A 55,071-nucleotide genomic window follows, 5' to 3' on the forward strand; every position below is an offset into this window, starting at 1 on the left:
GCGCCAGCTCGAACCGGGTGCCGGGCAGCGCCCACAGCACCCGCGCGGTCCCGCGCAGCGCGCCCACGGGGCTGATGCGGAATCTGAGGCACGCGACGCATCCGCCCAGCACGGCGAGCACCAGCAGCGGCGACAGCAGCAGGGCCACCGGCACGACGGGTACGTACAGCCGCACCCGGCGCCCGCTGGACCGGTGCACGCGCACCGTCACCAGCTGCGGGATCATCGCCCCTCCAGCTCGGCCAGGGCGTCCTCGGTGCTGATCTCCCCCTGGCGCAGGCGGGCGATGACGTCGGCCGTGTCGGCGGCGTCGGCGGGCGCCGGGTCGACGTCGACGAAGTCGAGCTGCTCGGCGATCCGCTTCAGCCGGGACTTCACCGTCGGGTAACTCACCCCGAAGACCCGCTCCATCTCCTTGATGGAGCCGTGCGCCCTGACGAACGCGGCGACGAACACCTGGTCGTCGATGCCCAGCTGAGCCAACTGCGGCGGCTCGAACTCCCCCTCGATCGCGACACCGCTCTCCTCAAGGCGGACCCGCTCGACCACGAACGGCCGGCCGCGCGTCAGGTCCGTCAGGTCCTGCCACTCCACCGTCGGCTCCCTACTCTCGGCGACCTTCTCATGCTTCATTTCTAGCTTGAGATTTTTAAGGAGTCAACTCACAGAGTTTGAGATTCTCAAGGACCGGCTTTCAGGTGCCCGTCTTCAGACGGCGTACGGCCACACTCCGACGGCGTCCCACGCCACCCTGACCTCGACCCACGCGCCCTCGGCGTCCGCCGGAGGCGGCGGACCGGCGAGGTCGAAGACGAGCCGCGCGTCGTCCACCTCCAGCACGGCGGCGCCGTCGGGCGTCAGGCGCAGGCGGCCCCGGAAGACGGTCCGGTCGCCGTCCCGCGCGAGGACGGGAGCGTCGGCGGGGGCGTCGGCGGGGGCGCGTCGGGCGTTGCGGCCCCAGGCCAGGTCCTCGTCCACGCTCCACTCGATGTGCCGCTCGCCCCCGGCCTCCGCCGGATCGCCGCGCCAGCACGCGACGGCGGTCCCGGCGCGCGTGCGTACGCGGACCGCGGGATGCCCGGTCGCCGTGGGCCGTGCGGCGGGCTCGACACGGGCCGTCGCCACCTCAGCGGTCCCCCGCCATCAGGCGCAGCACGGCCCGGCGGTAGGCGGCGTGGACGCGGGGGAGGTCGGCGAGGCAGGCGCGTTCGTCGGCGGCGTGGACGCCCTCGTGGCGTACGCCGAAACCGGCGGTGGCGGGGATGCCCTCGCCCGCGAGGAGGTTGCCGATGTTGGAGGGGCCTGCCGTCTTGCAGCGGGGCGCGAGCCCGGCCTCCCGGGCGGCGGCGAGGAGCGCGGCGGCGGGCTCTTCGCCCTCGGCCAACTGGAAGGGGGGCCAGCTGGCCTCGGGATGGACGTCGGTCGGGCGGGGCCCGGGCAGTTCGGCGTCGACGTCGGCGGCGGCGCCCCGTACGAGCGTCTCGGCCCGGTCGGCGCCGAAGGACGGAGTGGTGCGGACGTCGACGTTCAGCTCGCACCGGTCGGGGGTCACGGAGAAGCCCTCGCCGCCCTGGACGGCGGTGACCGTGAGCCGGGGCGGCAGCGGGAACCCGTCGCCCTCGCGGACGTCCGGCAGCGGCGCCGCATCCAGGAGTTGGACGAGCCGGGCCGCGCGGGAGACCGCGCCGAGCGCGGGACGGCGCGCGCCCGAGTGCCCGGCGGTGGCGTGCACCACGAGGCGGGCGCGCCACAGGCCCCGGCCGCCGACGACGACATGGTCCGGGCCCGGGTAGCCGATCATCACCCCCGCCGGCCGGGGCGTACGGGGGTCGGCGAGGTAGGCGCGGGCGCCGCCGAAGGCGCCGGTGTGCTCGTCGGCGTCCAGCAGCACCGCGAGACCGCCGCGCAGCTCACCGGCGAACGGCCGTACCCCGGCGGCGAGATGGCAGAACAGGGCCGCCGCCAGCTTCGAGTCCGCGCTGCCCCGTCCGCGCAGCCAGCCGTCCACCACGTCCCCGGCGGTGGGCGGGAAGCTCCACGCGTCCTCGTCCCCGAACCCGGCGGTGTCCACGCACGCGTCCAGCACCCACCAGGGCCCCGGCAGCCCGCCCGCCACCTCCACGACAAGACCGACCAGGGCACCGCCGCCGTCCTCGCCGTCGTACAGGCGGCGGTGCGGCAGCCCCGCGCCCGTGAGCCACTCCTCCAGCACGGCGAGCACCGGCCCGTAGTCGTCGATGCCTCCGCGGCTCGGGCGCCGTACGAGCTCCCGCGCGAGCGCGGTCACCGACTCCGGACCGTCGTCCATCCGTCTCCCCTTTCCTGCCCGTTCCCCCTCGGATGCTAGGTTCTTCGGAATCCGAAGCGGACGGACGGAACGACCGGAGGACGGCGCATGACGCGGGCACCCCGGCCGGGAGCGCCGGTACGCGGTTCGGACACCGGCCGCCCCCTGATGGCGGCGCTCGACCTCTTCGGCCGCCGGTGGAGCCTGCGGATCCTGTGGGAGCTGCGCGACGGGCCGCTCGGCTTCCGGGCCCTCCAGCAGCAGTGCGACAACGCCTCGTCCAGCGTGCTGCGGCAGCGGCTGCTCGAACTCATCGACGCGGCCCTCGTCGCCCAGCAGCCCGACTCCCGCTACGCGCTCACCCCGCTCGGCCTGCGCGCCTGCGAGGCCCTGCTCCCCCTGGCCGACTGGTCCGCCCACTGGGCGGCGGCGCTGGAGGAGGGCCCGCAGGGCTGAGGGCACCCGGCGGTGTCAGACCACCAGCGAGAGCAGCAGCAGGAAGAGCAGCGAGACCACGGAGATGATCGTCTCCATGACCGACCAGGTCTTCACGGTCTGGCCGACGTTCATCCCGAAGTACTCCTTCACCAGCCAGAATCCCGCGTCGTTGACATGGCTGAAGAAGAGGGACCCGGCGCCGACGGCGAGGACCAGCAGGGCCGACTCGCTGGTGCTCATGTCGGCGGCGAGCGGGGCGACCAGGCCCGCGGCGGAGATCGTGGCCACCGTCGCCGAGCCGGTCGCGAGGCGGATCGCGACCGCGATCAGCCAGGCGAGGAGCAGCGTCGGGATCGACCAGTCCTTGGAGAAGTCGAGGATCATCTCGCCGACGCCGATGTCGATCAGCGTCTGCTTGAAGCCGCCGCCCGCGCCGACGATCAGGAGGATGCCCGCGATCGGCATCAGCGACTTCTCGACCGTCTTCCCGAGGCGGTCCCGGCCGAAGCCCGCGGCGCGGCCAAGGGTGAACATCCCGACGAGGACGGCCGCGAGCAGCGCGATCATCGGCGCGCCGACGACGTCCAGGGCGCGCTGAACCGTGTTGTCCGGGTCGTCGATGACGATGTCCGAGAGGGCCTTGGCCAGCATCAGCACGACCGGCAGCAGCACCGTGGCGAGCGTCGCGCCGAAGCTCGGGCGCTTCTCCAGGTCCTCGGAGGGGCGCTGCGGAATGAGCCCCTCGGGCGGCACGGTGTCCACCCAGCGCCCGGCGAGCCTGCCGAAGAGGGGCCCGGCGACGATCAGCGTGGGGATGCCGACGAGGACGCCGAAGGCGAGGGTGACGCCGAGGTTGGCGCCGATCGAGTCGATCGCGGCGAGCGGCCCGGGGTGCGGGGGCACGAGGCCGTGCATGACGGAGAGGCCCGCGAGCGCGGGGATGCCGATCCGCATCAGCGAGAAGTTGCCGCGCTTGGCGACCAGCAGCACCACGGGGATCAGCAGCACGATGCCGACCTCGAAGAAGAGCGGCAGCCCGATGATGCCCGCGATCAGGGCCATCGCCCAGGGCATCGTGCGGTTGCTGGCCCTGGCGAGGATGGTGTCGACGATCTGGTCGGCGCCGCCCGAGTCGGCGAGCAGCTTGCCGAGGATCGCGCCGAGGGCGATGAGGACGCCGACGCCGGAGACCGTGTCGCCGAGCCCGGCGGAGAAGCTCTCGATCACCTTGTCGAGCGGGGCCGCGGCCACGGCGCCCAGCACCAGGGAGCCGAGCGTCAGCGCCAGGAAGGCGTGCAGCTTGAACTTGGTGATGAGGAGGACGAGGACCGCGATCCCGACGAGGACGGCGATCCCCAGCTGGGCGCTGCCCGCCGAGGTGATCGGATCGACCTTGTCCGGTCCTGCGGCCAGCATCTCGGCACTGAGATGAAGCACGGCTGTTCCCTACTGTGCGGCTCTACGGGGTGGGGAGTGGGGTGGGGACGGGGGTGGGGGTGGAGCGGGAATCGGGGAGCGCGGCGAGCGCCCGCTCCACGACGGCGGCCGGTTCGCGCGCGACGGAGACGGCGGCGCCGTCCTCGTCCGGCTGGAGCGGCTCCAGCGTGGCGAACTGCGAGTCCTGGAGCGCGGTCGGCATGAAGTGGCCCTCACGCGCGGCCATCCGGTCCGCGATCAGGGCGCGGTCGCCGGTGAGGTGGAGGAAGAAGAGGCCGGGCGCGGCGGCGCGCAGCCGGTCGCGGTAGACCCGTTTGAGCGCCGAGCAGCTCACCACTCCGCCGCGCCCCTCCCGGGAGTGCGCCCAGGCCCCGATGGCGTCGAGCCAGGGTCCGCGGTCGGTGTCGTCCAGCGGGGTCCCGGCGGACATCTTGGCGATGTTCGCGGGCGAGTGGAACGCGTCGGCCTCGGCGTACGGCACGTCCAGAGCTTCGGCGAGCAGTTCACCCACGGTGGACTTGCCCGTCCCGGCCACGCCCATCACGACCACGACGCGCGTGGCGGCGGGGGCGGCACTGGCGGCACTGGCACTCATCTACAACCTCGCTGTCCTCATCGACCTCGGCGCCGAGCACACTCAACCCGATAGGTCACACGTATTCAAGAGAAGGACATCAAAAAGTCATACTTAAAGAGTGCGACGCTCACCACGTAGGCTGGGCTCCCAGGGGCGGGAACGACATCGGGAGACCCATTGACCAGCGAGGGGACCGGCAGCGGTCTGCACGCGCGGCTGCTCGCCGCGCTCGGCCCGGCGATCACCTCGGGGGTCCATCCGCCCGGCACCGTGCTGCGCGCCGACGAGCTCGCCGAGCGGTACGAGGTCTCGCGCACCGTCGTCCGGGAGGCCGTGCGCGTCCTGGAGTCGATGCGCCTGGTGGAGGTCCGGCGCCGGGTCGGGGTGACGGTGCTGCCCGTCACCGAGTGGAACGTGTACGACCCGCAGGTCATCACCTGGCGCCTGGCCGGGACCGACCGCCCCCGGCAGCTCCGCTCGCTGACCGTGCTGCGCTCCGCCGTCGAGCCGGTGGCCGCACGCCTCGCGGCCGAGCGGGGGGACGCCGGGGACGGCGCGCGCATCACCGAGCACGCCCTCGGCATGGTGGCCACGTCACGGGGCCAGCAGCTGGAGAACTACCTCGTGCACGACATCGGCTTCCACCACGCGGTCCTGCGCGCCTCGGGGAACGAGATGTTCGCGCGGCTCGGCGACGTGGTGGCCGCGGTGCTGACGGGGCGTACGGAGCACGAGGTCATGTTCAGCGACCCCCGCCAGGAGGCCGTCTCCCTGCACGTACGGGTGGCCGAGGCCATCCGTGAGGGGGACGGCCCCCGCGCCGAGGCCACGATGCGCACGATCACCGAGGACGCCCTGCGCGAGCTGGACGTCCTGGCACCGTGATCACGAGGGGCTGACCGTCACTGCGCCGTCCAGCCCCCGTCGACCGCCAGGAGCGCGCCCGTGACGAAGGACGACGCGTCGGAGGCGAGGAACGCGACGGCCTCGGCGACCTCTTCGGGACCGCCGATCCGGCCCAGCGGGTGCGCGGGCCCGAACGAGGCGAGCATCTCGCGCCCGTTCTCGACGACGCCCTCCATGATGTCCGTGTCGATCACGCCGGGGAGCACGGCGTTCGAGCGGATGCCCTTGGACCCGCCCTCGATCGCCAGTACGCGGGTGAGCTGGGCCAGCGCGCCCTTCGACGCCGCGTAGGCCGTCTGCGTCGCGAAGGCGACGACGGACGAGACCGAGGCGACGGAGACGATCGCGCCCCCGCCGCCCGCCTCCATGACGCGGAACGCCTCGCGCGCCTGGACGAAGTTGCCGCGCGCGTTGACGCGGAGGATGCCGTCGAAGTCCTCGGCGGTGGTCTCCGTGACGGGCTTGTTGAGGGTGCGCCCGGCGTTGTTGACGAGGATGTCCAGGCGGCCGAAGCGCTCGGTGGCCAGGGCCATGGTCGCGCGGGCGACCTCCTCGTCGGCGACGTCCCCGACGAGCGCGGCCACCTCGTCCGGGGAGCCGGCGGCCCACGTCTCCACGCCCTCCGAGCGGTCGGTGACGACCAGCCGGGCGCCGCGGGCGCGCAGCAGCTCGGCGGTGGCGCGGCCGATGCCGCGCGCCGCACCGGTGACGACGGCGACGCGCCCGGTCAGGTCCCAGGCGGCGGGCGGGACGGGGTGCTGCGGGGTGCTGCTCCTGCTCATGGTGTCCTCCGATTCGTGGATCAGCGCTGGCGGGCCGGGCGGACGACGATCTCGTTGACGTCGACGTCGGACGGCTGCGCGAGGGCGTACGCGAGCGCGTCGGCGATCGCGCGGGGCCCGATCTGGTGCGCGCGGAAGCTCCGCATGGCCTCGGCGGCGCCGGGTTCGGTGATGCTGTCGGCGAGCTCCGAGGTGACGACGCCGGGCGAGAGGGTCGTGACGCGGACCGACGGGTCGCACTCCTGGCGCAGCCCCTCGGTGATCGCCCAGGCGGCGAACTTCGTCGCGCAGTACACGGCGCCCGTCGGCACGACCTCGTGGGCGCCGACGCTCGCGACCGTCACGAAGTGGCCCCCGCCCTGCGCCGTGAAGACGGGCAGGGCCGCGGCGATCCCGTGCAGCAGGCCGCGGACGTTCACGTCGATCATCCGGTCCCACTCGTCGACGAGCAGGGAGTCCAGCCGGGACAGGGGCATCACCCCGGCGTTGCTCACCAGGGCGTCCACGCGGCCGTACCGCTCGCGGGCGCCCTCGACGTACGCGCGTACGGCGGCCGGATCGGTCACGTCCAGCCCTACGGGGTCCAGGCCGCCGCCGCTGCGCGCGGCCACCGGCGCGAGGCGCTCGGCGAGCGCGTCGAGCCGGTCGGTGCGGCGGGCCCCGGCGACCACCCGGTGCCCGTCCGCGACGAGGCGTTCGGCGGCGGCCTCCCCGATCCCGCTGCTGGCGCCGGTGACGAGGACGACCTTGGGCCCCATGGCTTCTGCCTGCTGTGTTGTCATGGCTCCGAGCCTGGGCGCCGGGCCGGGTGCGGCGGGAGGGCGGACTCTTCCTGGGTGCAGCGCACCCACGTTCCGCCGCGGCGCCGGGGCTAGCCTGGGCCGTATGGCACGTTCCGATCTCGGCGCCCATCTCAGCGCGCGCCGCGCCCAGGTCACCCCGGCCGAGGTGGACCTCCCCTCGTACGGGCCCCGGCGGGTTCCGGGCCTGCGCCGCGAGGAGGTCGCCCTGCTGGCGGGCGTCAGCGTCGACTACTACGTGCGGCTGGAGCAGGGCAGGGAGCGCACGCCCTCGGCGCAGGTCGTCGACGCGCTCGCCGTCGCGCTGCGCCTCGACGAGGACGGCCGCGCGCATCTCTTCCGGCTGGCCGGGCTGAGCCCGCGGGCCCGCTCGGCGGGCGTGCCCGACCGGGTCGACCCGAGCCTGTTGGCCCTCATGGACGCCTGGCCCGGCAACCCCGCCATCGTGTACAACCGCGCCTACGACGTCCTCGCCTCGAACACCCTCGCCGACGCGCTCTTCCACGACTGGACGCACTCGCGCAACCTCATGCACGTCGTGTTCACCGACCCGGCGGCCCGTACCTTCTACGCGGACTGGCACGAGGTCGCGCGCAACTCCGTCGCCGGGTTCCGGCTCGGCCACGGCAAGGCGCCCGACGATCCGCGCGTACGCCGGGTGCTCGCCCAGCTCCTCGACCAGAGCGCGGAGTTCGCCGAGCTGTGGCGCCGCCAGGACGCCCGCGGCAAGGCCCTGGCCCACAAGCGCTTCGACCACCACGCCGTGGGCCCGCTGACCCTGACCATGCAGACCTTCGACGTCCGCTCGGCCCCCGGCCAGGAGCTGGTCGTCTACCACGCCGAACCCGCCTCCCCCAGCAGCGAGGCCCTCGCCCTCCTCGGCACCCTCGCGGCGACGCCCGCGACCCCGTAGCGGCTCACCGGTCCCTCATCAGCAGGTGCAGCAGTGTCACCACGCCGACGCCGACGAGCAGCGCCGTGCCGAACGAGGGGTGTCTGAAGGCGACATACGTCGCGCCGCCGCCCGCGAGCAGCAGCAGCACGGTGCTCTGGTCCAGCCGACCGTTCATGGTGGGCGTCCTCCCGCAAGTCCCGGCCGCCATCCGGCATGGCGGCCCGTGCCTCAGAGAGGGGGAGGAAGCGCGAGGCATTACGCGGGTTCCGGGTAAATTCTCGCGGGAATTACGGTCACTCGTTCGAGCGAGGAACGTTTCACCGGTGTACCCCGGTCGCAATGAATGAGGGCGTTGCCCGTGCTGCCCCGGAGGCCGGAGGCCCCCTTGAGAGTCCTCCTCGTCGACAACTACGACTCGTACACGTACAACCTCTTCCAGCTCCTCGCCGCCGAGTACGGCGCGGAGCCCGAGGTCCTCACGCACGACGACCCGGCGTGGGAACGGCTCGACCTCGACGCCTACGACGCCGCCGTGATCTCCCCCGGGCCCGGACGGCCGGACGAGGAGCGGGACTTCGGGCGCTCGGGGGACGTCTTCCGGCACGGCCGGATCCCCGTGCTCGGGGTCTGCCTGGGCCACCAGGGGCTCGGTACGGCGGCGGGCGGGCGCGTCACCGGCGCGCCGCGCCCCCGGCACGGCCATCTGACGACGGTCACCCACGACGGCGACCCGCTCTTCCACGGCATCCCCCGCTCGTTCACCGCCGTGCGTTACCACTCGCTGTGCCTGCCGGAGCCGCTGCCGGAGGAGCTGCGGGTGACGGCGCGGGCCGAGGACGGGGTGGTGATGGCCGTCGCGCACCGGTCCCGGCCGTGGTGGGGCGTGCAGTTCCACCCGGAGTCGGTGGCCTCCGAGCAGGGCGGCCCGCTCGTACGGAACTTCCGCGCGCTCGCCCTCGCCACCCCGCACGGGGCCCGGGCCGCCGCCCGCTCCCCGCGTCCCGCCGCCGCTCCGCCCGCCCCCTCCCGCCCCGCGGCGGAACGCGCGGCGCCGCTGGAGGTGCGGCACACCGTCCTGCCGTACGAGGTGGACGCCGAGGCCGCCTTCATGGCGCTGCACCAGCACAGCGACCCCGCCTTCTGGCTGGACAGCGCGCACGTCGAGGAGGGGCTGTCCCGGTTCTCGTTCCTCGGGGACACCTCCGGGCCGCTCGGCGAGCTGCTGGAGTACCGGGTGGGCGACGGCCAGGTGACGGTGCAGCACGGCGACACCACCCGCACCACGGTCCCCGGCACCGTCTTCGACGTGCTGGAGCAACGGCTGCGCGAGCGGACCCCGTGCCCGCCGCCGGGGCCCGAGCTGCCCTTCGACTTCACCGGCGGCTACGTCGGCTACCTCGGCTACGAGCTCCGCGCCGACTGCGGCTCCCCGCACACCCACCGCGCGACCGCCCCCGACGCCCAACTGCTCTTCTGCGACCGCTTCCTCGCGATCGACCACGCGCTCGGGCGTACGTACGCGGTGGCCCTGTGCCGTACGGACGCGCCCGGCGAGCCGCAGGAGACGGACGCGTGGCTCGCCACCACCGTCAAGGCGCTCAGCGAACTTCCCCGCAAGGAGGGCCGGGAGGCCCGCGGCGTCGCGCCCGAGCGGCCGGAGGCCGGGGACACGGCGCGGCTCGCCGCCGAGACGCTGAACCGTCCCGAGGCCACCTACCTCGCCGACATCGCCGTCTGCCAGCGGGAGTTGCACGCGGGCGAGAGCTACGAGCTGTGCCTCACCGACTCCGCGACCCTCCCGGCACCGGCCGACCCGCTGGCGTACTTCCTGCGGCTGCGCGCCCTCAACCCCGCGCCGTACGGGGCGCTCCTGCGCTTCGGCCCGACCTGGGTGCTCAGCTCGTCCCCGGAGTGCTTCGTACGGGTGGACCGGGACGGCGTGGTGGAGAGCAAGCCCATCAAGGGCACGGCGCCGCGCGACGACGACCCCGCGCGGGACGCGGAGCTGGCGGCCTCGCTGAGCGCGGACCCCAAGACCCGCGCCGAGAACCTGATGATCGCCGACCTGCTCCGCAACGACCTCGGGCAGGTCTGCGAGATCGGCTCGGTGGAGGTCCCCGCCTTCCTCTCCACCGAGAGCTACGCGACGGTGCACCAGCTCGTCTCCACCATCCGCGGCAGGCTGCGCCCCGAGGTCGGCGCTGTCGGCTGCGTACGGGCGTGCTTCCCCGGCGGCTCCATGACGGGCGCCCCCAAGCTGCGCTCCCTGGAGATCCTGGACGGGCTCGAACAGCGCCCGCGCGGCGTCTACTCGGGCGCGCTGGGCTACTTCTCCGCCTCGGGCCCCGCCGACCTGAGCATCGTGATCCGTACGGCCGTCGTCCAGGGCGGCGTCCTCACGGTCGGCGCGGGCGGCGCGATCCTCCTCGACTCGGACCCCGACGACGAGTTCGCCGAGATGGTCCTCAAGGCCGCCGCCACCCTCCAGGCCCTGCCGCCCGACGGCCCGTACGGGACGCCGGAGCAGGCCGACGAACGGGAGTGAACCCATGGAGCAGTACGACCGCATCGGCCCGCTCTACGCGGAGATGAAGGAGACCTCGGCGTTCTGCGCCGCCGACAGGTACACGCTGCTCGCCGCGCTGGAGGCGCACGGCATCGGGCCGGGCTCCGCGGCGCTCGACGTGGCCTGCGGGCACGGCGACATCACCCGGCTGCTCGCCGCGCGCGGCACGGCGCCCGTGGTGGGCGTCGACATCTCGGCGGAGATGGTCCGCCTCGCCCGCGACAAGGAGGCCCGGGAGCCGCTGGGCATCGAGTACCACGTCGGCGACGCGGCCGAACTGCCCGTGCTGGGCCGGTTCCGCGTGGCCACCGCGAGCTACCTCTTCAACTACGCGCCGACGCGCGACGCGCTGCGCGTCATGTTCGAGCGGATCCGCGCCAACCTCGCCGAGGGCGGCGTGCTGCTGGCGCTCGTGCCCAACGCGGGCCGGTTCCTCGACGCCGGTCACGGCGCGGTCGACGCGCGCCTGGTGGAGCGCGTCGAGGGCGGCGAGGCGCCGCTGATGCGGATGGAGTTCCTCACCGAGCCGCCCGTCCCGTTCGCGTACTACCAGTGGGAGCCCGAGGAGTACGAGCGGGCGGCGCGCGCCGCGGGCTTCACGGACGTACGGCGGGAGCCCGCGCGTACGCCCCCGCCGGACGGGGACCGGGACGCCGCGTTCTGGGAGGCGTACCGGCGGGCGCCCCGCAGCACCCTGCTCGCCTGCGCCTGAGCCCCGCGCCTGACTCCGAGCGAGGACCGGACCGAGGAGGCCCCGTGCGGCTGAGCACCGCGATCCTGCCCGTTCACCCCTGGCGCGAGGCGCGGGCGCTGTGGCGCCGCGCCGAGGAGCTGGGGGCGCACGCGGCGTACACCTTCGACCATCTGGCGTGGCGCGAGTTCCGCGAGGGGCCCTGGTACGGCACCGTGCCGACGCTCGCCGCGGCGGCGACGGCGACCTCGCGGATGCGGCTGGGCACGATGGTCGCCTCGCCGACGTTCCGCCATCCCGTCCCGCTCGCCCGGGAGCTGATGACGCTGGACGACATGTCCGGCGGCAGGCTGACCGTCGGCATCGGCGCCGGGGGCGCCGGATTCGACACGACCGTGCTGGGCGAGGAGCCCTGGACCCCCGCCGAACGGGCCGACCGCTTCGCCGAGTTCCTCCCCCTCCTCGACCGGCTCCTCACCGAGCCCTCGACCACGTACCACGGCACGTACTACGCGGCCGTCGAGGCGCCGAACCGGCCGGGCTGCGTGCAGCGGCCCCGGCCGCCGTTCACGGTGGCGGCCACGGGGCCGCGCGGGATCCGGCTGGCGGCGCGGTACGGCCAGGGGTGGGCGACCTTCGGGGACCGCCGCCGGGCCGCCGGGCAGAGCGGCGACGCCGTCCTCGCGGACGTACGGGCGCAGCTCGACCGGCTCCGCACCGCCTGCGACGGACTCGGCCGGGACGCCGGGGAGCTGGAGCGGACGTACCTCACCGGCTTCACCGAGGACCCCTGGCTCGCCTCGGTGGACGCCTTCGTGGACCTGGCGGGGCGGTACGCGGAGGCGGGGATCGGCGAGGTGGTGCTGCCCTGGCCGCTGCCCGGCACGCTCTACGCGGCCGACCAGCGGGTGTTCGAGGACATCCTCACCGAGGCCCCCGCCCAGCTGACGCCGTCCGGCCGCTCCCTCAGCAGCCCTCCGCTCCGTACATCCGCCGCTCCCAGTCCGTGACGGAGGCGCAGAACCGCTCCCACTCCCGCGTCTTGAGCCGCAGGAAGAGATCGGCCAGCTCGGGCCCGAGCCCGCGCGCGACGGCCTGGTCACCGGCGAACAGGTCGAGCGCGTCCTTCAGCGTCGTCGGCAGCGAGCCGAAGGGGCTGGGCACGCCGGTGCCGGTGGTGCGGGGCAGCCCCGGGTCGATGCCGTTCGTCAGCCCGTCCTCGACGGCCGCGAGGAGCACGGCGTGCGAGAGGTAGGGGTTGACCATCGAGTCGGGCGACTTGATCTCCAGCCGCCCGTTGGCGGGCATCCGCACCGCGCAGGTCTTGTTGTCCATCCCCCAGTTGATCTCCAGCGGCGCGAACTGCCCGGTGTGCAGATACCTCTTGTACGAGTTGACGGTCGGCCCCATCACGGCGGTGGAGGCGGCGGCGTGGGTCAGGATGCCGCCGAGCGCGTCCTTGCCGGTCTGGGTGAGGTGGAGGCCGGGGACGTCGGGGTCGGCGAAGACGTTCCGCTCGCCGTCCCAGAGGCTGATGTTGTGGTGGCAGCCGTTGCCGAACTTGTCGTCGGCGGGCTTGGGCATGAAGTTGACCGTGGCCCCCGCCTCGCGCGCCACGCGGCGGCAGATCTGCCGGTGCAGGACCAGCCGGTCGGCGGTGCGGTCGGCGTGGTCGAACATCCAGTTCAGTTCGAGCTGGCCCGGGTCCTCGCAGTTGCCCTCGATCATGTCGAGGCCGAGGGCCCTGCCGTACTCGATGACCTTCTGGTAGATCGGCCGAAGCCGCTCCATGTGCTCCAGGTGGTACATCGTGTGCGGGGTGCCCGGCACATGCTCCGTGGAGAGGCCCGGGACCTCCCAGCTGACCTCGGGCTCGATGCCGCTGCGCATCTCCAGGCCCGTGCGCGCGGTGAAACTCGCGTGGACGCGGCGGAGGTTGCCGCGCGCGTCGATGGGGACGGGCCGCCCGCCGTCGTCGCCGGGCGCGTGGTCGGGCTCGTACATCCGGCAGAAGAAGAAGCCGGTCCTGGTGTCCCAGGGCAGCACCCCGAAGCTGTCGAGGTCGGGCAGCACGACGCACTCACCGCGCTCGGGGCTGCCCGCCAGCATCGCGCCGGAGCCGTCCGCCTGGAGGTCCGCGACGACGCCGGGGTGCGCCTGGATGCCGTGCTCGATGTTGCGCAGGAGGTGCCGCGCGGGCACGACCTTGCCGACGACCCGGCCGGTGAGGGTCACGATCTGGTAGTAGACGTACTCCACGCCGGCCTCGGCGATACGGGCCTTGACGCTCTCGACGGCAGCGGCATCGGCGTTGTGATCCCGGTGCTGGTCCAGCTCGGTGCGGGTGGCGGTGATCGTCATGCGCCTCTCATTTCCACGGAAACACGGGAAGTGGCGTGAGTTGAAAGTGGCGTGAGTGGACTGACCCCTTTCACAAGCTACACCGGTGCACCCGGGCCCGCGCGGCGGTGAATACGGAAGGTGAGCTCCGGTGAATACACGGTGTGACACCTCACCCGTTCGGCCCCTCTCCGCGGTTCATTTGTGCGCCGCGCGGAAGCCGTACGCACGGGAATTCCCCGGGAAATTCTCCGGGGAGAGCGGTAGTTGCGACGCGGTGACCCGGCGGGCACAGTACGAGTGCGGGCCGGGCGGAATGCGCGTGCGTCCCGCCGGAACCGCGGGAAGCGGCGGAGCATTCCGCCCCCGGAATTCCCGCGCGGTCCTCCCCTCCACGGCCGGAGTACGGCAGCGCTCGCCCAGCGCGAATCCGTGCGCGGCCCCGCGAGAACGCGAAAAGGAGCGTGGATTCCATGCTGCTCCAGCGCCCCACGAGCCGCGGCGGCCGGCTCGGGACCCTGCTCGACGAGGCAGCGGCCCGGCACCCCGCCAACGTCCTGATCCTCGACCACGACCTCGACGTCGCCCCCGAGCTGGGGCGCCGCGCCACGATCGCCGAAGTCGCCGACCTCGTCGCGGACTTGGCGTCCCGGCTGTGGGCCACGGGCGTCCGCCCGGGGCACCGCGTCGTCGTGCACAAGTCGGACGGCTTCGACATCACGCTCCTCGCCCTGGCCGCCGCGCGGATCGGCGCCGTCCCCGTGCTGCTGTCCGCCGCGCTCGACGGGCCCACGGTGCTCGCCCTGCTGCGCCGCGCCGGGAACCCCACGCTGGTCACCGACCGGGTCAAGCTCGACGGGGATTTGCCGCCCGCCGTGCTGGCGGAGGCCGAGCGGGTGCTGCTCGTCTCCGGGAGCAGTCCGGGCGCCGTGGGCCTCGCGGATCTCGCGGGCGCCGAGCGCGTCGCGCCCGTCGCCGAGGACCCCGGGGCGCCCGCGCTCATCACCCACACCTCGGGCACGACCGGCGTCCCCAAGCTCGCGGTGCAGACGGGCGTGACCCTGCGGGCCCGCTATCAGCTGCACGCCCGCGCCCTCGCCCCGCTGGTGCCCGGACGCGAAACGATCGCCCTGCACATCTCGTTCGTCCACTCCCGGATGGTCAGCATGCTCTCGCTCGCGCTGCGCCGCGGCTTCCCCGTCGTGGTGCTCTCCGACGAGGACCCCGAGCACATCGCCGACCATTTCGCGCGCTTCCGGCCCGGCATCGTCGAGGCGCACCCCAACTCGTTCATGGACTGGGAGGCCCTCGCGGACCATCCGCGCCGCCCGCTGGCCGGGGTGCGGCTCTTCAGCAGCACCTTCGACGCGCTGCACCCGCGCACCGTACGGCGGCTGCTGGGCGCCTCGTCCCGGCGCGCGCCGCTCTTCGGCCAGATGTACGGCCAGACCGAGTCGGGCCCCGCCGTCGGCCGCGTCTTCACCCGCTACCGCTCGCCGCACGCCGACGGGCGCTGCGTCGGCTTCCCCTTCACCGGCATGACGGCCGTGCGCGTCCTCAGCAGGAACGGGCGTACGCCCTCGGCCGCCGACCCCGGGCACATAGAGGTGCGGACGAAGGGCCACTTCGTCACGTACCTCGGCGAACGGGAGCGCTACGAGCAGATGGCGGCGCCCGGCGGCTGGTGGCGCATGGGCGACGTGGGCTACCGCACCCGGTGGGGCTGTCTGCACGTCCTCGACCGCGAGGTCGACGTGATCGACGACTTCTGCAGCACCCTGGAGGCCGAGGACCGGCTGCTCGGCAGCCTGGAGCAGCTCTCCGAGGTCATCATCGTCCGCGACGGGACGGGCGCGCCCGTGCCGGTGGTGTGCACCCGGGGCGACGTGCCGCTGGACGTGGGCGCGTGGCGGGAGGCCGTGGGCTGTCTGCCCCCGATGGCCGAACCGGTGCAGTGGCGCGCCGAGGAGCTGCCGAAGACGGCGACGATGAAGATCAAACGCCGGGAGCTGGAACGGATCCTCGCCGAGCGGCAGCGGGCCCTGTAGAGGAGGCGGACGTGGCCGAGATGATGCGAGCGATCGTCAGACAGGGGCCCTCCGTCCGGCTCCGGCGGATGCCGGTGCCCTCGCCGGAGCCGGGCGAGATCCTCGTCCAGGTGATGGTCGCGGGGCTGTGCCGTACGGACGTCCACGCGGCGGACCCGGACGGGCACGCCGAACCGGTGGTGCTGGGCCATGAGTTCGCGGGCGTCGTCGCCGAACTCGGTGACGAGGTCACCGGCTTCGCCGTCGGTGACCGGGTGGCGGTGACGCCGATGCTGCCCTGCCTGCGGTGCGCGCGCTGCGCCGGGGGCGCCCCCGAGCGCTGCCCGCACGCCGAGCTGCTGGGCGTGCGGCGGCACGGCGCGTTCTGCGAGTTCGTGGCCGTGCCCGCGCACGTGGTGCACCGCATCCCCGAGGCGCTCACGTTCCGCGAGGGCGCGTACGCCGGTCCCGTGTGCGCCTCGCTCGCGGTGGCCCAGGCGGACATCAAGCCGCCGGACCACGGCCTCGTCCACGGCGGCAACCGGCTGGCACGGCTCACCGCGCACATTCTGCGGGCGTACGGATTCCACGCGGTCGACGTCCGCGGCACGGAGAAATCCGCGGCGGCCACCGCCTGCCTGACCCGCGTTCCGGCGGACACCTACGATTTCGCGGTCGAGAGCGCGCCCAGCGCCGCCGTGATCGGTGAATTGATCCGGGTCGTCCGCCCCGGCGGCCGTATCGTGCTCCGCAGCCGCCCCTCGGGGCCCGTGGAGATCGACCTCGGGGCCGCGATCGGAAAAGAGATCACCTTCGAGACGGTCGCCTACAGCACCTTCCGCGAGGCCCTTTCCTTCCTCGTCCAGGAGCACGAGAGAATCGCGGACCTGCTGGGCTGCGTCCGCCCGTTGGAGGATTTCGAGGACCTTTTCTCGGCGGAACGCGAGAGCCAGCGCTTCAAGAGTTTCTTCTGCCCCAATTTCGCCGACATCGGCCCCGCCGAAATCGAGGCCTGGGCCCGCCTGATGCACCCGCAGGCACCCCGGTCCTAGACCGTGTCGGCCGTACGCCGGTGGCCGGGCCACATGTCGGCGTACGCCGCGTCGAAGAACCGCGCCTGCGGGCCGCGCAGCGCGGGCCCGTCGGACGTCCCGTCCTGCGCCGCCTCCGCGAGGCGGGCCGCGTAGCGATAGGCGGCGCCGCGCAGGGGCTCGCTCCTCGCCGCGAGGTCGATCTCCGCCTGGGCCAGCCACAGTTCGTCGAGGAGCCGGTCGAGCCCGGGGTCGTCGTCCGGGGCGCGCGCGAGTGCCGCCTTCTCCACCTGCGCGGCGAGGCCCAGGAACTTCAGCACCGCGCCCTTGAGTTCGGCGCGGTGCGCGGCCGCCTCCTGCGCGTCGAGCTGCCGCTCGCTCGCCCGTGACACGAGGTACTGGCCGAAGAGCGATCCGCCGGCGCCGAGCACCACACCGGCCAGCGACAGGAGCGCCGGCCCCAAGGTTCCCCAAGATCCCATGCCCGGAGTCTCTCAGCGCCGAACCGCCCCGTTAGCCTCTGGCCATGGCTGATCCGCAGAGCGCCGTCTAAGGCGTGCTTCACCCGCACTCCCGTCCAGCTCCTGTCCGGCGCGGGCTGGAAGCGTCTGGCCGCCTTCCGCGTGGACGGGGAGGGCGTCCTGCTCGGCGGCGCGCCCGCGCGCTACGCGGCCCAGACGGCGTTCGTGCCGTGGGAGGACGTCACCTCGGTGGAGCTGTGGGAGCAGCGGATGGCGGGCCCGCCGATGCGCTACGTCGGGGTCCGGCGCCGCGCGGGGGCGCCGCCCCTGCCAGGCATGAACAGCAAGCTCCGGCCGGACGAGACGTCCCTGCTCGCTCCCCACGTCGAGCACGACCTCTTCCTCGCCAGCCGCCCCGTCAACCTGTGGCGCCTCGACCCCGAGCGTCTCCAGGCCGCGGTGGACGCGTTCGCGCCCCACGTGCCGGTCCTCGTCCGCCAGTGACGACACCGGCGACGCGGCCGCTCACTCCGCGGGGACCGCGCGTATGCGCAGTGCGGCGAGGAAGGACCGCGTCTCCGCGGCCGTCCGCCCGGGGGTCGGCCTCGGCCCCGAGGTGACGACCGGCTGGGCCGTGACGGTGGCGGCCTCGCTGCCCCAGACGCAGCGTGAGCTGGTCGTCTTCGCCACCGCGTACTCCACGCACCTCAGTTTGCCGCCGATACGCCCCGGGGCGTAGCTCTTCGCCTCGCCCGAGGCGACGGAGGTGCCGAGGATCGCGGAGACGGCGTCGTCGTCCTCCCCGGGATCCGAGACGTCGATGCCCGGGTCCAGATCCAGGGTGATCGCGAAGGACTTCTTGCCGTCCGCGCGCAGATAGCTCGCGTGCGCGGTCTTCTCGGCCGGGTCGAGATTGTCCTCCTTCCCGAACCTCTCCCAGAGGGACTCCCCCTTGCCCGCGAGCCGGTACTCGCCGAACCCGCGCGGCATCTTGGCCGTGTGCTTCTCCGGCGGCTTCTCCTCGTCCCCCGTGAGGGACCAGACGCCGGCCGAAGCGGCGGCGACCATCACGGCCCCGGCAACTCCGCCGATCACGCGGCGGCGTGCGCGGCGGCGGTCCCTTCTCTCCCGTACGGCCGCCCAGTCGATGGGCGGCGGAGACGGCTCGTCGGGCTCCGCGTTCGGCATTGGGTCCCCCCTCGGATCAGCGGCAGCGTAACCGCTCAGGGGGTGCCGTTCGCGCGCGGGAGCGGGGTGTGCCAGTCGAGGAGGTGCCGGAGTTCGTCGTCGAGTTGGGAGAGGAGGCGTTGCGGGCTCTGGGGGTGCGGCGTGCGGCCGGTGGTGAGGCGTTCCGGGGGGCCGCTCGCGGTGCGCATGTGGCTCATCGCGATGTTGCGTTCGACGCGGGGCCTGCGGTGCCGCTCGTAGTGGCCGAGCGGCGAGGTGGAACCGTCCGCTTCGCGCAGGGCCTTGGCGAGGACGACGGCGTCCTCCAGCGCCATCGACGCGCCCTGCCCGGTCGCGGGCGACGCCGCGTGCGCCGCGTCGCCGATGAGCACGGTGCGCCGCCCGCGCCAGCGGATCGCGGGCGCCAGGTGCAGGGCGTTGGTGACCTTCAGCTCGCGCGTGGTGGAGGCGACGATGTCCGCGGCGGGCGTACGGTCGAGCGCCACCAGCGGCAGCAGCCGCTCCCGCCACTCCCCCGGCGCGTTCCCCGCGATCTCCTCGCGCGTGGCGGCGGGCCCGCGCACGCGCGCGAACCAGTAGGTCTCGCCGCCGGGCGAGAGGAGGTAGCCGAAGTCCGCGCGGCTGCCCCGGACCATGGTGAGCGTCTCCTGCTCGGCGTCGGGCGGGGCCGCGCGGTCGGTGTAGCCGTAGTAGACGCACTGCCCGGCGTAGCGGGGACGCGCCTCGGGGTCGAGGGTGGCGCGGGTGGCGGAGCGCAGGCCGTCGGCGCCGACCAGGTAGTCGCCGTACGCGCGGCTCCCGTCGGCGAAGACGGCGGTGACGCCGTCCGGTTCCTCGGTGACGGTGGCGAGCCGCGCGGCGTGCCGTACGGGGATGCCGCGCGCGCGGACCTCGCCCTGGAGCGCGGCGCCCAGGTCGGCGCGGCGCACGCAGCGGTAGCGGGTCCGGGTCCGTTCGGGGTGCCCGAGCGGCACGGCGGGGGCCCGCTCCCCGTCGGCGTCCAGGGCGCGCATGGCGGTGACGGGGAAGCCGACGCGGTTGACCGCGTCGAGGGCGCCGATCTGGGCGAGCGCGTGCATGCCGTTGCTGGCGAGGGTGAGGAAGGCCCCGATGTCCGCGCCCGACTCCGGGTGCGCCTCGTGGACGGTGACCTCGAACCCCGCCTTGTGCAGGGCGAGAGCCGCGGCCGAGCCCGCGACCCCGCCGCCGATGACCAGGATCATGAGCGGATCGTCTCCTTCGTCGCGGTGGCCTCGACCACGGCGAGCGGGGTGGATGTGGGTGTGACCCGGTCGAGCCGGAAGCCGGTGGCGGCGAGCATCCGCTCCCAGTCCCGCGCGGTCCGCTCACCGGCGGCGAGCATGCCGAGCATCGTGAGGTCCATCGTCGCGGCGAACGGCGGCAGCGGGTGCTCCGGCCAGTCGGGCAGCACCAGTTCGACGAGGCGCAGCCGGGCGCCGTCGCCCCCGGCGGTGCGCACGGCGCGCAGGATGCGCTCGGCGTCCACGTCGGACCAGTCGTGCAGCACGTAGCTGAGGAGGTAGCAGTCGGCGCCGGACGGCAGGTCGTCGGCGACGAAGAAGTCGCCCCCCGCGGTGGTGAAGCGCGCGCCCAGACCGTGGCTCGCCAGCAGCGGGCCCGCCTCGGCGACGACATGGGGCAGGTCGAAGACCACCCCCGTCAGCTCCGGGTACAGCCCGGCCAGCCGTGCCAGCAGGGTGCCGTCGGCGCCGCCCACGTCGACCACGCTGCGGATGCCGCCCAGGTCGAGGGAGGTGGGGACGCCGTAGCGTACGGTCCGGAGCCCCTCGCGCATCGAGGCGCTGAACCGGGCCGCCTGCTCGGGGTGGTCCGCGAACCAGTCGAACATCGGCTTGCCGTAGTGGTGCTCCGGCGCCGGGACGCCGTCCCGCAGGGTCCTGTGCAGCTCGGCGTAGGGGGCGTAGAGGGTGTCCGCCCAGGTCAGCGCCAGTTCGTACGCCGAGGACGCGGTGTCCGGGGCGAAGGCGGGGCCGAGCGGGCCCAGGTCGACCCGGTCGCCGTCCAGCAGGACGAAGACGTCCTCCCCGGCGAGCACCCGCAGGAGCTGGCGGAGCCGGACCGGGTCCGTGCCGGAGCGCCGGGCCAGCTCGGGCACGGGCAGCGGCCCGCCCATCAGGTGCCCGGCGAGGCCGAGCCGGGCGACGGCGAACGCGGCCTGCGCGTACTGGAACCCGGCGAGCAGCCGCACGGCGCGCACGGTGGTTTCGGAGTCATGTGTCATAACGCGCTTATCGTGACAAAGGGTCAGCGGAATACGGGGGCGACACGAGGTCGTCACCCGGACACCCGGCCCCGGCACTCCGCGTGCCGCGCCAGCACGCGGGCGACCAGCTCGTCCGCGGCGCCCGGATAGCCCTCGGGGTCGAGCAGCGCGCGCGGGTCCGTGCCGTCGGGCAGGCCGCCCCTCAACTCCTCGTGGCGCGCGAGCAGTTCACCGAAGGTGCCGTCGCCCGCCGCGGCCCGCCGGGCGCAGTCGCCGAGCAGCCGCTTCGCGCGGGCCTTGCCGAGCGACGCGGCGAGCGCGGCGTTCAGCCGTTCGGAGACGACGGCGCCGCCGGTGAGGTCCAGGTTGCGGCGCAGCGCGGCCGGGAAGACCTCCAGGCCCCCGGCCAGCTCCGCCGCCGTGTGCGCGGCCCCGGCGGCCAGCCGCAGCGCCTCGCGCAGCGGCTGCCACTCGGCGTGCCAGGCGCCCGGCGCGCGCTCGTCCTCGGCCAGCATGCTCTGCGCCAGCACCGAGGCGTACGCGGGCACCTGCCGCGCCGCCGCGACGATCAGCGTGGCCAGCACCGGGTTCCGCTTCTGCGGCATGGCGGAGGACGCGCCCCGCCCCTCCGCCGCCGGTTCGGCGACCTCCCCGATCTCCGTACGGGAGAGCGTCTGCACGTCCAGCGCGAACTTGCCGAGCACCCCGGTGACGGCGCTCAGCGTCCCGCCCAGGTCGCAGAGCGGCAGCCGCAGGCTGTGCCAGGGCACGGTCGGCTCGCGCAGCCCGAGCCCGGCGGCGAACCGGGCGGCCAGCACGGGGCCGTGCCCGGCCCCGCGCCCAGCCCCGTGCCCGGCCTCGCGCCCCTCGGCAGCCGTCCCCCGCGCGTACTCCTCGTAGGCGGCCAGGGTCCCCGCCGCGCCGCCGAGCTGCGCCGGGAGGGCGTCCGCCGTGCTCCGGGCCCGCGCGGCGGCGTCCAGCACGGAGTCGAGCCAGCCCGCCGCCTTCAGCCCGAACGTCGTCGGCACCGCGTGCTGGCCCAGCGTCCGCGCCGCCATCGGCGTGGCGCGGTGCTCGCGCGCGAGCGCGGCGAGCGCGTCGGCCGTACGGAACAGCTCGCGCTCGACGCCCGCCAGGGTGCGGGCCGCGAGCAGCATCGCGGCGGAGTCCAGCACGTCCTGGCTGGTGCAGCCCAGGTGCACATGGTCCGCCGCCTCCGGTTCCGTCTCCGCGACGGCGGCCGTGAGGCGGCGGACGAGGACGACGACCGGGTTGGCCGCGCCCCGGGACTCCTCCGCGAGCGTCACGGCGTCGACGCGGACCGAGCGCGCGGCCCTCGCGACGGCCTCCGCGGAACGGTCGGGGATCACCCCCAGCGCCGCCTGCGCCCGGGCCAGCGCCTCTTCCGCCTCCAGCATCGCGCCGATCCACGCCTCGTCGGAGAGCCCCGGCACGGCGTCCGTACCGGCCCACACGGGCGCGAGCAGCCCGGAGTCGGTCCCCGCCGCCGTGTCCGTGTGCTCTCCCGCCGCGTGCCGTACGGGATCTGAGTGCTGCTCAGACATGGACCCGCCTCTCCTCCGTCGTTTCCTCCAGAGTCGCCCCCTCCGGCGGGAAGCGTCTGCCCACCGGCATGGACAGGCACTCGCGGGCGATCGCGTCGGCGTCGCCGAGGATCACCGAGTCCACCCCGGGGCGTATCCCGGCGGCCGTGGCCCAGTGGACGGACTCGGTCGGCACGCCGAACGCGAAGCGGTACGGGTGCGGGGCGCCGCCCGCGTCCACCAGGCGGCACGGGCGCGGCGTCACGGCCAGGCCGCCGGTCTGCACATGGCCGTCGGTGCCGGTCGGGATGGTGTACGGGCGGCAGGCACCGCGCTCCAGCAGGTCCCGGACGAGCGGGTCGGCCGTACGGCGGACGTCCACCTCGGGGAGCCGGGCCTCGATCAGCGCGGTGACGCGGCGCTCGGAGCCGGGCACGGCGGCGGACCGTACGGCGAAGCCGCCCGGCGCGGGGGTGACCGTCATGCCGGGCCCGAGCACCTCGACGGCCCCGGCCTCGATCAGCGCGATCAGCTCCTCGATCCGGCTGGGCGGCGGCCCGATGGAGAGGTACGCGTTGAGCGGCGTGTACCAGGACTGGAGCTCCCGCCGGTAGGACTCGCCGGTGATCCCGGCGTGGTCGACCACGAGCCGGACCTCGTTGCGCAGGTCGCGCAGCACGTCGAGCGCGGACTTCAGCGGCCCGCGCACATTGCCGCGCCGCGCCTCCGTCAGGTCGCCGCGCAGGTGGTCCAGCAGCCAGCTCCGGTAGTCGGCGGGCGCGCCGAACACCCGCTCGCCGTACGGCTTCGCCACGCACTCCCAGTCCCAGCGCTCGTGCCGCCCGATGCCGAACCGGCTCAGCGTCCCCTCGTCCACGGGCGCGTCGAGCGGCAGCCGCGCGTACGCGCGCAGGAACGCCTCGGCCGCCGCGGGGTGGCCACGCTGGCCGAGCAGCGCGTGCAGGTAGGCGCCCGCGACCTCGCGGTCGATCAGCGGCCACACGTGCCGCGCGAACTCGATGCGCTCCCCCGCCAGCCGGCGGTCCCGCAGCGCGGCGATCCGCTCGGGGGTGAGGATCACGGGCAGGTGCCGCCCGAAGGGGCCCTTCTGGTTCTCGCCGCGGGCGTGGTACGGGACGCCGCGCCGCGATCCGGCGTACAGCCGCGGCTCCCGCCCCGACGGCCGGTACCGCAGCCGCCCGTCCCCGCGCTCCCGGTGGAAGGCGCCGCCGCGGCCGACCGTCAACAGGGCCAGGTGGTCGAAGAAGTTGAGCCCCAGCCCGCGCAGCGCGACCCGCTCGCCCGGCGCCAGTCCCGCGAGGTCCACCTCGGCCGGGCTGGCGGGCGGCAGATAGCCGAGCCCGGCGTCGCGCGCGTGCGCGCCGAGCGCGGACTCCTCGGCGCCGCCCGCGGGGAGCATGTCGAGGTGCCCCTGCGCGAGCACCACGCAGTCGACCCGCAGCTCGGTGCCGTCTTCGGTGCCGTCGTCGAGGGTGACGAGCTGCGTGGCGTCCTCGGCCTCGGCCAGCCGCGTCGCACGGCACCGGTGCGCGCGCACGGCGACCCCGGGGGGCGCGGTGCGCCGCACGTGGTCCAGGACCCAGACGAGATAGTGGCCGTAGAACGCCCGGGACGGGTAGGCGTCGGGACCGAGCCGGGCGGCCTCCGCCCGTACCCGCTCGGGCAGTTCGCGCGCCGGGCCGCCGGGACACGCCACCGACCGCGCCCACTCGTAGAGGCTCGGGCCCGGGCGGATCGGGCCCGCGCAGCGCACGCTGCGGTCGGTGAACATCGTGACCTGCGACGCCACCGTGTTCATCAGCAGCTCCTGCGGCTGCGTGCCGCGCCACACCCGGCCGCCCGCGCCGAGGTACGGGTCGATCACATGGACCGTGAGTCTCCGGCCGCGCGCGACGGCGGCGTTGGCGGCCAGCCGCTCGACGACGGAGAGTCCCCGCGGACCGGCGCCGACCACGGCGACACTGCGCTCCTGGCTCTCGCCCATCGGTGCTCTCCCTGGTCCTGAGACGCCCGGCGGACGTACGCACGTAGGGGGACGTACGTTCGCGCCTGAGGCGTGCCGTCTCCCACGGAACGGGGAGGGGGGAACCCGATCAGTACACCCCACGGCACGCCGTCCCGCACGTCCGGCGGGCACCGGGGCGGTGGCATGCTGCTCCGTGTGACTCCTCCCAGCGAACCCGCCCGGGGCACGCCCGACCGGGGCGCGGTGGACGTCGGCGGACTGCGCCTGTCGTACCTCGACCACGGCGGCCCCGGACGGCCCCTGCTCGCCCTGCACGGACACTTCGGAGAGGCCCGCACCTTCGCGCCGCTCGCGGCCCGACTCGCCCCGGCCTGGCGGGTGGTGGCGCTCGACCAGCGCGGCCACGGCCTCTCGGACCGGCCACCGGGCGCGCCCCCGGAAGCGGACTTCTCCCGGCGGGCCTACGTGGCCGACGCGGCCGGACTCCTGCACCACCTGGGCCTGGAGGACGCCGTCGTCCTGGGCCACTCGCTCGGCGGCGTCAACGCCTACCAGCTCGCCGCCCGCCACCCCGGCCTCGTCCGCGCGCTCGTCGTGGAGGACGTGGGCGCCGAGATCGAGGACGACCTCTCGTTCTGCCTGGAGTGGCCCGAGCGGATGCCGACGCGCGCCGACCTGCTCGCGGGGCTGGGCGACTCGGCCCGCCATGTCGCGGACTCCGTGCGGGAGTTCGCGGACGGCTGGGGGCTCCCGTTCCGCGCCGCCGACATGGTCGCCTCGCAGCGGCAGCTCAACGGCGACCACTGGGCCGACTGGCGCGCGGGCACCTGTCCCGCGCTGCTCGTGCGCGGCGCGCGCAGCCCGGTGCTGAGCGCGGAGCACGCCCGGCGGATGGCGGAGCGGCGCCCCGGGACCCGGCTCGTGGAGCTGGACACGGGCCACGCCGTGCACGCGACGGCGCCCACGGAGTTCGCCGCGGCCGTCCGTACGTTCCTCGCCGCCCTGTGACGGAGGCCCCGTGTGGGCCGAACGGGTGACAGACCACCGACCATCGCCGAGAACGGAGACCCCGCATGCGCCTCGCGCTCGCCCAGATCACGGCCGACCTCGACCCCGCGCCGAACCTCGGCACGGTGCGCGACCTCACGCGCCGCGCCGCCGACGCCGGGGCCCGCCTCGTCGTCTTCCCCGAGTCCACGATGGCCCGCTTCGGTGCCCCGCTCGCCGAGGTGGCCGAGCCGCTCGACGGGCCCTGGGCGACCGCGGTGCGCGGCATCGCGGAGGAGACGGGGACGGTCGTCGTCGTGGGCATGTTCACGCCCGCGCCCGGCGGACGCGTCGCCAACACCCTGCTGGCCACGGGCCCCGGCGTCGACGCCTCGTACGACAAGATCCACCTTTACGACGCCTTCGGCTTCACCGAGTCCGAGCAGGTGGCGCCCGGCTCCGAGGTGGTGACGATCGACGTGGACGGCGTCCGTGTCGGCCTCGCCACCTGCTACGACGTCCGCTTCCCCGAGCTCTTCCGCGCCCACGCCGACGCGGGCGCCGTGCTCTCCCTGCTGCCCGCCTCCTGGGGACCCGGGCCCGGCAAGGTCGAGCAGTGGCAACTGCTGCTGCGGGCGCGGGCGCTGGACGCCACGGTCTGGCTCGCCGCCGCCGACCAGGCGGCCCCCGCGCCGTCCGAGCCGGAGACGACGGCCCCGGTCGGCGTCGGCCACAGCGCGCTGGTCGGCCCGGACGGCACGGTGCGCGACAGCCTGGGCGCCGAGCCGGGGCTGCTCGTCACGGACGTCGGCGTGGACGAGGTCGAGGCGGTCCGCCGCAAGGTCTCCGTCCTCGCCAACCGGCGGCTGTGAGCCCGGGCCGGTACGCCGAGGGGGCCGCTCCCGTACGGTGCGACGGGTGGCGGCCCCCCCTAGGTCGTGTCTTCCTGGTGCGCCGGGCGGCGGTCAGAGCCCGAGGCTCCCGGTGACCGAGGAGACCGCCGACTGGCTCTTCGACGGCTGCCGGGGCCTGCCCGGGACCTCGCCCTCCAGCCGCCCCTCGCTGAGGAGGCGCAGGGTGTCGAGGGACGGGGCGAACGCGTAGACCGCGCCCTCGGTGCGGACGAACTGACGGAGCCTCAGCACCGTCGGCGCAGGTGCCGCCTCGTGGTGGAAGGCGACCCGTCCGTCGGTGATCCCGGTCAGCTCACCGCCGATCATCGCGTCGGGTCCGGGCTGCGGGTCGCGTCCCGGCGGGAAGTTGGGATCGGTGCACCAGTCCTTCTGCATGAACTCGAACTGGTTCATCAGATCCGCCTGGTAGCAGCCGAAGACCAGGCCCCGTGAGGCGTTGACCCCGCCGCCCTTGCCGCCCGCCGGGTCGAAGGGCTCCCCGTACGGGATGCCGCGGCGCATGATCCGGCCGATGTCGATCAGCTCCTCGGGCTGGGCCTCCTCACCTGCGCCCTCGTTGAAGCCGTCGCGCGGGTTGCAGGCGCGGATGTGGGAGAAGAGCGGGGTGGTCCGCCCGTCGAGGTCGTCGCGGAAGCTGAACTCGTTGTCCGGCACCACCTCCGTCTCGCCCGGCGGCATCATCGGGCACTTGGCCACCGAGGTGCCGGACTGCCAGCGCCCCACGAACCGCGCGGCCAGCCACTCGGGCGTGGCCTCCTCGCCGACCGCTTCCTCCTCCTTGAGCTGCTTGAGCAGCGCGCCCACCTGCGCCCACCAGCCGGGCACGTCCTGCGCGAGGCGCCGTACGACGTGGAAGGAGCCGTCCTTCATCCACGCGGGCGGGTTCTCCACCACCGGGTAGATGCGGTGGAAGCCCTCGGGGGCGACGGCGCGGTCGTAGCCGACGACGAACTCGCCCGCCGGGATGATCCGGGTGCCCGGCTTGCCCTTGGCGTACCGCGGATTGTCCGGGTCCGGCTCGTCGAAGCCCGCGACGCCGGGCTGGCTGATGCCGTCCTTGAAGCCGAAGTGCTCCTTGCCCGCGCGCTCCCCCGGCAGCGTCTCCGCCTCCTGCACGTAGAGCAGGACGGCGCCCGCGCGGCTGATGGCCTCCGTCTGGCCGCTGACGGCCGCCTTGAGGTCCGTGTCGGAGGCGACGGTGAGCACGGCGTGGACGACCTTGTCGTCGTCGTCCTTGCCGAACAGCCAGTGATCCGGCGCGTTCTCGTCCACGTCCCCGAGGACCGGGGCGCGCTGGGCGGCGCCCTGGACGAAGGCGTCGACCGTCGAGCCGGGCGTGATCTCCGGGAAGATCTCCTCCCGTTCCGTGAGGAACTGGATGCCGGGGTGGGTGAGGCTGAGGCCGATCCAGGTGGCCTTGAGCTTCTCGGGGTCGGCGCCGCCCGCGTTGCGCCGGGCCGCGCTGAACTTCTCGTTGAACTGCGTCACCGCCGCGGTGGTCGCGACCTGGGGGATCAGCCCCTTCAGCCACGCGCGCGCCTTGGCGACATCGGTGAACCGGACGAAGAGGAGGGAGACATGGTCCTTGTTGAAGCCGGCGAGGATGTTGCCTTGGATCTGTTCACTGGCGCGCAGGGGCAGCCTGGAGGTCATGAGAGTCCTTGGGGTCGTGCCGGAGGGTTCGTCGGAGGAGCGCTGTCCGTGCCTCACCTCGCGGCGGCGTGGACCTCCAGCGCGGTCCGGACCGCCGATTCGAGGGCGCCCTCGATCCAGGCGGGCTTCAGCGAGGTGTGGTCGCCCGCGAAGTGCAGCGGCCCCTCGGTGCTGCCGATGTCCGGGAACAGCTCGGTGTGCTGGCCCGGCAGCAGCACCGACGCCTCGCCGTAGGCGTACGGGTCGCGCAGCCAGCTCTGGGTCTTCCCCTTGCCGGTGTAGAAGACCTCGGCGCGCTGCCCGTAGACCTGCTGGATGCCGCGCAGGGCGTGCGGGTAGCGGGCCTCGTCGTCGTACGCGTCCCAGCGCACGGCGTCGTCCGCCCAGCTGTACGAGGCGAGGACGACCCCTCCCTGGCTGCCGGGCACGGGGTGCGAGGGGTTGAACATGAAGCGGTTGGTGTTGTCGCACACCGAGCCGCCGCCGTACGCGTGCACCGCCTCGGGCTGGTCACGGGTGAGCCAGCGGTTGGCCGCGTAGTGCGTGCGCTGGGCCTCGGAGATGTGCTTGCCGGGCACGGACGGGTGGGCGCCGAGGAGCTTGCCGTCGTCCGGGACCTTGCCCGCGCGGTAGTCCTCGTACAGCCCCGGCCTGATCGCGTTGAGCTGCTTCTTCCACTCGTCCTCGTCGAACTCCCACCACCGGCGGCTGAACTCCAGCAGCACCTTCGTGGCCGCGTCGTAGTGCAGCTCGATCAGCGCGCGGCGCTTGGGGTACGAGGGCTGGGGGCGCAGCTGCACCTGGCGCAGGCCCGAGAAGGGCACGGTCACGATCGCGTAGTCGGCGGTGAACTGCTGCCGTTCGACCTTGCCGTTCCGCCCCTCGGACACCGTGTCCACCCACACCGCGGGGCCCTTCCCGGAGACGTGGGTGGCGTCCCCGCTGTCCTGGCGCTCCGGGTCCCGGTACTCGATGCGGGTGACCCGGCGGTCGAAGCGGACCTCGCCGCGGATCCTCTTGAGCATCGCGTCGGCGAGCACGGCGGTGCCGCCCTCCAGCTCCCAGAACTTGGTGCGGGGGCTGATCAGGGCGTGCCCGATGAAGCTGTGCAGGAAGGCGAGCGGCAGCCGCGAGGTGACGTTCTCCAGGGTGCCGATGAGGTCGACGGTGCGCACGTCGAGCTTGGCGTACTCGGTGAGGAAGCGGAACATCGAGTAGTCGCCGAACTCCTCGATGACCGAGGTCCAGCCGTCCAGCGCCTCGGGCAGCGGCTTGTCCTTGCGGGTGCCGTCGGGCTGCTTGACGCTGAACCTGTCCCGGATCGGGTCGAGGGCGGCCTCCAGGATCTTGCCCGCCGGGGTGCCGTGGTACTTCTCGGGCACGCCGAAGGAGCGGTTGACCGGCGCGGGGTTCTCCTCGTAGGCGGCGCGGCGCATCCGGACGCCGTTGACGACGAGCCAGGTCCTGTTGGTGCGGTTGCCCTTCCCGTCCTCGGCGACGAGCTTGAACGGCTTCTTCTTCAGCTTGAGCTGGTCGATGAGCGCCATCACCAGCGGGTGGCTGCCGGGGATGCGCATCGCGCCCGCCTCGGCGTACTGCCGGGGGTCGGCGAACGGCTGCACGGCGTCCTCGTGCCCGCCGGTGCGGAACGTCTTGACGCGTCCCCCCGCCCGGTTGCCGTTCGCCTCCAGGACGGTGACCCGGTGCCCGGCCTTCTTCAGCAGGTAGGCGGCGAGCATCCCCGCCGGGCCCGCACCCACGACCAGCACCTTCCTGCTGCTCCCGGCGCGGGGCAGGCCGTCGCGCAGCACCTTCATGTACCGCTCGCCGAGCGGCTTGTCGGCGCCGTCCACCACCAGCACCGCGCGGGCCACGTCCCGGCTGCGCGCCCGGTCGCCGGGCGCCTTCGCGGGAGCGGGAGCGGGCGCGGGAGCCGGGGCGCCCGGGGCGCCGGGCGCGAGCGCCGAGGGGGACGCCGCTGCCGCCGTCCCGCCCAGGGTGCCGGTCGCGGCCACGGCGGCCGAGGCGGCGGTCACGGCCGCGAAGGAACGGCGGCTCGGGCCCGCTTCGGACGCCGTTTTCATCTCGCTATCTTCGGTCATGTCCGGACCGTCCCATCCGGGCTCCACCGCCCGGAAGGGAAGCGCTCCCAACCCCACTCGTACGAGGTCAACGGGCAATCGCGCGAGGCCCGTTACCCACAAGGATGATCACCCCCGGCTCACACCTCCCGCCACCCGTACGAGGGAGCAAGCGCATTCGACCGGAGAGCGATGGGCAGGGTGACGGGCGCGACACGAGACCCCACCCCCCACGAGAGGACTCTCTGTGCGCTCTTCCACCACGCTCCGCCTCGCCGCCGTGGCGCTCTCCCTCGGCCTCTTCGGGGCCGTCGCCCCGGCGGCGACCGCGGCGGCGCCCCGGGCACCCGGGCCCCCCGCCGCCGACCACTACTACGACTGCGACAACACCTTCGAGGCCGACCCCGAGGCCAACGGGCCCGCGGAGTCGGTCACGATCATGGGTGAGGGCTGCGCCGTACGGCCGGGCGACTCACCCGCCGAGGGGATCTACGTCGAGGACTGGGGCAGCGCCGAGGACTGGGTGTGCGCCCAGGTCGACCCGACCCCCGGCTCGGGCGTCATCGGACACGGCTGCCGCGCCGTGGAGAAGGACTCCCGCACCGGGGGCGTGTGACCCCGAGGATCAGTCGAGCGCCTTCAGGACGTCGCCGAGGTCGACGAACTTGAAGCCCGTGGCGGTGCGTTCGCCGTCCTCGGGGGTGGCGTGGCCGTCCTGGACGACGAGGAGGCCGTGGGGATACCGCTTCCCCAGCGGCTCGTTGAGGACGGCCGCGCCGTCGCACTCCTCGGAGCCGTCGAGCTCCTTCGAGGCGGCCGTCACCCTGAACCCGCCCTCGTACTCGTGGCCGTCGGAGGCCTCACGGTCGTAGGCGGCGAAGGTGTTGTCGCCCTGGCTGGAGGCGAGCAGATAGCCGTCGCCCTTGTCCTCGGTGAGCAGCGTCAGTCCCTCGACGTCGGCCGCCACGCGCTTGCCGCCGTAGCCGGGGTCGTCGCCCGGCACGCACTCCTCGGTCCCCTCGTCGTACGTCCCCGGGACCCCGTACTCGCGGACCTTGTCCTGCAGTTCGGGCTTGCCCGTGAGGTCCGCCTTCAGGCGCCAGATGCCGACGTCCTCCTGGCCCGCGTAGAGCGTGCCGCTCTCCGGGTCCACGACCATGCCCTCGACCTGCGGCTTCTCGCCGGGCTCGGCGCAGGGGCTCCAGTCCTTGCCGTTCGGCAGCCGGAAGGTGTCGGGCAGCTTCAGGTCGCGGACCTTCTCGTAGCCGACTTTGCCGCCCTTGCCCGCCTTCAGCTCCAGCAGCGCGAGGGTGGTGCGCTCGCGCTGGCTGACCAGGGCGTACGAGCGGCCGGACGCCTTGTCCGTCCAGGTGGCGAGGCCGTACGCGGTGCGCTGCTCGTTGACCTCGTCCTGGGACGAGGAGAAGATCCGCGGCGCGTCGTCCGCCGTGACGTCGGTGAGCGGGGCGCCCTTCCTGTCGCCGTCCACGCGGTAGACGCGCAGCTTGTCGCCGCCCCGGTCGCTGGTGACGGCCAGGTCGCCCTTGCCGGAGGTCATGCCGAACCCGTGCACCAGGTCGACGTTGTTGAAGCGGCCCGGCGCGTCGTCGGGGCCGGGCGCCGGGGGCGCGGGGACGGACTGGACCTCCTTCGCGTCGAGGTCGTAGACGCGCAGGCCGCCCTGTTTGGCGGTGGCGACGACGAGGCTGCGGTCCGGGTCCGCCGGGTTCCGCCAGATCGCGGGGTCGTCGGCGTCGGCTTCGCCGCCCTCCTCGTCGTCGTAGAGCACGGGCGTCTCGGCGCGCGGGGTGACCTCGGGCAGCGCCTCCGCACCGGCGGTGGGCGCGGCGGCGACCGCGCCGAGGACGGCGAGCGCCGCGGCGAGCACGGCGGTTCCGGGACGGGTTCTGCGGGACGAAGCCATCAGGACAGCTTCCCTTCGTAGTCGGGGAGTTTGAAGGTGCGGTCGGCGTGGCCGCCGACGAGGTCGGTCTCGCGGTTCCCCACGTTGCCGATGATCGTGTAGCCCTTGTCCTCGATCGCGGCGCGGCTGCTCGTCTTGTAGGCGCTCACCTCGTCGAAGAGGTCCGGCAGATCGCGTACGTACAGGCCGTCGACCGGGTAGCCCCGCGAGGTCAGATTGGACTCGGTGAGGCTCTTGATGATGCCGGGCCGCGCCGTGACGAAGAAGACGGAGACGCCACGGGACTTGGCGTACTTCGCCAGCTCCAGGGACGCGCGTACGGCCGGGGTCGGCAGGTCCCACCAGGGGTGGAAGTCGGTCTCCAGCGTGGTGTTGTCGACGTCGAAGACGAGCGCGAGCTTCTCGCCGTCCGCGTGCGCGGTGCGCTGCTCGACGTAGGGCCGGGCCTCCTGGTCGACGACCGCCCGGACGTCCCGCTGCCAGGTGTCGTAGTCGACGTCGGCGGCCTTGGCCGTTGCCGAGGTCGTGGCCGAGGCGGTGGTCGTGGCCGAGGCGGTGGTCGTGGCTGTCACCGTCGCCCCGAGGCTCAGGGCCAGGACGGCCGCCCCCGTTCCGATCCGCAGACGCGCGCCGCGTCCTGCCATGCCGGTCTCCCCTCTCTCTGCCCTCATGTCAGCCGACATGGTCATGGCAAGGCGTGGAGAAGGGGCGACCCTTCGGTTACCGAACGGTAGACGGCGTATGACGGAACGGCGCGTGACGCGCGCTCACTCAGAAGCCCCGGGATCGACCGGGCGCTCGAAGAAGGACTCCAGGACGACGACGGCCTCCGTGCCGCTCACGCCCTCGATCGCGTGCACGCGCCGCAGCACGTCCTGGAGCTCCTCCGTCGTCCCCGTGCGCACCTTGACCAGCACCGAGGCGCTGCCCGCCACGACGTGCGCCTCCTGCACCTCCGGCAGCGCGGCGAAGCGCTCCGCCGAATCCCCCATCCAGGACGTGGACTTGACCATGACGTACGCGAGCACGCCGCGGCCCACCGCCGCCGGGTCCACCTCCACCGTCGTCCGCCGGATGACGCCGCGCTCGCGCAGCTTGCGGACGCGCTCGTGCGCCGCCGCCGACGAGAGGCCGACGGCCCGGCCCAGCGCGGCGAAGGGCTGGGTGGCGTCCTGCTGGAGCAGGGCCAGCAGACGGCGGTCTATGTGATCCACGTATCACCACTCCCGGAGCTGATTCGGCGTACTCTCATGATGACCATATCCCATACGGCGAACGCCACTTCGCACCGAATACCCTTCACCGGGAAGTCAGGAGAGCCGTCATGCCCGCACAGCAGCCCGCGCCCACGCTCTACGAGGAGTTCGACGAGCGCTTCCACACCGGCCGCTGCAACTTCGGCGACGAGGCGCTGGAGGTCCTGTACACCGGATGCCGCTGGGCCGAGGGCCCGCTCTACGTGCCCGCGTGGCGGCAGGTGGTCTGGAGCGACATCCCCAACGACCGCATGCTGCGCTGGGACGAGAGCACCGGGGCCGTCGGCGTCTTCCGCTCCCCCGCCGGATACACCAACGGGCACACGCTCGACCGCGAGGGCCGGCTGATCTCCTGCGAGCAGGGCAACCGCCGGGTGACCCGCACCGAGCACGACGGCACGGTCACCGTGCTCGCCGACCGCTGGCAGGGCAAGCGCTTCAACAGCCCGAACGACTCGGCCGTACGCTCGGACGGCTCCATCTGGTTCTCCGACCCGGACTTCGGCATCACGACCGACTACGAGGGCCACCGCGCCGAGAGCGAGATCGGCGCCTGCAACGTCTACCGGATCGACCCGGCGAGCGGCGACGTCACGCTCGTCGCGGACGGCTTCGGCGGCCCCAACGGGCTGGTCTTCTCGCCGGACGAGCGGCAGTTGTTCGTCTCCGACACCCGGGCGGGCCAGATCCGCGTCTTCGACGTGCGGGAGAACGGCACGCTCTCCGAGGGCACCGTCTTCGCCGAGGCCGCCGCGCGGGGCGAGGCCCGCTTCGACAACATCCGGTTCGACGCGGACGGCCGCCTGTGGGTCGCCGCCATGGCCGACGGGGTGCACTGCTACGACCCGGACGGAACCCTCATCGGCCGCCTGGTGGTGCCCGAGGCCGTCTCCAACATCGCCTGGGGCGGGGCCAAGAGGAACCGCGTCCTCATCACCGCGGAGACCACCCTCTACTCCGCCCTGCTCTCCGTCACCGGCACCCACCCCACGGGACCGGGGCGTCCCCGCTGGACGTCGTAGTCCGCGCCACTCCGGCTGACCAGCCGGAACACGGCGCCTGCGGGGGTAAGCACCTAGAGTGCTCATCTCATTACGCGTAGCCTGTGGATACCCACTCGGGCAGATGGCGGGCGGCAGAGGGGCGAGCGCGGCATGCGGCTGGGAAGCGTCGGAGAGCGCGTCGGTGAACTCCCCCTCGAAATCACGGGGTTCGTGGGGCGGGAGCAGGAGCTCCGCGAGATCGCCACGCTGCTCGCCAAGGCACGGCTGGTGTCGCTGACCGGCCCCGGCGGCGTCGGCAAGACGCGCCTCGCGCTGCGGGCCGCCCGCGCCGCGCACTCCCGGTTCCCGGACGGCGTCTGCTTCGTCGAGCTGTCCTCGCTGCGCGACCCGGTGCTGCTCCCGCACACCGTGGCCGCCGCGCTCGGCCTCTCCGAGCAGGGCGACCGCGATCCGATGGAGCTGCTCGCCGCGTATCTGTCGGAGAAGCGGCTGCTGCTCGTCCTCGACACCTGCGAGCACCTGCTGGACGCCTGCGCGATGCACGTCGATCTGCTGCTGCGCATCGCGCCGGGCGTCACCGTGCTGGCGACGAGCCGTCAGCCGCTGGACGTGCCGGGCGAGTTCGTCTTCCCGATCACCCCGCTGCCGACCGACCACGAGGCGGTGCAGCTCTTCGCCGAGCGGGCAGCGGCCGTGACGCCGGGCTTCGTCCTGACGGACGCGAACCGCGCGGACGTCACCGCCGTGTGCCGCTGGGTGGAGGGGATGCCGCTCGCGATCGAGCTGGCGGTCGTCCGGCTGCGGGCGCTGTCGCTGGGCGAGCTGGCGGCGCGGCTGCAGGGGCGGCTCCAGGCGCTGACCGGAGGGAGACGGGCGGCCGTTCCCGGCCACCACAGGACGCTGCGCGCGACGATCGACTGGAGCCACGACCTGTGCTCGCCGCGCGAACAGACGCTGTGGCGGCGGCTGTCCGTCTTCGCCGGGGGCTTCGACGCGGAGTCGGCCGAGACCGTGTGCGGCGGCGGGGACCTGCCCGCCGAGGACGTGCTGGAACAGCTCATCGGGCTCGTCGACAAGTCGGTCGTGCTGCGCACCGACGAGGAGCCCGCGCGCTACCGGCTGCTGGACACCCTGCGGGAGTACGGCGCGGAGCGGCTCGTGGGCAGCGGCGAGGAGCGGACGTACCGGCTCCAGCACCTCGCGTACTGCGAGCGGCTCGCGGAGCGCGCCGACAGCCCCTTCCACAGCGACGCGCAGGCGCCGCTGCTGACCGCCGTCGGCAGGCGGCTCCAGGACTTCCGGCTCGCCCTGGAGCACACCGTCGGCGCCGAGGACCCCGCCCTCGCGCTGCGCGGGCTCGTCCTGGCGACCCGCCTGTGGACCCACTGGCTCACCGCCGGGCGGCTGCTGGAGGGGGCCCGCTGGCTCGGCGACGCGCTGGCGAAGGTGGAGCGGGACTGCTCCGAGCGGCTGGAGGCGCTGCACCGGCTGGCATGGCTGCTGATGTGCCTGGGGCGGCACGAGGAGGCGGACACCCGCGTCGCGCAGGCGCTGGAGACGGCCGACCGGATCGAGGACGAGCGCGGGACGGCGTACGCGATCCAGTACCGCGGCTGCCTCGCCATGCTGCGCGGCCGCATGGCGGAGTGCCACCGCGACTTCGACGAGGCCCGGCGCCGCTTCCGCAAGCTCGGGGACCGGGACGGGCTGGCCATCGCCGCGTTCGAGCAGACCTTCGGCGCCGCGGTCGTGGGCGACGCGGCGCACGCGTGGGAGATCTCCGCCGAGGGCCTCGCCGTGCTGGACGAGGCGCCGCGCGAGTGCTGGACGCGCAGCTACTGCCTGCTGTACCGGCAGTTGGCGCTCTGGAAGGCGCGCACCCGGGAGGGCGCGGAGAGCGACCCGGCGGGGATGCGCGAGCGGCTCGGCGAGACCGTCCGCCTCAAGCAGACCCTCGACGACCGGCTGGGCATGGGCATCGCCCTGGAGCTGCTGGCCTGGTACGCGGAGGAGGAGGGGCGCCACGAGCGCGCCGCCGCGCTCATGGGCGCGGCGCAGGCGATCTGGGACCGGCTCGGCGGCGCGCTGCTCGGCGCCGAGATCCTGCTCGTCGACCACCGCGCGGCCGCCGCTTCGGCGCGCGCGGCGCTCGGCGACACGGCGTACGACCGCTGCCACGCGCGCGGCGCCGCGCTGGACCCCGCGCTGGTGGTGACGTTCGCCGTGGAGGACCGCGACACCCCGCCCCGGGTCACCGCGCGCCCGTCCGCCGGGGACATCACGGGCGACGGCTCGCCGTACGCGCCGGGCAGGACGACGCCGCGCGGCAAGGCCCGCGCCGCCGCGGGCCGTACGGGCGGCGCGCTGACGCGGCGCGAGCGCGAGGTCGCCGCGCTGGTCGCGGAGGGGCTCACCAACCGGGAGATCGCCGAGCGGCTCGTCGTCTCCAAGCGCACGGCGGACGCGCACGTCGAGCACATCCTGACCAAGCTGGGCCTCACCTCGCGCACCCAGATCACCGGCCTGGAGTGAGTTCCCCGTCCGTCGGCAGTTCCCACGTGGACGTGCCGTGCACGGTGTTCGCCTCCCGCGCCACGCACCCCATCCGCGCGACCGCTTCCAGTACGGCCGTACGGGCGCGGGCGCTGTCGGCGGGCGGGAAGGCGATGCGGATCTGGTGCCCGTAGGCCATCTCGTACGTCAGCTGCCAGCCCGTCTCCGTCACCGCGAAGTGGTCCTGGCGGGCGCCCTGGTGCTCGTAGGCGCCGCGGTCGGCGGTGGGGCCGAGGGCCGCGCGCAGGATCTGCAGCCGCTCGTCGTACGGCGGCGTCTCGGGGTCCTCCGGGTCGTCGAGGCGGACGTAGACGTGGTCGTGCTCGACGGCCGGGTCGAAGTACGGGGGCACGTCGTCCGCGACCTCCAGGATCTCCGAGGTGATCCGCCCGTCGAGCCAGCCGTCGAGGAAGGCCGCGGCGCCGCACTCGTACTTCTCGTGGTCGTCGTCGCGCGACCAGATCACCACCGGCCAGGTCTCGGGCGGGCCCTCGGTGAGCCAGCACAGCTGTCCGGCGGCCTCCGTCACGCCCCAGGCCAGCAGCCCGCCGGGCTCCGGATAGAGCGGGTACGGGTACTTCTCGGGCCATGTGTCGCGCATGCTGCCGAAGACGTCCAGCGCGTCGCCCTCCAGCCGGACGGGGTTGTCGGCACCGTCGAACGGCGTGCTCAGGCACAGCTCGCCGCAGAAGTCCCCGCGCCCGTACGTCTCGACGAGCCGCTTGTAGTCCGCGGGCAGCGCGGTGCCCAGCGCGCGCTCGGCCGCCGCCCAGTCCCCGGTGCCGTTCACGGCCTCGCGGGGCGGCGGCACGCGGTCGGTGAGGCGGCGCAGATACGTCTCGTGGTCGGTCACCGGCACAGCGTACGGCCGGGCGCGCGGGGCCGTTCGCGCTCCCCCTTTCGGGGCGATCCCGTGCTGTCCGGACGGCGCTGTCCGGCCCGGACCTGCGGGTATCCACGGGCTTTGTGGGGCCACCCGAAGTCTGTGTTGGGCAGGGCGTCCCGGGCCTGCCTAGCCTCGGCAGCAGACCGGTGATCAAGCCGGTCACCAGCACGGATGTGAGGAGTGCCGAGCATGACCGAGAACACGCTGCCCAACAAGGTCGCGGTCGTCGCCGGGGGCGCGAAGAACCTCGGCGGGCTGATCAGCACGACGTTCGCCGACGCCGGGGCGAAGGTCGTGGTGCACCACCACAACTCCGAGGCCGAGGCCGAGCAGACCGTCAAGGAGATCGAGGAAGGGGGCGGCCAGGCCGTCGCCGTCCAGGGCGATCTGACGAAGGTCGCGGACGTACGGCGGCTCTTCGACACCGCCGTGGACACCTTCGGCGGGGTGGACATCGCCGTGAACACCACCGGGATGGTGCTGCGCAAGCCGATCCTGGAGACCAGCGAGGACGAGTACGACCGCATGTTCGGCATCAACGCGAAGGCGGCGTACTTCTTCATCCAGGAGGCTGGACGGCGGCTCAACGACCACGGCAAGATCATCAGCCTCGGCACCTCGCTGCTGGCCGCCTTCACCGACGGCTACTCGACGTACGCCGGGGGCAAGGCGCCGCTGGAGCACTTCACGCGGGCCGCCGCGAAGGAGTTCGCGGACCGGCACATCTCGGTGAACGTCGTCGCTCCGGGCCCGATGGACACCCCGTTCTTCTACCCTCAGGAGACGCCGCAGCGCGTGGAGTTCCACAAGTCGCAGGCGCTGGGCGACCAGCTCACGCAGATCGAGGACATCGTGCCGGTGGTGCGGTTCCTGGCCACCGAGGGCTGGTGGTTCACGGGCCAGACCCTCTTCCCCAACGGCGGCTACACCACCCGCTGACCGGCCCGCCCGCCGTCCGCCGCCGTCCGCGAGGAGCCCCATGGGACTGGACCTGCACAAGCTCGACCATCTGATCGCGGTCGCCGAGGAGGGCAGCCTCACCCGCGCCGCGGCGCGGCTGCACCTCTCGCAGCAGGCCCTCTCCACCTCGATCCGGGTCCTGGAACGCGAGGTCGGCGTGCCCCTGCTGGACCGGGGCGGCAGCGGGGTCTCGCTGCTCCCGGCCGGGCAGGCCATGGTCGAGGACGCGCGGGTGCTGCACGGCGTGGCGCGCGCGGCCCTGCGCCGCGCGCGCCGCGTGGGGCGCGGCGAGGCGGAGACGCTCCGCGTCGGGCACACCCCGTCCGTCATCGGCGAGGAGACCGCCGCGCTCCTGGCGCGGGTCGCCGAGGCCCATCCCGAGGTCGCCACCGAGGTCCATCAGCGCTACCCGGACGAGCTGACCGCCGCGCTCCTCGGCGGCGAGCTGGACGTCGGCCTGTGCCGGGGCATGCGGCCCGCGCCGGGCCTGATCCGCACCACGCTGGACCAGCAGCGGCTGCACATCGCCGTCGCCGCGGGGCATCCGCTCGCCGGGCACGAGCGGCTGGCGCTCCCCGACCTCGCGGACCAGCACTTCATGGTGTGGGGCCTGCCCGGCCGTTCCGGCTACACCGATCTCCTCGTCGAGCACTGCCGCGCCGCCGGGTTCGAGCCCCGCGTCGAACGGACGCCGCGCCAGGGGACACCACCGGTCACCGCCGTCATCGGCACCGACCGGCTCGCGTTCGTCACCACTCCCCCGGGCCCAGCCGCCGGGGGCAGGGTCCGCGTCCTCCCCCTCGACCCGCCGCTGCACGCCCCGCTCCACGCGCTGCACCTCCCGCACACCACCAGCCCGGCGCGGGACGCACTGCTGGCGGGCACGCTCTCGTGACCCGCTACGGTGCGTACGACGCGCACCGTACGGGGAGGGGACCGCGCCATGAGCGGAGACGAGCACGCCCGCGCGAGCCTGGAGGGGCTCGTGATGGGGGACGCGTTCGGCGACACCTGGTTCACGCGCTCCGGCGAGCCGGTCGAGGAGTGGTGGGCCGCGCGCGAGCCGCGCCCCGCGCCGTGGCCCTGGACCGACGACTCGGCCATGGCCCTCGTCCTCTTCGCGCACCTGAGCGAGCACGGCGAGGTCCGTCCCGACGCGCTGGCCCGGGAGTTCGCCGCGGAGTACGCGCGGGACCCGGCCCGCAAGTACGGCCCGTCCATGCACGGCGTGCTGCGCGGCATCGGCGAGGGCGGCGACTGGCGGGAGCTGACGACGGAGCAGTTCGGCGGCCAGGGCTCGTACGGCAACGGCGCGGCGATGCGCGTCGCGCCCCTCGGCGCCTGGTTCCGGGACGACCTGGCCGCCGTCCGCGAGCAGGCCCGGCTCTCCGCGCTGACCACCCACGCCCACCCGGAGGCGGTGGCCGGAGCGGTGGCCGTGGCGGTCGCCGCCGCGCTGGCGGCGCGGGGAAAGCCGTACGGGACGCGAGCCGAACTCCTCCACGAGGTCGCAGCCCACGTCCCGGACGGCGACGTACGCGCCCGCCTCCTGGTCGCCGCGTCCTTCCCCGTACGGACCTCGATACGGCACGCCGCGTCCGTACTCGGCTCGGGGACGCTGATCTCGGCCCCCGACACCGTCCCCTTCGCCCTCTGGTCCGCCCCGGACACCTGGACGATCTGGCCGAGGCCCTGTGGCAGACCCTCGGCGGCTGGGGCGACCGCGACACGACCTGCGCGATCGCGGGCGGCATCGTCGCCGCCCGCACCGGCACGAAGGCCCTCCCCACCTCCTGGCACGAGGCCCGCGAGGAGCTCCCCGGCACTCCCCGCGGGGCCCGGGTCACCTGACGGTCGTACGGGTCAGGGGCAGGCGGAGGGTTTCCGCGAAGGAGAGGAGGACGACCAGGCCCGAGACGATGGCCAGGCCCATCAGGTAGAAGCCGGGGGCGAGCGGGCTGCCGAACGAGGTGACCAGGCCGGTGGCGACGAAGGGGGCCGTGCCGCCGAAGAGCACGTACGCCGCCGTGTAGCCGAGCGCCGAGCCGCTGGCGCGGAGCTGGCCGGGGAACATCTCGACCATGGCGGGGACGTTGGACGTGCCGATCACCGCGACGAAGACCGCGAGCACCGAGCTGCCCACCAGCGCCCCCGGCAGCCCCGTGCCGATCAGCCAGAAGACGGGCAGCGTGGTGACGGCGAAGCCGCCGCAGGCGACGAGCAGCATCGGTCTGCGCCCGTAACGGTCGCTGGCCGCGGCCATGAACGGGCAGGCCGCGCTGTACGCGAGCATGGCCACCAGGCCGACGAGCATGGCGTCGGACTTGGTGTAGCCGACCTCCTCGGACATGTAGGAGATCATGTAGCTGCTCATGAGGTAGTAGCCGACCGCGTTGGTGATGCTGTAGCCGAAGAGCGTCAGCACCTGCCGCCTGCAGACCCGCCACGCCTCCCGCAGCGGCGACTGCTGCACGGCCTCGCGCTGCTCCATCGCGCGGAAGACGGGGGTGTCGTCGATCTTGCTGCGCAGATAGAGCCCGATCAGCCCGAGCGGCCCGGCCAGCAGGAACGGCACGCGCCACCCCCAGCTCTCCAGCGCGCCCTCGCTCAGCGACGAGGTGATCACGAGCCCGGTCAGCGCGCCCGCCACCGAGGCGAGCCCGACGGTGAGCGGCACGACGCTCGCGTAACGGGCGCGGCGCCCCTCAGGGGCGTACTCCATGATGAACGCCGAGGCACCCGTGTACTCGCCGCCCGTGGAGAAGCCCTGCACGGCGCGGAGCAGGAAGAGCAGGACGGGCGCGGCGATGCCGATCGTCGCGTAGCTGGGCAGCAGGCCGATGAAGAGCGTCGAGCCGCTCATGCACAGCACGCTCAGCGCCAGCATCCGGTTGCGGCCGATCCGGTCGCCGTAGCGGCCGAAGAACGCGGCGCCGACCGGCCGGGCGATGAAGCCCCCGGCGAAGACGGCCCAGGTGGCGAGGAGCGCCGCCGTCTTGTCGTACTGCGGGAAGAAGAGCCCGGCGATGGTGGCCGACATGATGGCGTACGCGCCGGAGTCGAACCACTCGACGAAGTTGCCGATGGCCGTCGCCAGGGAGACCTTGCGGCGGACGCGGGGCGCGTCGGCGGGCTCGGCGGACTCGGCGGCGACCCCCGTCGGGGCCCCGTCCTCTCTGGGGAGCGTGCTGTCCGTCGTCACCTCGGACCGTCCTTCCCGGCCTCGCGGGCGCGCAGTGCGGCCCGCTGGATCTTCCCGGTGGCCGAGCGCGGCAGTTCGTCGGCGAACTCGATCAGCCGGGGGTAGGCGAAGCGGGAGTGCGCGGCGCGCGCGAACTCCTGGATCTCGCGGGCCAGCGCCTCGCCCGGCTCGTATCCGTCGCTCAGTTCGATCCACGCCTTGACGGCCTGGCCGCGCACCGGATCGGGCACGCCGACCACTCCGGCCTCGGCGACGGCGGGGTGACCGCGCAGAACGGACTCCACTTCGTACGGTCCGACGCGGTAGCCGGAGGTCTTGATGACGTCGTCGGTGCGGCCGAGGAACCAGAAGTACCCGTCCTCGTCCCGCACGGCCTGGTCCTTGGTGCGGTACCAGGTGCCGCCGAAGGTCTCGGCGGTGGCCTCCGGCCGGTTCCAGTAGCCCAGCGGGAACTGGGGGTTGGACCCGGCCCGCAGGCAGATCTCGCCCGGCTGCCCGACGGGCACCTCACGGTCGTCCTCGTCCAGCAGCGCGACGTCCCAGCCGGGCAGCGGGCGCCCCATGGAGCCGGGCTTGACCGGCACACCGGGGAAGTTGCCCAGCAGCGGGTACGACTCGGTGGAGCCGTAGTAGTCCAGCGGGGTCACGCCGAACTGCTCGCGGAACCAGTCGATGAGGTCGGGCGTGAGCGGCTCGTTGGAGCAGCACACCACCCGCAGCGCCTGCGGATGACGCGTCCCCGCATCCGGGACGTCCTGCATCATTTTACGCAGGAAAGTGGGGTTGACCAGGGCCGTTGTGACCTTGTTACGGGACATCGAGGCCAGCAGTCCGGCCGGGTCGAAGCCCCCGGCGGGGCGGTAGACGAGGTGCGTGGCGCCCGCGCGCAGCGGGCCCATGAGCTTGGCCATGGACCAGGCCCAGTCCCCCGCGCCGTAGAACACGTCACCGGGCCGCAGGTCGTGGCAGTACCGGAACTCGTTGTGCCCGAGCAGCGTGCGGTGCGCGTGCACGATGCCCTTGGCGGGGCCGGTCGTGCCGGAGGTGTAGAAGATCAGCGCGGGGTCGTCGGGCGACGTCCCGACGGTCGTGAACGCGGGCGGCAGCGCGCCGATCGCCGGGTCGTCCACGTTCACGACGGTGCCGTCGTAGCCCTCCGTACGCTCCAGGGCCGCGCTCTCGGTGACGAGCACGGTCGCGCCGGAGTCGGCGAGCCGGTAGCGGATCGGCTCGTCCGCCCAGAGCAGGGACATGGTCACCAGGACCGCGCCGGTGCGCAGCACGCCCAGGTACGTCGCCGGGGTGTCGGGACGCTGCGGCAGCAGGACGGCCACGCGGTCACCCTTGCGCACGCCGAGCGCGTGCAGGTGCGCGGCGACCTGCCGGGAGCGGTCCTGGACCTGCTGCCAGCGGACCTCCTCGCGGTGCCCGGTGTGGTCCTCGAAGACGAGCGCGAGCGCGTCCCCGTCGTGCCGGTCGGCGACGTCGGCCGCCATGTTGTACCGCTCGGGGACGCTCCAGTGATGGTCCTCGACGAGGCGCCGGTAGGCGGCCTCCTCGTCGGAGCCCGTGGACAGGGGCGTAACGCTGGTGGTCATGGTGCGGACCTCCTGGGAACGAGGGGACGGGGCGGGAGGGGGCGGGACGGGGCGGGGCTCGGCTCAGGCTCGGCGGCGGCCCGCGAGGAAGCGGGCCATCTCGCGCTGGGGCTCGCCGGTGGCGTAGGCGGCGGTGTGGACCTTCTTGGCCGCGTCGACGGCCTCGTCGAGGCCCGCGTCGTCGAGTTCGCGCAGCCGGCCCTTGGTCAGCGCGACCGCGCCGGGCGGGAGTTCGGCCAGGCGTACGGCCTCGGCCAGGGCCTCGCTCCTGACCTGGTCCTGCGGGACGAGCCGGGAGAGCAGCCCGAGCCGTTCGGCCTCGGGACCTTCGACCAGGCGGCCCGTGAGGGCGAACTCGGTGGTCTTCGCCCGGCCGAGGATGCCCCGCATGGCCCAGATGCCGGTGATGCTGGGGATGCCGGAGAGCACCTCGGGCTGGCCCATGCGGACGCCCTCGTGCCCGATGCGCAGGTCGGCGAGGAGAGCGAACTGGAAGCCGGACCCGGCGGCGACGCCGTTCACGGCGGCGACGACCGGCTTGTCGAGGCCGCGCACGGTGCGGAAGAGGCGCCCGAAGTCGTCGATCCACGCCTCGGCCGCCGCGTGGTCGTCCGGGTCGATCGCGGCGGTCTCGGCGAGGTCCTGGCCCGCGCAGAACGCGCGCCCGGCGCCGGTGAGGACGACGGCGCGGCACCGGTCGTCGGCGCCCGCCTCGCCGAGCGCGGCGACGAGCCGGTCCCGCATCTCCGCCGTCCAGGCGTTGAGCTTGTCGGGGCGGTTGAGGGTCACCTCGGCGACGTGGACGCCCTCGGAGGCGGGGACGGGGTGCCGGGTCACGAGGACGGTGCTGGTGTCGTTCACGAGCGGGCCTTTCTGAACGTACGTACGGGCGCAGGTCAGGTCCGCGGCAGGGGTGTCCGCCGCTATGGGAAAGGGGGTTACGGGAAGGTGTGCACCCACCGGCTTCCCGTGGGCAGCCATGCAAACAGCAGCCCGTGTGAGCTGGCTAACACCAATCGGGACTGCCCTCGATATCGCAGCGATATGGTGCGCGCATGGAGCTGCGTCACCTGCGCTATTTCGCCGTCCTCGCCGAGGAGCTGCACTTCGGCAGGGCGGCGGAACGGCTGCACATGGCCCAGCCGCCGCTCTCCCAGCGCATCCGCGACCTGGAGAACGAGCTGGGCGTGCGGCTCTTCGACCGCACCCGGCCCCGGGTCCAGCTCACCGAGGCGGGCGCCCTGCTGCTGGAGCACGTACGGCCCGTACTGGCCGGGGTGGACAGCGCGCGCGAGGCGATGCGCCGGGTGCGGCCCGGGGAGGCGGGCGTCCTGCGCGTAGGCATCCCCCCGGACACGGCGCCGCCCGTGCTGCCGACGGTGACGGCGGGCTTCGCGCGGCGCGTGCCCGACGTGCTGATCGACCTCCACGAGCTGACGACGGACGAGCAGCTGGTCCGGCTGCGCGAGGGCGAGCTCGACGCGGGCGTGGTCCGGCACCCCGCCGACACGGTCGGCCTGGAGTCGGGCCCGGTCGCGCGGCGCGAGCTGGGCGTGGTCCTGCCCGCCGACCACCCGGCGGCGCGGGACGGCGGACCGCTGCGGCTGCGGGACCTGGACGGGGCCGCGCTGGTGATCTTCCCCCGCGCCATGGCGCCCCGGCTCTACGACCACATGCTGCTGATCTGCCGCGACGAGGGGCTGCTGCCCGGCTCGATCCGGCACGCGCGCAACCCGCACTTCGTGCACGGGCTGGTCCTCGCGGGACGGGGCGTGCATCTGAACGAGCCTCCGGCGACGCCGCTCCCGGAGGGGCTGGTCTGGCGCCCGCTGGAGGGCGCGGCGCTGGCGTGGCAGACCTCGGTGGTGTGGGTGCCGACGCGGCACAACGAGGCGATCACCGCGTTCGTGGAGGCGGTGTCGGAGGGGCTGGCCGCCGCCGGGCACCACCTCGCCGAGACGGCGCCGCCCCGGCCACGCTGAGAACTTCGCCCTGACGCCCTGTCACCGACGGCCTCGGGCATCATGCTGCGCATGAACGACTCCCCACACGAGGGCCGACCGAGCAGGCTGCGGCACCGGCTGGTGCCGATGACGGGCCGGGATCCGGAGGAGCGCGGGCGGGTCGCCTCCCCGCTGGAGCTGCTGTTCGACCTGACCTTCGTCGTCGCCGTCGGCACCGCCTCCTCCCACTTCGCCGAGCTGCTCGCCGAGGGGCACCCCTGGCGGGCCCTCGCCGCTTTCGTCCTGGCGATGTTCGCGATCAGCGTCGCCTGGATCAGCTTCAGCTGGTTCGCCTCCGCCTTCGCCACGGACGACTGGCTGTACCGCGCGCTGACGATGGTGCAGATGATCGGCGTCGTGGTCTTCTCGCTCGGGCTCCCGGCGATGTTCCGCTCCGTGGCGGAGGGCGAGCACCTGGAAGTGCGGGCGATGGTGCTCGGGTACGTCGTGATGCGCGTCGCGATGGTCCTCCAGTGGTGGCGCGCGGCCCGCGAGTCGCCGCCGTTCCACGACGTGGGGATGGCCAGCATCCGCTGGACGGTGATCGTGCAGGCCGGGTGGCTCGTCGTCGCGTTCGCCCCCCTGCCGCTCGCCGTGATGGCCCCCACCCTCGCCGTGCTCGCGGTCCTGGAGCTGCTGCTGCCCGCGCTGACGCAGGGCGGCGCGGGCGGTACGCCGTGGCATCCGCACCATGTCGCGGAGCGGTACAGCCTCTTCGCGATCATCACCCTCGGCGAGGGCGTCGTCGGCACCGTCGCCTCCTCGGGCGGCCTCCTCGGCGGCGAGGACGGGACGCAGTGGACGGGGAACGCGGTCGCGATCGTCGTCGCCGGGGTCGGGCTGACCTTCGGCATGTGGTGGGTGTACTTCGCCACGCCGTTCGGCGACATCCTCACGCACCGCCGCTCGCGCGGCTATCTGTTCGGCTACGGGCACATCCTGCTCTTCCTCGGCATCGCGGGCGCGGGCGCGGGCCTGCACGTGGCGGGGCTCTCGCTCGAACACCACGCGGAGATCGGCCACGCCGCCGTCGTCCTGTGGCTCGCGCTCCCGGTCGGCCTCTACCTGCTGACGGTCTATCTGCTGCACACGCTGCTGCTGTCCGCTGGCGACCGCTTCCATCTGCTGCTGATCTCCCTCACGCTCGCGGTGCTGGCCGCCGCCGTGCTGCTCGCGGCGGCCGGTGTGGCGATCGCCGTGTGCCTGCTCGTGGTGATGCTCGCGCCGTTCGTCACCGTCGTCGGCCACGAGACGGTCGGGCACGAGCACCAGCGGCGGATGCTGGAGGCGCTGGAAGCACCGTGACGGAGGGGGTCGCCGTAACGGCGGTTCGTGCGCGAGACCTTGACACCCGCATTGGTCTGGACCAAATTACGGGTGTCCCGCACTCCCCGCCCCCACCCCGCCCGGAGGCAGTCGTGACCCCCCGCTCCCGCTCCCGCTGGTCCAGACCCAAGGTGCGCGCCACCGGCGCCGCGCTCGCACTGCTGGCGTCCGGCCTCCTCGCGGTCCCTGCCGCCGCGTCCGGCTCGGACGCCCCGCCGTCACGGGCCGCCGCCGCGCTCCCCGAGCACGCTCTCGTCGGCTATCTGCACACCAGCTTCGCCAACGGCTCCGGCTACACGCGCCTCGCGGACACCCCGGACAGCTGGGACGTCATCGACCTCGCCTTCGGCGAGCCGACCTCCGCCACCTCGGGCGACATCCGCTTCGACCTCTGCCCGAAGTCGGAGTGCCCGAACGTCGAGACGAAGGACGAGTTCAAGGCCGCCGTCAAGGCGAAGCAGGCGCAGGGCAAGAAGGTCCTGATCTCCATCGGCGGCCAGAACGGCCAGGTGCGGCTCACCACGGCGCAGGCCCGCGACACCTTCGTCGCCTCCGTTTCGAAGATCATCGACGAGTACGGACTCGACGGCCTCGACGTCGACTTCGAGGGCCACTCGCTCTCGCTGGACTCCGGCGACACCGACTTCAAGAACCCCAAGACCCCGGTCATCGTGAACCTGATCTCCGCCCTGAAGACCCTCAAGGCGAAGTACGGCTCCGGCTTCACGCTGACCATGGCGCCCGAGACCTTCTTCGTCCAGCTCGGCTACCAGAACTACGGCCCGGGCCCGTGGGGCGGCGACCCCCGCGCGGGCGCGTACCTGCCCGTCATCCACGCCCTGCGCGACGATCTGACGCTGCTGCACGTCCAGGACTACAACTCGGGCCCGATCATGGGCCTGGACAACCAGTACCACCAGATGGGCAGCGCCGACTTCCACATCGCCATGACCGACATGCTGCTCACCGGCTTCCCCGTCAAGGGCGACACCGCCAACGTCTTCCCGCCCCTGCCCCCGGAGAAGGTCGCCATCGGCATGCCCGCCTCCCCCCAGGCGGGCAACGGCCACGTCCCGCCCTCCGAGGTCGACAAGTCCCTCGACTGCCTGACGAAGGGCACCAACTGCGGCTCGTACAAGCCGCACGGCACGTGGCCGGCGCTGCGCGGCCTGATGACCTGGTCGATCAACTGGGACCGCTTCAACAACAACGAGTTCAGCAAGAACTTCGACGCCTACTTCGGCTGACCCCGGCATGATCGTGGGGCACGATGATCCAATGGCCCACATCGCGCTGTTCCACTCCGTCCTCGGCCTGCGCCCCGTAGAGCTCCTCGCCGCCGAACGGCTGCGGGGCGCCGGGCACGAGGCCGTCACGCCCGACCTCTTCGACGGCGAGACGGCCCCGACCCTCGACGAGGGCTTCCAGCTGGTCGAGCGCATCGGCTGGGAGGCCATGCTGAAGCGGGCCCGCCACGCCCTGGACCACATGCCGCCCGAGACCGTGCTGATGGGCCTCTCCATGGGCACGGCCGTGGTGGCCGACCTCTGCCCCGAACGCCCCGCGACCGCCGGAGTCCTCCTGCTGCACGGCGCCGCCGAACTCCCCGCCCCCGTACGCCCCGGCCTGCGCGTCCAGCTGCACGCCGCCGACCCCGACGACTTCGCACCGGCCGAGCGCGTCACCGCCCTGCGCCAGACGGCACAGGAGTCCGGCGCCCACCTGGAGATCTTCCGCTACCCCGGCGCCGGCCACTTCTACACCGACGCCACCCTCCCCGACCACGACCCGACCGCCGCCGAACAGACCTGGCGCCGGATCCTGGACTTCCTCGCCCCCTGACCGGCGCCTGACCGACCCCTGACCGGCCCGCGTTGCGCCGACCGGATGCAGGCGGGGCGAACCGCCACGGCGAGCCTTGCGGGTGGGGGCAGGGGTCTGGAGCATGCGGCCATGGCACATTGCGAGGTTTGCGGCAACGACTACGACCTGGCGTTCTACGTCGAGACCCAGGACGGGGCCCGGCACGTCTTCGACTCCTTCTCCTGCGCCATCCACCGCATGGCGCCGATCTGCGAGCACTGCCGGGTGCAGATCATCGGGCAGGGCGTCGAGGTCGAGGGCCACTGGTACTGCGGCGCGCACTGCGCGCGGGCGGAGGAGAAGGAAGGCATCGTGGACCGGGTCTGACCCCGGGAAGCGCCGCGCGGCCTCCTTAGGATGCCCGCCATGGAGCGTGGCGGGCAGGACAAGGGCGGCGAGGGCGGCGAGGGTGACGACGGCGGCACCGGCGCGGAGGCGGCGCGGGAGCGCTGGGAGCGGCGCACCGAGGTGCCCCTGCTGTGGCTCGCGGCGCTGTTCGCCGTGGCCTACGCGGCGCCCATCCTGCTCCCGGACTCCCCGCGCTGGGTGCGGAACGTCTGCCACGGCACCGAGTGGGGCGTGTGGGGCACGTACGCGCTCGACTACTTCGTACGGCTGGCGCTGTCGCGGCGGCGCTGGCTCTTCGTGCGCGGACATCCGTTCGCGCTGCTCGCGGTCGCGCTGCCGATGGTGCAGCCGCTGCGGCTGCTCCGGCTGGTCGCCGCGCTGCTGCTGGTGGGGCAGCGGGCCCGGCTGGCGTCGCAGATCCGGGTCACGACGTATGTGGCGGGGGCCTGCGTCGGGCTGCTGATGTTCGGCTCGCTGGCCGTGCTGGAGGTGGAGCGGGGCCAGCCGGGGTCCACGATCCATTCGACGGGCGACGCGCTGTGGTGGGCGTTCACCACCATGACGACGGTCGGCTACGGCGACACCGCGCCGGTCACCGGGCCTGGCCGGGTGCTCGCCGTCGGGCTGATGCTCTCCGGGATCGCCCTGCTCGGTGTGGTCACGGCCAACATCGCCGCCTGGTTCATCGCCCGTTTCGACCGCGACGACGCGGAGATCGAGCGGCAGACGGCCGCGATCACCGCCCTCACCGAGGAGGTACGGGAACTGCGCGCGCAGGTCGCCGAACTGACCGCGCACCACGGGACCGCGGTACGGCTCCCCGCCCCGGAGAACGGACGCCCCCCGGCCGACGCCCCGTAATAGCCTGCCGGGATGACACGCAGCACGAAGCGGATCCGGCGGCTCGTCGTCGGCGACGAGACCTTCCTCTGGTCGGTGCGGCACTCCCACCGCCCGGACGAGCAGGGGCGGAACACGGACTGCCGCGAGACGCTCGCGCTGGGCCTGGAGGGGTCGCGGGGGCGGCTGCGGATCGTCTTCCGGGAGGGGCCCGGCAGGCTCGTACCCGCCGGGTACCCGGAGCTTTCGGGCTCCGTCGGCACCATGGCCGGGCCGTCGCTCAACCTGCACGAGCCCGGCACCGTGCGGGCCGTGCTGGACGAGGCGCGGGCGCGGGGGTGGGACCCCGGCGGGTCCTCAAGGCTGGAGATCGACGGGTGGGACCTCCACGACGCCGTGGCGGCCCGTCGCGCCTGAGCCCCGTCCCAGGTCGCGGGGCCTGCCCGGGCCGCCGACGCCGCCTATGGTGGGTGGGACCAGTCGGCACGAGGTGGGAGCGGAGCATGGCGGAGGGGCCCGAGAAGACGGAGAAGGCCGCGCGGATCGACACCTCGGTGGCGCACTCGGCGCGGATCTGGGACTACTGGACCGGCGGCAAGGACTACTACGAGGTCGACCGGGAGGCCGGGGACCGCATCCTGGCCGTGTACCCCGACATGGCCGTACTGGCGCGTGTGGGGCGGCACTTCATCGGCCGTACGGTGCGCTATCTCGCCGCCGAGGCGGGCATCCGGCAGTTCCTCGACATCGGTACGGGCCTGCCCACGGTGGACAACACGCACGAGGTCGCCCAGCGCGTCGCCCCCGAATCCCGCATCGTCTACACCGACAACGACCCCCTGGTGCTGGCCCACGCGCACGCCCTGCTCACCAGCACCGCCGAGGGCGCGACGGCGTACGTCGAGGCCGACGTGGAGCAGCCGGACAGGATCCTGGAGGCCGCCTCGGGGACGCTCGACCTCTCCCGGCCGGTCGCGGTCATGCTGATGGGCATCCTCGCCCACGTGTCCGACTACGACGAGGCCCGTGCGATCGTGCGGCGCCTGATGGACGCTCTGCCCTCCGGCAGCTACCTCGCCGTGCGGGACGGTACCGACACCGACCCCCGTTATGTGAAGGCGCTGGAGGGCTACAACCGCAGCGGCGCCGTCCCGTACCACCCCCGCAGCCCCGAGCAGGTGGCCGGTTTCCTCGACGGCCTGGAGGTCGTCGAGCCCGGCGTCGTCCCCTGCCCCCAGTGGCGCCCCGAGGCACCGGACATGGAGACCCGCAAGGTGATCGCGCTCTACGGCGGAGTGGGCCGCAAGCCGTAAGGGCGGCGGAGGGGGCGGAAGGGGCGGGCGGGGTCACGTCGTACAGTCGGGCAGTACCGGGGCCGTGAGGGATACGGCCCGCCGCTGCTGGAAGGCCACCGTGACCGCGACGAACGACCCCGCGACGAACGACCACCCGTCCCTGCTGGACCTCCCGCCGCTCGGCGCCGAGCGCTTCGCCGCGATCGAGGACAAGGTCGCGGCGCTGCTGCGCACCCGTTCCGACGTGGTGGTGATGCAGGGCGAGGCGCTGCTGCCGCTGGAGGCGTGCATCCGTTCGGCCGCGCCGCGCGGCAGCACGGCGCTGAACATCGTGACGGGCCCGTACGGCGAGACGTTCGGCGGCTGGCTGCGCTCCTGCGGGGCCGAGGTCGTCACGCTCAGCGCCCCGTTCACCGGCGCCGTCTCCGCCGAGCAGGTCGCGGAGGCGCTGCGCGCGCACCCCGGCATCGGCCTGGTGAGCCTCGTCCACGCGGAGGCGGCGACCGGCAACACCAACCCCGTCGCGGAGATCAGCGCGGTCGTGCGGGAGCACGGGGCGCTGCTGATGCTGGACGCCGTCGCCTCGGTCGGCGCCGAGCCGCTGCCGACCGACGAGTGGGGCGTCGACCTGTGCGTGATCGGCGGCCAGAAGGCGCTGGCCGGGCCCGCCGGGGTCTCGGCCGTGTCGGTCAGCGCGCGCGCTTGGGAGCGGATGGCGGCGAACGAGGACGCGCCGCGCCGCTCGTACCTCTCGCTGCTGGACTGGAAGGAGCGCTGGCTCGACGGCGGTCGCGCCGCGCTGCCGCACGCCCCGGCCCAGTTGGAGATGCTGGCCCTGGAGCAGGCCGTGGACCGCGTCGCGGCCGAGGGCCTGGACGCCGCGTTCGCCCGGCACCGCGCGGCCTCGGCGGCGCTGCGGGCCGCCGCGCGCGAACTGCCGGGCCTGGCACCGTACGTGCTGCGCGACGAGGACGCGGCCCCGGCGGCGACCACGCTGCGGACGGACGCGGGTCTCGACGCGCGCGAGGTCGTGGAGGCCGCGCTCAAGGCCGACGCGGACGTGCCGCTCCAGGCGGGGGGCGGCGCGCTCGCCGAGGAGATGCTCCGCGTCAACCACTACGGCCGGGCCGCCGACCGCACCGTCGTCACGGCGACCGTACGGGCCCTGGCCGCCGGCCTGGGCGCGGACGCGGCAGCCGAACCGGCCGTCGCCGCTGCGGAGTCCGCGTGGGAGGCGACGGCCGGGGCGTAGGCGCTACCGGGCCGGGGTGAGTTCGCGCTCGATCTGTTCGAGGCTCTTGCCCCGCGTCTCCGGGATGCGGCGGGCCGTGAAGACGGCGAGGAGGGCGCAGACCGCCGCGTAGAGCGCGAAGGTGCCCGCGCCGCCGAGCGCGTCGAGCAGGGTGAGGAACGTGAGCGAGACCAGGAAGTTCATCGTCCAGTTCGAGAACATGGTCGCGCTCATGGCCGTTCCCCGGATCCGGAGCGGGTAGAGCTCGGAGGGGATGATAAAGACCACGACGTTGAGCGTGGTGGCGACGGCGGCGATGAAGACGACGACGAAGAGCACGGCGAGCCACGCGAACGACGAGTCCTGACCGCCCGCGGCGAGCGTCGCGGCGAGACCGGCGAGGGCGAGGGCCATCACGACGGCGCCCGTGCCCAGCAGCTTCGTCCGCCCGAAGCGGTCGACGGCGAGCATGCCGACGGGCGTCATCAGCAGGTTCACGACGCCGACGCCGACCGTCGCGAGGACGGCCGAGGACGAGCCGAGGCCGCTGCTCTCGAAGATCTTCGGCGCGTAGTAGATGACCGTGTTGACGCCGGACGCCTGGCCGAGGATCTGGAGGCCGACGCCCGCGACGATCGCGGGGCGCACCGAGCGGTCGGTCAGCGCGCGCCACCGCCCCCGCCGGGGCGCCGCTCCCGGGTCGGCGGGCCCAGCCGTCAGCCCGTTCAGCTCGGCCTCGACGGCCGCCGGGTCGCCGTCGCCGCGCACCCGGCGCAGCACGGCACGGGCGCGCGCGGCCTCGCCGCGCAGCGCGAGCCAGCGGGGCGACTCGGGGAGCACGAGCATGCCGACGCCGAAGAGCACGGCGGGGACGGCGGCCAGGCCGAACATCCAGCGCCAGTCGTGCGGGACGTCCTTGAGCGTGTAGTTGGCGACGTACGCCAGCACGATGCCCAGCGTGATCATCAGCTGGTTGAGGCCCACCAGGCGGCCCCGGAAGCGGGGCGGGGCCAGCTCCGCGATGTAGACCGGCACCAGGTTCGAGGCGGCGCCGATGCCGAGGCCCAGGACGACGCGCGCCGCCGTGAGCATCGCCGCCGAGGGCGCGAAGGCCGCCATGGCGGCGCCGAGCGTGAAGATCCCGGCCGCGACGACGAGCACCGGGCGGCGCCCGTGCCGGTCGGAGAGGTTCCCGGCCCCGGCGGCGCCGATCATCGCGCCGACCAGGATCGAGCTCACGACGACGCCCGAGCTGAACGAGGAGAGCCCGAAGTCGGACTCGATGGAGAGCAGCGCGCCGGAGATGACTCCCGTGTCGTAGCCGAACAGCAGCCCGCCGAGCGCCGCGACGAGGGCGACGCCGGTCACGGGCCGGAGGCTGGCTCTGCCGCTCCGCGTCACGGTGGTGCCGGGTGACGCCATGGCACTTCCCTTCTTTCCCATCCCCCGAAATTGGCAGGTACCAATTTGGCAGTTCACTTGGACAAACACAAGAGAGCCCGTAGAATTTTCTACATTGGTTGGTACCTATCTGAGTGAGGGTGAAGCGTGGCCAGACAGGCCAAACACGAGGAGCTGCGGCAGACGCTCCTCGCCGAGATGGCGGGGGCGGAGCCGCACACCCCGCTGCCGACCGAGCGGGAGATCTCCACCCGGCACGGCGTCTCGCGCAACACGGTGCGCCAGGCGCTCGACGCGCTGGAGGCGTCCGGGACCGTCTACCGGGTGCAGGGCGCGGGCACGTTCGTCGCGCCCGCCGTCGTCTCCAAGTCGCTCTCGCTGACCTCCTTCTCCGAGGACATGCGCGAGCGGAACCTCGCACCGGCCTCCCGCCTCCTGGCGGCGGGGACCGTGCGCGCCGGGCGGCAGATCGCCGAGCAGCTCGGCGTGGACCCCGAGTCCGAGGTCGTCCGCGTGAGCAGGCTCCGGCTGGCCGACGGCTCGCCGATGTGCCTGGAGAACGTGCATCTGCCCGCCGACCGCGTCCCCGGCCTCGCCGACGAGGACCTCAGCGGCTCGCTCTACGCACTGCTGACGGAGCGGTACAAGCTGGAGATCCGCTCGGCCGAGCAGATCGTCCGCGCCGTCGATCTCGACGACACCGAGGCGGCGCTGCTGGGCGTCCCGCTCGGCAGCTCGGGCCTGCGGGTGCGGCGCGTCGGCCTCGACCGCAGGGACACCCCCGTCGAGGCGACGACCACCCTCTACCGCGCGGACCGGTACGACATCCGCTTCACCGTGCGCAGGGGGCAGTCATGACGGAGCACGGGACGGACCGGGTGACGGTCGGCGTCGACGTCGGCGGTACGAAGATCGCCGCCGGGCTCGTGGCCGCGGACGGGACGCTGCTGGAGACGCTCGTACGGCCGACCCCGGCCGCCGAGGGCCCGTCCGCGGTGCTCGACGCGATCGCCGCGGCCGTACGCGGACTCGACGACTGGGAGCGGGCGTACGGGCTCGGCATCGGCACCGGCGGCGTCATCGACCGCGACCGCGGCGTGGTCCTCTCCGCCAACGACCTGCTGCCCGGCTGGGCGGGCACCCGCCTCGCCGGCGAACTGCGCGCCCGGCTGGACCTCCCGGTCACCGCCGACAACGACGCCAACGTCTTCGCGCTCGCCGAGCAGACCTTCGGCGCGGGCACCGGCGCCTCCTCCGCGCTCTACGTGAGCGTGGGCACCGGCATCGGCGGCGGGCTGGCCACCGGCGGGCGGCTGCTGCGCGGCGCGCACTGGACGGCCGGGGAGTTCGGCCACATCCCGGTCCCCGAGGCCGGGGACCGGCGCTGCAACTGCGGGCGTACGGGCCATCTGGAGGCCGTCTCCTCCGGGCCCGCGATCGCCGCGCGGTTCGCGGAGCTGACCGGGGGCGCCGCCGAGGACCTGCGCGAGGTCGCCGAGCTGGCCGCCTCCCCGGACGCCGCGCACGCGCACGAGGCCCGTACG

The 55,071-nt window shown here is 73.8% G+C and carries 53 protein-coding genes and 1 pseudogene (2 of these 54 running past the window's edge); 28 read left to right on the forward strand and 26 right to left on the reverse strand.

The window, feature by feature from the left end:
- The 4 genes from ACGF3A_RS34920 to ACGF3A_RS34935 form a co-directional block, all read right to left on the reverse strand.
- On the reverse strand, positions 1-226 hold the 5' portion of the coding sequence (locus ACGF3A_RS34920) for a hypothetical protein (protein ID WP_393734471.1). It extends 35 nt beyond the left edge of the window; 226 of the gene's 261 nt are visible here — the first part of the coding sequence; it begins with the start codon at positions 224-226; the stop codon falls past the left edge of the window.
- Positions 223-633: a DUF2089 family protein gene (locus ACGF3A_RS34925; RefSeq protein WP_393734472.1), complete on the reverse strand. Its 411-nt coding sequence runs from the start codon at positions 631-633 to the stop codon at positions 223-225. Before ACGF3A_RS34925 ends, ACGF3A_RS34920 begins: the two co-directional genes overlap by 4 nt.
- 75 nt (positions 634-708) lie before the next feature.
- Positions 709-1,125, reverse strand: coding sequence for a hypothetical protein (locus tag ACGF3A_RS34930; protein WP_393734473.1), 417 nt, complete (start codon positions 1,123-1,125; stop codon positions 709-711).
- 1 nt (position 1,126) lies between these two features.
- Entirely contained in the window at positions 1,127-2,308 is a 1,182-nt protein-coding gene (locus ACGF3A_RS34935; RefSeq protein WP_393734474.1) for a M20 family metallopeptidase, read from the reverse strand.
- A gap of 87 nt (positions 2,309-2,395) precedes the next feature.
- Here ACGF3A_RS34935 and ACGF3A_RS34940 point away from each other — a divergent pair, with 87 nt between their 5' ends.
- Positions 2,396-2,743, forward strand: a complete 348-nt coding sequence (locus ACGF3A_RS34940; protein ID WP_393734475.1) for a winged helix-turn-helix transcriptional regulator — start codon at positions 2,396-2,398, stop codon at positions 2,741-2,743.
- 15 nt (positions 2,744-2,758) lie between these two features.
- Here ACGF3A_RS34940 and ACGF3A_RS34945 read toward each other — a convergent pair whose 3' ends face one another.
- Together ACGF3A_RS34945 and ACGF3A_RS34950 are read right to left on the reverse strand one after the other, a co-directional pair.
- The gene (locus ACGF3A_RS34945; RefSeq protein WP_393734476.1) at positions 2,759-4,162 is read right to left on the reverse strand and encodes a GntP family permease; all 1,404 of its coding nucleotides are present in this window, start codon (positions 4,160-4,162) and stop codon (positions 2,759-2,761) included.
- 22 nt (positions 4,163-4,184) lie between these two features.
- Positions 4,185-4,757 (reverse strand): gluconokinase, encoded by a 573-nt coding sequence (locus ACGF3A_RS34950; RefSeq protein WP_393734477.1) that lies wholly within the window; start codon positions 4,755-4,757, stop codon positions 4,185-4,187.
- A gap of 159 nt (positions 4,758-4,916) precedes the next feature.
- On the opposite strand from ACGF3A_RS34950, the gene ACGF3A_RS34955 reads away from it, so the two are divergent.
- Positions 4,917-5,624 carry a FadR/GntR family transcriptional regulator gene (locus ACGF3A_RS34955; RefSeq protein WP_393734478.1) on the forward strand — a complete coding sequence of 236 codons (708 nt, stop codon included), beginning with the start codon at positions 4,917-4,919 and terminating at the stop codon, positions 5,622-5,624.
- A gap of 17 nt (positions 5,625-5,641) precedes the next feature.
- Here ACGF3A_RS34955 and ACGF3A_RS34960 read toward each other — a convergent pair whose 3' ends face one another.
- Positions 5,642-6,427 (reverse strand): SDR family NAD(P)-dependent oxidoreductase, encoded by a 786-nt coding sequence (locus ACGF3A_RS34960; RefSeq protein ID WP_393734479.1) that lies wholly within the window; start codon positions 6,425-6,427, stop codon positions 5,642-5,644.
- Between the two features lie 20 nt (positions 6,428-6,447).
- Positions 6,448-7,209: an SDR family oxidoreductase gene (locus ACGF3A_RS34965; protein WP_393734480.1), complete on the reverse strand. Its 762-nt coding sequence runs from the start codon at positions 7,207-7,209 to the stop codon at positions 6,448-6,450.
- Positions 7,210-7,312: 103 nt separating this feature from the next.
- On the opposite strand from ACGF3A_RS34965, the gene ACGF3A_RS34970 reads away from it, so the two are divergent.
- The gene (locus tag ACGF3A_RS34970) at positions 7,313-8,140 is read left to right on the forward strand and encodes a helix-turn-helix domain-containing protein (protein WP_393734481.1); all 828 of its coding nucleotides are present in this window, start codon (positions 7,313-7,315) and stop codon (positions 8,138-8,140) included.
- 4 nt (positions 8,141-8,144) lie between these two features.
- On the opposite strand, the gene ACGF3A_RS34975 is transcribed toward ACGF3A_RS34970, so the two are convergent.
- Positions 8,145-8,297, reverse strand: coding sequence for a hypothetical protein (locus tag ACGF3A_RS34975; RefSeq protein ID WP_393734482.1), 153 nt, complete (start codon positions 8,295-8,297; stop codon positions 8,145-8,147).
- 210 nt (positions 8,298-8,507) lie between these two features.
- Between ACGF3A_RS34975 and ACGF3A_RS34980 the strand changes: the two genes are divergently transcribed.
- From ACGF3A_RS34980 to ACGF3A_RS34990, 3 genes are read left to right on the forward strand one after another with little or no spacing between them, the layout of a single operon-like run.
- The gene (locus tag ACGF3A_RS34980; protein WP_393734483.1) at positions 8,508-10,667 is read left to right on the forward strand and encodes a chorismate-binding protein; all 2,160 of its coding nucleotides are present in this window, start codon (positions 8,508-8,510) and stop codon (positions 10,665-10,667) included.
- Between the two features lie 4 nt (positions 10,668-10,671).
- Positions 10,672-11,400 (forward strand): class I SAM-dependent methyltransferase, encoded by a 729-nt coding sequence (locus ACGF3A_RS34985; RefSeq protein ID WP_393734484.1) that lies wholly within the window; start codon positions 10,672-10,674, stop codon positions 11,398-11,400.
- Positions 11,401-11,444: 44 nt separating this feature from the next.
- A complete protein-coding gene (locus ACGF3A_RS34990) occupies positions 11,445-12,389 on the forward strand; it encodes an LLM class flavin-dependent oxidoreductase (protein WP_393734485.1) in 945 nt (314 codons plus the stop codon).
- On the opposite strand, the gene ACGF3A_RS34995 is transcribed toward ACGF3A_RS34990, so the two are convergent.
- The gene (locus ACGF3A_RS34995; protein WP_393734486.1) at positions 12,346-13,740 is read right to left on the reverse strand and encodes a glutamine synthetase family protein; all 1,395 of its coding nucleotides are present in this window, start codon (positions 13,738-13,740) and stop codon (positions 12,346-12,348) included. The two genes, ACGF3A_RS34990 and ACGF3A_RS34995, sit on opposite strands and share 44 nt — an antisense overlap.
- A 452-nt stretch (positions 13,741-14,192) precedes the next feature.
- Here ACGF3A_RS34995 and ACGF3A_RS35000 point away from each other — a divergent pair, with 452 nt between their 5' ends.
- Together ACGF3A_RS35000 and ACGF3A_RS35005 are read left to right on the forward strand one after the other, a co-directional pair.
- Positions 14,193-15,767, forward strand: coding sequence for an AMP-binding protein (locus ACGF3A_RS35000; RefSeq protein ID WP_393734487.1), 1,575 nt, complete (start codon positions 14,193-14,195; stop codon positions 15,765-15,767).
- Positions 15,768-15,787: 20 nt separating this feature from the next.
- A complete protein-coding gene (locus ACGF3A_RS35005) occupies positions 15,788-16,798 on the forward strand; it encodes a zinc-binding dehydrogenase (RefSeq protein WP_393734671.1) in 1,011 nt (336 codons plus the stop codon).
- On the opposite strand, the gene ACGF3A_RS35010 is transcribed toward ACGF3A_RS35005, so the two are convergent.
- A complete protein-coding gene (locus ACGF3A_RS35010) occupies positions 16,795-17,259 on the reverse strand; it encodes a hypothetical protein (protein WP_393734488.1) in 465 nt (154 codons plus the stop codon). The two genes, ACGF3A_RS35005 and ACGF3A_RS35010, sit on opposite strands and share 4 nt — an antisense overlap.
- A gap of 141 nt (positions 17,260-17,400) precedes the next feature.
- On the opposite strand from ACGF3A_RS35010, the gene ACGF3A_RS35015 reads away from it, so the two are divergent.
- Positions 17,401-17,742 (forward strand): hypothetical protein, encoded by a 342-nt coding sequence (locus ACGF3A_RS35015; RefSeq protein WP_393734489.1) that lies wholly within the window; start codon positions 17,401-17,403, stop codon positions 17,740-17,742.
- A 21-nt stretch (positions 17,743-17,763) separates the two neighbouring features.
- Here ACGF3A_RS35015 and ACGF3A_RS35020 read toward each other — a convergent pair whose 3' ends face one another.
- The 5 genes from ACGF3A_RS35020 to ACGF3A_RS35040 are packed head-to-tail and all read right to left on the reverse strand — an operon-like array spanning position 17,764 to position 24,220.
- Positions 17,764-18,426, reverse strand: a complete 663-nt coding sequence (locus ACGF3A_RS35020; protein ID WP_393734490.1) for a hypothetical protein — start codon at positions 18,424-18,426, stop codon at positions 17,764-17,766.
- Between the two features lie 35 nt (positions 18,427-18,461).
- Positions 18,462-19,649 (reverse strand): FAD-dependent oxidoreductase, encoded by a 1,188-nt coding sequence (locus ACGF3A_RS35025; RefSeq protein WP_393734491.1) that lies wholly within the window; start codon positions 19,647-19,649, stop codon positions 18,462-18,464.
- On the reverse strand, positions 19,646-20,689 hold the full coding sequence (locus tag ACGF3A_RS35030; protein WP_393734492.1) for a methyltransferase: 1,044 nt from the start codon (positions 20,687-20,689) through the stop codon (positions 19,646-19,648). The genes ACGF3A_RS35025 and ACGF3A_RS35030 overlap by 4 nt, the downstream gene beginning before the upstream one ends.
- A 53-nt stretch (positions 20,690-20,742) precedes the next feature.
- Complete coding sequence (locus tag ACGF3A_RS35035; RefSeq protein ID WP_393734493.1) at positions 20,743-22,236, reverse strand: adenylosuccinate lyase family protein; 1,494 nt, start codon at positions 22,234-22,236, stop codon at positions 20,743-20,745.
- The gene (locus ACGF3A_RS35040) at positions 22,229-24,220 is read right to left on the reverse strand and encodes an FAD/NAD(P)-binding protein (RefSeq protein WP_393734494.1); all 1,992 of its coding nucleotides are present in this window, start codon (positions 24,218-24,220) and stop codon (positions 22,229-22,231) included. The genes ACGF3A_RS35035 and ACGF3A_RS35040 overlap by 8 nt, the downstream gene beginning before the upstream one ends.
- A gap of 165 nt (positions 24,221-24,385) precedes the next feature.
- On the opposite strand from ACGF3A_RS35040, the gene ACGF3A_RS35045 reads away from it, so the two are divergent.
- Complete coding sequence (locus ACGF3A_RS35045) at positions 24,386-25,210, forward strand: alpha/beta fold hydrolase (protein WP_393734495.1); 825 nt, start codon at positions 24,386-24,388, stop codon at positions 25,208-25,210.
- Positions 25,211-25,275: 65 nt separating this feature from the next.
- The gene (locus ACGF3A_RS35050; protein ID WP_393734496.1) at positions 25,276-26,061 is read left to right on the forward strand and encodes a carbon-nitrogen hydrolase family protein; all 786 of its coding nucleotides are present in this window, start codon (positions 25,276-25,278) and stop codon (positions 26,059-26,061) included.
- Between the two features lie 93 nt (positions 26,062-26,154).
- Here ACGF3A_RS35050 and ACGF3A_RS35055 read toward each other — a convergent pair whose 3' ends face one another.
- The gene (locus tag ACGF3A_RS35055) at positions 26,155-27,756 is read right to left on the reverse strand and encodes a Dyp-type peroxidase (protein WP_393734497.1); all 1,602 of its coding nucleotides are present in this window, start codon (positions 27,754-27,756) and stop codon (positions 26,155-26,157) included.
- 53 nt (positions 27,757-27,809) lie between these two features.
- Positions 27,810-29,858, reverse strand: coding sequence for a flavin monoamine oxidase family protein (locus ACGF3A_RS35060; RefSeq protein WP_393734498.1), 2,049 nt, complete (start codon positions 29,856-29,858; stop codon positions 27,810-27,812).
- Positions 29,859-30,084: 226 nt separating this feature from the next.
- Here ACGF3A_RS35060 and ACGF3A_RS35065 point away from each other — a divergent pair, with 226 nt between their 5' ends.
- Entirely contained in the window at positions 30,085-30,453 is a 369-nt protein-coding gene (locus ACGF3A_RS35065) for a hypothetical protein (protein WP_393734499.1), read from the forward strand.
- A gap of 9 nt (positions 30,454-30,462) precedes the next feature.
- On the opposite strand, the gene ACGF3A_RS35070 is transcribed toward ACGF3A_RS35065, so the two are convergent.
- The 3 genes from ACGF3A_RS35070 to ACGF3A_RS35080 all read right to left on the reverse strand — a co-directional run bounded on the left by ACGF3A_RS35070 (position 30,463) and on the right by ACGF3A_RS35080 (position 32,975).
- Positions 30,463-31,761: a phytase gene (locus ACGF3A_RS35070; RefSeq protein ID WP_393734500.1), complete on the reverse strand. Its 1,299-nt coding sequence runs from the start codon at positions 31,759-31,761 to the stop codon at positions 30,463-30,465.
- Positions 31,761-32,405 carry an HAD family acid phosphatase gene (locus tag ACGF3A_RS35075; protein WP_393734501.1) on the reverse strand — a complete coding sequence of 215 codons (645 nt, stop codon included), beginning with the start codon at positions 32,403-32,405 and terminating at the stop codon, positions 31,761-31,763. The genes ACGF3A_RS35070 and ACGF3A_RS35075 overlap by 1 nt, the downstream gene beginning before the upstream one ends.
- 123 nt (positions 32,406-32,528) lie before the next feature.
- On the reverse strand, positions 32,529-32,975 hold the full coding sequence (locus tag ACGF3A_RS35080) for an Lrp/AsnC family transcriptional regulator (protein WP_393734502.1): 447 nt from the start codon (positions 32,973-32,975) through the stop codon (positions 32,529-32,531).
- A 110-nt stretch (positions 32,976-33,085) separates the two neighbouring features.
- On the opposite strand from ACGF3A_RS35080, the gene ACGF3A_RS35085 reads away from it, so the two are divergent.
- Positions 33,086-34,039, forward strand: coding sequence for an SMP-30/gluconolactonase/LRE family protein (locus ACGF3A_RS35085; RefSeq protein ID WP_393734503.1), 954 nt, complete (start codon positions 33,086-33,088; stop codon positions 34,037-34,039).
- 132 nt (positions 34,040-34,171) lie between these two features.
- Positions 34,172-36,553, forward strand: a complete 2,382-nt coding sequence (locus ACGF3A_RS35090; protein ID WP_393734504.1) for an ATP-binding protein — start codon at positions 34,172-34,174, stop codon at positions 36,551-36,553.
- On the opposite strand, the gene ACGF3A_RS35095 is transcribed toward ACGF3A_RS35090, so the two are convergent.
- A complete protein-coding gene (locus ACGF3A_RS35095) occupies positions 36,537-37,427 on the reverse strand; it encodes an SMI1/KNR4 family protein (RefSeq protein ID WP_393734505.1) in 891 nt (296 codons plus the stop codon). The genes ACGF3A_RS35090 and ACGF3A_RS35095 overlap by 17 nt on opposite strands.
- A gap of 222 nt (positions 37,428-37,649) precedes the next feature.
- Between ACGF3A_RS35095 and ACGF3A_RS35100 the strand changes: the two genes are divergently transcribed.
- The 3 genes and pseudogenes from ACGF3A_RS35100 (at position 37,650) to ACGF3A_RS35110 (ending at position 40,271) form a co-directional block, all read left to right on the forward strand.
- Entirely contained in the window at positions 37,650-38,399 is a 750-nt protein-coding gene (locus tag ACGF3A_RS35100; protein ID WP_393734506.1) for an SDR family oxidoreductase, read from the forward strand.
- Positions 38,400-38,439: 40 nt separating this feature from the next.
- Positions 38,440-39,315, forward strand: coding sequence for a LysR substrate-binding domain-containing protein (locus tag ACGF3A_RS35105; protein ID WP_393734507.1), 876 nt, complete (start codon positions 38,440-38,442; stop codon positions 39,313-39,315).
- 48 nt (positions 39,316-39,363) lie between these two features.
- Positions 39,364-40,271: pseudogene (locus ACGF3A_RS35110) on the forward strand (ADP-ribosylglycohydrolase family protein).
- Here ACGF3A_RS35110 and ACGF3A_RS35115 read toward each other — a convergent pair.
- The 3 genes from ACGF3A_RS35115 to ACGF3A_RS35125 all read right to left on the reverse strand — a co-directional run bounded on the left by ACGF3A_RS35115 (position 40,264) and on the right by ACGF3A_RS35125 (position 44,081).
- Positions 40,264-41,622 carry an MFS transporter gene (locus tag ACGF3A_RS35115; RefSeq protein ID WP_393734508.1) on the reverse strand — a complete coding sequence of 453 codons (1,359 nt, stop codon included), beginning with the start codon at positions 41,620-41,622 and terminating at the stop codon, positions 40,264-40,266. The pseudogene ACGF3A_RS35110 and the gene ACGF3A_RS35115 overlap by 8 nt on opposite strands.
- On the reverse strand, positions 41,619-43,220 hold the full coding sequence (locus ACGF3A_RS35120; RefSeq protein ID WP_393734509.1) for an acyl-CoA synthetase: 1,602 nt from the start codon (positions 43,218-43,220) through the stop codon (positions 41,619-41,621). The genes ACGF3A_RS35115 and ACGF3A_RS35120 overlap by 4 nt, the downstream gene beginning before the upstream one ends.
- A 63-nt stretch (positions 43,221-43,283) precedes the next feature.
- On the reverse strand, positions 43,284-44,081 hold the full coding sequence (locus ACGF3A_RS35125) for an enoyl-CoA hydratase/isomerase family protein (RefSeq protein WP_393734510.1): 798 nt from the start codon (positions 44,079-44,081) through the stop codon (positions 43,284-43,286).
- A 194-nt stretch (positions 44,082-44,275) separates the two neighbouring features.
- On the opposite strand from ACGF3A_RS35125, the gene ACGF3A_RS35130 reads away from it, so the two are divergent.
- From ACGF3A_RS35130 to ACGF3A_RS35170, 9 genes are all read left to right on the forward strand, one after another.
- Complete coding sequence (locus ACGF3A_RS35130) at positions 44,276-45,202, forward strand: LysR substrate-binding domain-containing protein (protein ID WP_393734511.1); 927 nt, start codon at positions 44,276-44,278, stop codon at positions 45,200-45,202.
- Between the two features lie 51 nt (positions 45,203-45,253).
- The gene (locus ACGF3A_RS35135) at positions 45,254-46,528 is read left to right on the forward strand and encodes a low temperature requirement protein A (protein WP_393734512.1); all 1,275 of its coding nucleotides are present in this window, start codon (positions 45,254-45,256) and stop codon (positions 46,526-46,528) included.
- 113 nt (positions 46,529-46,641) lie between these two features.
- Positions 46,642-47,796 carry a chitinase gene (locus tag ACGF3A_RS35140; protein WP_393734513.1) on the forward strand — a complete coding sequence of 385 codons (1,155 nt, stop codon included), beginning with the start codon at positions 46,642-46,644 and terminating at the stop codon, positions 47,794-47,796.
- A gap of 31 nt (positions 47,797-47,827) precedes the next feature.
- A complete protein-coding gene (locus ACGF3A_RS35145; RefSeq protein WP_393734514.1) occupies positions 47,828-48,391 on the forward strand; it encodes a dienelactone hydrolase family protein in 564 nt (187 codons plus the stop codon).
- A 111-nt stretch (positions 48,392-48,502) separates the two neighbouring features.
- Positions 48,503-48,739 (forward strand): hypothetical protein, encoded by a 237-nt coding sequence (locus tag ACGF3A_RS35150; protein WP_393734515.1) that lies wholly within the window; start codon positions 48,503-48,505, stop codon positions 48,737-48,739.
- 39 nt (positions 48,740-48,778) lie between these two features.
- A complete protein-coding gene (locus ACGF3A_RS35155; protein ID WP_393734516.1) occupies positions 48,779-49,621 on the forward strand; it encodes a potassium channel family protein in 843 nt (280 codons plus the stop codon).
- 12 nt (positions 49,622-49,633) lie between these two features.
- Positions 49,634-50,017 (forward strand): hypothetical protein, encoded by a 384-nt coding sequence (locus ACGF3A_RS35160; protein WP_393734517.1) that lies wholly within the window; start codon positions 49,634-49,636, stop codon positions 50,015-50,017.
- A gap of 86 nt (positions 50,018-50,103) precedes the next feature.
- The gene (locus ACGF3A_RS35165; RefSeq protein WP_393734518.1) at positions 50,104-50,913 is read left to right on the forward strand and encodes an SAM-dependent methyltransferase; all 810 of its coding nucleotides are present in this window, start codon (positions 50,104-50,106) and stop codon (positions 50,911-50,913) included.
- Positions 50,914-51,013: 100 nt separating this feature from the next.
- Positions 51,014-52,147, forward strand: coding sequence for a pyridoxal-phosphate-dependent aminotransferase family protein (locus ACGF3A_RS35170; protein ID WP_393734519.1), 1,134 nt, complete (start codon positions 51,014-51,016; stop codon positions 52,145-52,147).
- A 3-nt stretch (positions 52,148-52,150) separates the two neighbouring features.
- Here ACGF3A_RS35170 and ACGF3A_RS35175 read toward each other — a convergent pair whose 3' ends face one another.
- Complete coding sequence (locus tag ACGF3A_RS35175; RefSeq protein ID WP_393734520.1) at positions 52,151-53,548, reverse strand: sugar porter family MFS transporter; 1,398 nt, start codon at positions 53,546-53,548, stop codon at positions 52,151-52,153.
- Positions 53,549-53,674: 126 nt separating this feature from the next.
- Between ACGF3A_RS35175 and ACGF3A_RS35180 the strand changes: the two genes are divergently transcribed.
- Both ACGF3A_RS35180 and ACGF3A_RS35185 read left to right on the forward strand, forming a co-directional pair.
- Positions 53,675-54,385 (forward strand): GntR family transcriptional regulator, encoded by a 711-nt coding sequence (locus tag ACGF3A_RS35180; RefSeq protein ID WP_393734521.1) that lies wholly within the window; start codon positions 53,675-53,677, stop codon positions 54,383-54,385.
- On the forward strand, positions 54,382-55,071 hold the 5' portion of the coding sequence (locus ACGF3A_RS35185; protein ID WP_393734523.1) for an ROK family protein. It continues 246 nt past the right edge of the window; the window shows 690 of its 936 coding nt (coding positions 1-690); the start codon lies at positions 54,382-54,384; the stop codon falls past the right edge of the window. The genes ACGF3A_RS35180 and ACGF3A_RS35185 overlap by 4 nt, the downstream gene beginning before the upstream one ends.

The sequence above is a fragment of the Streptomyces sp. NPDC048172 genome, assembly GCF_043202595.1.
GTDB lineage: Bacteria > Actinomycetota > Actinomycetes > Streptomycetales > Streptomycetaceae > Streptomyces.

Excerpts from the sequence above, each read along its gene's own strand:
- ACGF3A_RS34965 (WP_393734480.1), bottom strand. The coding sequence starts at position 7,209 with ATGACAACACAGCAGGCAGAAGCCATGGGGCCCAAGGTCGTCCTCGTC.
- ACGF3A_RS35040 (WP_393734494.1), bottom strand. The coding sequence starts at position 24,220 with ATGGGCGAGAGCCAGGAGCGCAGTGTCGCCGTGGTCGGCGCCGGTCCG.
- ACGF3A_RS35090 (WP_393734504.1), top strand. The coding sequence starts at position 34,172 with ATGCGGCTGGGAAGCGTCGGAGAGCGCGTCGGTGAACTCCCCCTCGAA.
- ACGF3A_RS35085 (WP_393734503.1), top strand. The coding sequence starts at position 33,086 with ATGCCCGCACAGCAGCCCGCGCCCACGCTCTACGAGGAGTTCGACGAG.
- ACGF3A_RS34995 (WP_393734486.1), bottom strand. The coding sequence starts at position 13,740 with ATGACGATCACCGCCACCCGCACCGAGCTGGACCAGCACCGGGATCAC.
- ACGF3A_RS35060 (WP_393734498.1), bottom strand. The coding sequence starts at position 29,858 with ATGACCGAAGATAGCGAGATGAAAACGGCGTCCGAAGCGGGCCCGAGC.
- ACGF3A_RS34970 (WP_393734481.1), top strand. The coding sequence starts at position 7,313 with ATGGCACGTTCCGATCTCGGCGCCCATCTCAGCGCGCGCCGCGCCCAG.
- ACGF3A_RS34975 (WP_393734482.1), bottom strand. The coding sequence starts at position 8,297 with ATGAACGGTCGGCTGGACCAGAGCACCGTGCTGCTGCTGCTCGCGGGC.
- ACGF3A_RS35010 (WP_393734488.1), bottom strand. The coding sequence starts at position 17,259 with ATGGGATCTTGGGGAACCTTGGGGCCGGCGCTCCTGTCGCTGGCCGGT.
- ACGF3A_RS34950 (WP_393734477.1), bottom strand. The coding sequence starts at position 4,757 with ATGAGTGCCAGTGCCGCCAGTGCCGCCCCCGCCGCCACGCGCGTCGTG.
- ACGF3A_RS35045 (WP_393734495.1), top strand. The coding sequence starts at position 24,386 with ATGCTGCTCCGTGTGACTCCTCCCAGCGAACCCGCCCGGGGCACGCCC.
- ACGF3A_RS35000 (WP_393734487.1), top strand. The coding sequence starts at position 14,193 with ATGCTGCTCCAGCGCCCCACGAGCCGCGGCGGCCGGCTCGGGACCCTG.
- ACGF3A_RS35120 (WP_393734509.1), bottom strand. The coding sequence starts at position 43,220 with ATGACCACCAGCGTTACGCCCCTGTCCACGGGCTCCGACGAGGAGGCC.
- ACGF3A_RS35160 (WP_393734517.1), top strand. The coding sequence starts at position 49,634 with ATGACACGCAGCACGAAGCGGATCCGGCGGCTCGTCGTCGGCGACGAG.
- ACGF3A_RS35050 (WP_393734496.1), top strand. The coding sequence starts at position 25,276 with ATGCGCCTCGCGCTCGCCCAGATCACGGCCGACCTCGACCCCGCGCCG.
- ACGF3A_RS35175 (WP_393734520.1), bottom strand. The coding sequence starts at position 53,548 with ATGGCGTCACCCGGCACCACCGTGACGCGGAGCGGCAGAGCCAGCCTC.
- ACGF3A_RS34935 (WP_393734474.1), bottom strand. The coding sequence starts at position 2,308 with ATGGACGACGGTCCGGAGTCGGTGACCGCGCTCGCGCGGGAGCTCGTA.
- ACGF3A_RS35165 (WP_393734518.1), top strand. The coding sequence starts at position 50,104 with ATGGCGGAGGGGCCCGAGAAGACGGAGAAGGCCGCGCGGATCGACACC.
- ACGF3A_RS35025 (WP_393734491.1), bottom strand. The coding sequence starts at position 19,649 with ATGATCCTGGTCATCGGCGGCGGGGTCGCGGGCTCGGCCGCGGCTCTC.
- ACGF3A_RS35035 (WP_393734493.1), bottom strand. The coding sequence starts at position 22,236 with ATGTCTGAGCAGCACTCAGATCCCGTACGGCACGCGGCGGGAGAGCAC.
- ACGF3A_RS35105 (WP_393734507.1), top strand. The coding sequence starts at position 38,440 with ATGGGACTGGACCTGCACAAGCTCGACCATCTGATCGCGGTCGCCGAG.
- ACGF3A_RS35135 (WP_393734512.1), top strand. The coding sequence starts at position 45,254 with ATGAACGACTCCCCACACGAGGGCCGACCGAGCAGGCTGCGGCACCGG.
- ACGF3A_RS35145 (WP_393734514.1), top strand. The coding sequence starts at position 47,828 with ATGGCCCACATCGCGCTGTTCCACTCCGTCCTCGGCCTGCGCCCCGTA.
- ACGF3A_RS35130 (WP_393734511.1), top strand. The coding sequence starts at position 44,276 with ATGGAGCTGCGTCACCTGCGCTATTTCGCCGTCCTCGCCGAGGAGCTG.
- ACGF3A_RS35150 (WP_393734515.1), top strand. The coding sequence starts at position 48,503 with ATGGCACATTGCGAGGTTTGCGGCAACGACTACGACCTGGCGTTCTAC.
- ACGF3A_RS35020 (WP_393734490.1), bottom strand. The coding sequence starts at position 18,426 with ATGCCGAACGCGGAGCCCGACGAGCCGTCTCCGCCGCCCATCGACTGG.
- ACGF3A_RS35075 (WP_393734501.1), bottom strand. The coding sequence starts at position 32,405 with ATGGCAGGACGCGGCGCGCGTCTGCGGATCGGAACGGGGGCGGCCGTC.
- ACGF3A_RS35100 (WP_393734506.1), top strand. The coding sequence starts at position 37,650 with ATGACCGAGAACACGCTGCCCAACAAGGTCGCGGTCGTCGCCGGGGGC.
- ACGF3A_RS35055 (WP_393734497.1), bottom strand. The coding sequence starts at position 27,756 with ATGACCTCCAGGCTGCCCCTGCGCGCCAGTGAACAGATCCAAGGCAAC.
- ACGF3A_RS35070 (WP_393734500.1), bottom strand. The coding sequence starts at position 31,761 with ATGGCTTCGTCCCGCAGAACCCGTCCCGGAACCGCCGTGCTCGCCGCG.
- ACGF3A_RS34925 (WP_393734472.1), bottom strand. The coding sequence starts at position 633 with ATGAAGCATGAGAAGGTCGCCGAGAGTAGGGAGCCGACGGTGGAGTGG.
- ACGF3A_RS34985 (WP_393734484.1), top strand. The coding sequence starts at position 10,672 with ATGGAGCAGTACGACCGCATCGGCCCGCTCTACGCGGAGATGAAGGAG.
- ACGF3A_RS35155 (WP_393734516.1), top strand. The coding sequence starts at position 48,779 with ATGGAGCGTGGCGGGCAGGACAAGGGCGGCGAGGGCGGCGAGGGTGAC.
- ACGF3A_RS35005 (WP_393734671.1), top strand. The coding sequence starts at position 15,788 with ATGATGCGAGCGATCGTCAGACAGGGGCCCTCCGTCCGGCTCCGGCGG.
- ACGF3A_RS34940 (WP_393734475.1), top strand. The coding sequence starts at position 2,396 with ATGACGCGGGCACCCCGGCCGGGAGCGCCGGTACGCGGTTCGGACACC.
- ACGF3A_RS35030 (WP_393734492.1), bottom strand. The coding sequence starts at position 20,689 with ATGACACATGACTCCGAAACCACCGTGCGCGCCGTGCGGCTGCTCGCC.
- ACGF3A_RS34960 (WP_393734479.1), bottom strand. The coding sequence starts at position 6,427 with ATGAGCAGGAGCAGCACCCCGCAGCACCCCGTCCCGCCCGCCGCCTGG.